Source organism: Kitasatospora sp. NPDC028961, from assembly GCF_055564815.1.
Window position 1 is genome coordinate 281,745 of the sequence record NZ_JBVHVO010000004.1, and the last position, 57,671, is coordinate 339,415.

Sequence of the window (57,671 nt, forward strand, 5' to 3'; positions counted from 1 at the left end):
CACACCCCGGCGTGCCGCGTCCGCGGCGCCGAGCAGCAGGGCCGCGCACTCGGCGCCGCGCCGCCCGGCCGCTCCCCGGCCGGCGACCGCGGCCGCGCCGGCCAGGCCCTCCAGGGAGAGGGCCAGCGCGCGCGGCTCGTCGAGGGAGCGGGCGACCGCCCAACCGCTCAGGTGCCGGTCGGCCGCCAGGTCGGCGTCGCCCCGGAGTTCGGCGACGAAGCCGAGCTCCGCGAGGAGCAGGTGGTCGCCCGCCTCCGAGGACACCTCCGCGTAGCCGTCGCGGATGTGCACCAGATGGGCCTCGGCGGCGGCCAGGTTCCCCGAACGGCGGGCGCCGAGCGCCAGGCCCATCTCGGAGTGGATCTCCCCGTACTTGTAGCCCTGTTCGGCGGCGATCCGGCGGGCCTGTTCGTGCAGCTCCCGGCCCCGTTCCCAGTCGTGGGCCAGCAGGGCGAGCCGGCCCAGCCCGGACAGCCGGGCCGACACCTCGGCCTCCAGCCCCAACTCCCGCGCGATGTGCAGGCCTTCACGCTGGCGGCGGGCCGCCTCCGGGTACTCCCCCTTGATCTCGGCGAGCGCGGCGAGTGGTGAGACCGTCTGCAACTCGCCCCAGCCGTCGCCCAGTTCGCGGAAGAGCGCGGCACTGCGCAGACCGTCGCGGCCGAGACCGGCGAGGTCGCCGCGGACCAGGGCGAGGGTGGCCCGCAGACCGAGTGCGGCGGCCGTGCCCCACTGATCGCCCTCCTCGGCGAAGACCGCGAGGGCGCGCGCGTTCAGCTCCTCGCCCTCGGCGGCCTCGCCCGCGCTGAACAGGCCGTACGCGCAGAGCCACAGGGCCCGGGCGCGGCGCACCGGGTCGGGCACCGCACCGGCCGACGCGACCGTGCAGGCGAGCGCGTGCGCCTCCGCGCGGTCGCCGGTGAGGAGTGCGAACGCGCCGTGCAGGAGCGCGAGTTCGGAGCTGGGCCGGGGAGCGGCGGCGAGCGCGGCGGCCAGGCTGCGGCGGCCCTCGGTGAGCCGGCCGCGCAGCAGCCACCACCAGGCCAGGGCGGTGGCCAGCCGGACCGCCTCGTCGCCGTCCCCTTCCGCGGTCCGGCGCAGCGCCTCGTCGAGGGCCGCGCGCAGATTGCCCGCCTCGGCGTCCAGCCGGGCGAGCCAGGGCCGCTGGTCCGCGCCGCGCAGCCGGGGCTCGGCGCGCTCGGCGAGCGCGAGGTAGTGGCGCAGGTGGCGGCCGCGCACGGCGGCGAGGTCCGCCATCTCGTGCAGGCGTTCGGTGGCGTACGCGGCGACGGACTCCAGGAGGCGGTAGCGCCGCCCGGTGGGCTGGTCGACGACAACCACCAGGGAGCGGTCGACGAGCCGTGTCACCAGGTCGAGGACCTCGTAGCGGGTCACGCCGTCGCCCGCGCAGGTGGCCTCCGCGGCGTCCAGGTCGCAGCCGTCGCTGTGCACCGCCAGGCGGCGCAGCACGATCCGTTCGGGTGCGCTGAGCAGCTCCCAGCTCCAGTCGATCACCGCGCGCAGGGTCTGCTGGCGGGCGGGGGCGCCGCGGCGGCGGGAGCTCAGGAGCCGGAACCGGTCGCCCAGCCGGGTCGCCAGCTCCCGGACCCCCAGGGTGCGCACGCGGGTGGCAGCGAGTTCCAGGGCGAGCGGGATGCCGTCCAGTCGGCGGCAGATCTCGGCGACGGCCTCGCGGTCGGCGAGGTCGCCGCCGTCCGGGTCGCGGGGGAAGCCGGGGTCGTGGGCGGCGGCGCGCTCGCTGAACAGCCGCACGGCGTCGTCGGTCGGCAGCGGCTCGACCAGGAACACCGCCTCGCCCGTCAGGCCCAGCGGCTCCTGGCTGGTGGCCAGCACCCGCAGGTCCGGTGCGGTGCGCAGGAGCAGCTCGGCGAGTTCCGCCGCCGCGTCGACGACGTGCTCGCAGTTGTCCAGGACCAGCAGGGTGCGGCGGTCCCGCAGCGCCGTGGCGAGCCGGTGGACGGGCGAGGCGGGCCCCGCCCCGCCGCCCGTGCCCGGCGGCGCGGGGGCGTCGTCCCGGACGCCGAGCGTGGTGGCGACGACCTGGGCCAGGTCGGCGGCGGTGCCGCCGCGGACCCCCGCGAACTCCACCAGCCAGATCCCGTCGGGGCGGTTCCCGGCCGGCTCCCGCGCGGCCACGGCGGCGGCGGCCGCGACGGCCAGCCGGGTCTTGCCGACGCCGCCGGCGCCGGCCAGGGTCACCAGGCGGGTGTCGTCCAGGAGCCGGGACACCTGGGCGACGGCCGCGTCCCGTCCGATCAGGCGGGTCAGCGGGACCGGCAGGTTGGCGTGTTCGCCGGCGGGCGGGGCGGGGGCGGGGGCCACGGGCGGGGCGGGCGTCGGGATGGCGGGGGCTACGGGCGCGGCGAGCGAGGCGGCGGCCGGCGCCGAACCGGCCCGCGCGGTGCCCGGGCCGGGGTCCAGGCCGGGGTCCTGGCGCAGGACGGCCCGGTGGAGGCTGGTCAGCGCGGGGGCCGGGTCGACGCCCAGCTCCTCGGTGAGTCGGGTGCGGAGGTCCTCGTAGCTCGCGAGCGCCTCGCTCTGACGGCCCGCGAGGTACAGGGCGCGCATCTGGACGGCGCGCAGCCGCTCGCGCAGCGGGTGCCCGGCGACGAGGGCGGCGAGCTCGCCGGCGAGCAGCGCGTGGTCACCGGCGAGGAGCCGCGCCTCCGCCTGGTCCTCCAGGACGGCGAGCCGCTGCTCGGCGAGGCGGCACGCCGCCGACCGGACGAACTCCTCGTCGGCGAAGTCCGCGTACGCCGGCCCCCGCCACAGGTCGAGGGCCTCGGTCAGGAGCTCCGCCCGGGCGCGCGGGTCGCGGACGCCGCCTGCGTCGGCCACCAGGGCGCCGAAGCGGTCGGCGTCCAGCTCGCCGGCGCCACGGTCCAGCCGGAGGCGGTAGCCCGCGCCCTGGCGCAGCACCCGCTCCCGGCCGAGCACCCGGCGCAGCTGGGAGACCTTGCCCTGGAGCGCGCCCTCGGGTTTCCCGGGCGGTTCGTCGCCCCACAGGTCCTGGATGAGGCGGTCGGCGGAGACCGGACCGCCGCCGTGCGCCAGCAGGTCGGCGAGGAGCCCCCGGACCTTGACCTCGGGGACGGTGATCTCCTCGCCGTCGTCGCCCCACACCACGAGTGGTCCCAGTACCCCAAACCGCATGTCGGTCACCGTACCGCGCCCCGGTGGCGCCGGACCGGCCCGGGGGGATCTTCGACGGGCCGTCAGCCAACCGTCAGCGCACCCTCAGCGGATCCACAGCGGCCCGGAAGGGCCCTCGGGCAGGGTCGGAACCACCGAGTCGCCGAGCGGCGGGAAGGAGTGACCGACATGACCAGGTACGCGGGCCGCCGGGCCGTCGTCCTCGGCCAGGACACCGACATCGGCCTGGCCATCGCCAAACGCCTGGTGGAGGGCGGGGCGCTGGTCCTGCTGGCCGCCCGCACCGCCGCGGAACGCGCCCGGGCCAGGGCCGAGCTGGGCTCCACCGCCACCGTCGTCGAGCGCGTCGAGGACGGCGGTACCGGCCTCGACGACACCGACCTCCTGTTCGCCGATGCCGTGGCGGGGGTCCGCCCCCTGCTGCCGTACCTCCGGGACGGCGGCGCGGTGGTGCTCACCGCCCCGGCGCCGCCCTCCGACGCCGTGCGGGCGCTCGCCGCCGAACTGGTGTCGCGCGGCATCCGGGTCAACGCGGTGGCCCCGGGCTGCATCGAGGCGGCGCCCGCGGGCGGCCCGGCGCTGCCACCGCTCGGCCGGCTCGGCTCCGCCGAGGAGGTCGCCCGCGCCGCGCTCTTCCTGGCCACCGACGCGACCTTCACCACCGGCGCCCGGCTCCCCGTCGACGGCGGGCTGGGCCACGCCTGGCCCGCCCCGCGACCTCCTCTTCGCACCACCCGTCCGCCCCGTCCCCTGGAACATCCGGAGCACGCCCCATGAGCACCTCACCCGACATCACCGACGCTCCCGGCGCGGAGACCCGCTCCTCGCCCCCCGCGGCGGCGGGGGGCGAGGAACCACAGAAGCTTCCGCTGCTCGCCCTGATCGCCCTCGCCACCGCCGTCTTCATCACCAGCCTCACCGAGACCCTCCCCGCCGGCCTGCTCCCCTCGATGAGCTCGGACCTCGCGGTGAGCGAGTCCGCGACCGGCCAGACCGTCACGATCTACGCGATCGGCACCGCCCTGACCGCGATCCCGCTCGCCTCGGCCACCGCCGGCTGGCGGCGCAAGCGGCTGCTCCTGACGGCCATGGCGGGCTTCGCCGTGGCCAACACCGTCACGGCGGTGTCGTCGGTCTACGGGCTGACGATGGTCGCGCGGTTCGTCGCGGGTGTCGCCGCCGGTCTGGCCTGGGCGCTGCTCGCCGGCTACGCACGGCGGATGGCCCCCGTGGCACTCCAGGGCAAGGCGATCGCCATCGCGATGGCCGGCATCCCGGTCGCGCTCTCGCTCGGCGTCCCGGCCGGCACCTTCCTCGGCACCCAGACCGACTGGCGCGTGCCGTTCTTCGTGATGACCGGTCTCACCGTCCTGCTGCTGGTGTGGATCTCCGCCACCGTGCCCGACTACCCCGGCCAGCAGGCCGGCGAGCGGCCGAAGATGCTGCGCGCACTGAAGGTGCCAGGGGTGACCCCCGTGCTCTTCGTGACGCTGGTCTTCGTCCTGGCGCACACCGTGCTGTACGCCTACATCGCCACCTTCCTCGACGACCACGGCCTGGGCGACAGCACCGACCTGGTGCTGCTGGTCTTCGGCGGCGCCTCGCTCGCGAGCATCTGGATCGTCGGCTCGCAGATCCACGCCAAGCTGCGCGCGCTCACCGTCGCCAGCACCCTGCTCGTCGCGGTGGCCGCGCTGCTGCTCGCGGTGCTCGCCGACACCACGGCCCTGGTGTACATCGCGGCCGCCCTGTGGGGTCTGGGCTGGGGCGGCATTCCGACCCTGCTGCAGACGGCGGTGGCCGACGCGGGCGGTGACCAGGCCGACGCGGCCCAGACCATGCTCGTAACGCTGTGGAACGTCGCGATGGCCGCCGGCGGCATCATCGGCGGTGTCCTGCTCGACGTGAGCGGCAGTGACTCCTTCCCCTGGACGGTGCTGCTGCTCCTGCTGCCGGTGCTCGTGGTGGTCCTGGTGGCCCGCAGCCACGGCTTCCCCGCCAAGCGGCCCACGCCCCAGGGCTCCTAGGCTCCCAGGCTCGCAGGCCTCCTGGAGCTCCTGGAGCGCGACCGGGCGGGGTCCAGTGATCCCGCCCTCCCCGGAACGGCCACCGAAGGCAACCTGACCCCCGGGCCTTCGGTGGCTTCCGGCGTTCCCCCGGCCTCTTCGCTCGCCTCTCCGCGCACCCGCCGTACCCGCCTGCCTCCCGCTCCCCCGCCGTGCCGCGCCGCGCGGCCCAAGTTCCGGGTGTCGCGGCAGATTTCATGAGCTGTTGACACGAGCGCCGGGGCTGCCGTCCGTGCCCGCCCGGGCCGGAGCCGCCGCCCGCCCGTCCACAGCCCGCTGACCAGCGGCCGAACGGCTTCGGGTACGCCTGCGGCCGCCGGCCGCCGGCCGGGCGGGCAGCCCCGCCGGATCTGTGCCGGGAGCATTTCCACAGCGTGTCTCCGCAGGTCGGAGCGGATATCCGGCCGGTCGGCCGGGTTCCGCCTGGTTGTCGTGCCAAGCGGTACTTTTGTTGTGCGAACGACGCCCCGGGCCGCGACCCGGGGAGCGGACGAGGGTGGGCACGGAGGGGCGTGGCGTCCGGAGGAGGAGCAGGGAAGATGAGGACCGTACTCGTGGTGGAACGGGAGATCAGCTCCGCCGAATCGATGGTGCGCGACCTGCGCCGGCAGGGCTTCGTCGCCCGCAGCGTGGGCACCGGCGCACAGGCCCTCCGCACGTACCGCGAGGCCGATCTGGTGCTGCTCTCGCTGGAACTGCCGGACGTCGACGGCATCGAGGTGTGCCGGAGCCTGCGGACCGAGAGCGACGTCCCACTGATCGCCTTCACCCGTCGCGACGACGAGTTGGAGCGGGTGCTCGCCCTGAAGGCGGGAGCCGACGACTGCGTCGCCCAGACCTGGGGCTTCCGGGAGATGGGGGCCCGCATCGACGCGGTGCTCCGCCGGTCCTCCCGCCGCTCCGGGCCGGCGGCGCCCGAGGCCATCTCGCTGCTCCCGCTGCACATCGATCCGCGGACCCGCGAAGTGCGCCTGCGCGACCGGCTGATCGAGGTGACGTCCAAGGAGTTCGAGCTGCTCTACATCCTCGCCGCCAACTCCGAGACCGTGGTGTCGCGCAAGGAGTTGATGGCGAAGGTGTGGGGCAGTGACTGGGGGCAGGCCAGCCGCACCATCGACACCCATGTGAGCACCCTGCGCGCGAAGCTCGGCTCCAGCCGGTGGATCATCACCGTCCGCGGGATCGGCTACCGGATGGGACACGCCGCACGGTCGAAGGGACCGGTGCCCGGCGACCCGTCCGGCGCCCCGGCCGCCCCGCACGAGGGGGCCGCCGAGGATCAGCGGGTGGCGAACTCGGCCTGGTAGTCGGGCAGGGCGATCGTGCTGCTGACCTTCCGGCCCAGCTCCAGCATCCGGTTCAGGACCCAGCGCCGGCCCAACAGTCCGTCGCGCAGCCGGAGTCCGGCCGCCGTGCCCGGCGCCAGGAAGGGCCCGGTCCGGTCGCCGCCCCGCTGGCAGCCCTCGGCGTAGCCGCGCACGGCGTCCTCGTACCGGGTGAAGGCGGTGCGGTGGTCGCCCCGGGCGCGGGCGAGTTCGCCGGCCAGGACGTACGCGGCGACCATCGCGGTACCGGTGCCCATGCCGCCGATGGTCGCGCCGCAGGCGGCGTCCCCGACCAGGGCGATCCGGCCGGCGGACCAGGCGGGGACGTCCGCCCGGCTGATCGAGTCGAAGTACAGCTCCGGGGCCTCGCGCAGACTCTCCAGCAGTCGTGGCACCTCCCAGCCGAGACCCGCGAAGGCGTCCGCGAGCAGCGCCTTCTGCTGCTCCTGGTCGTGCCGGTCGTAGGGCAGCTCGGGTGAGGCGAACAGGAAGAAGGCGCCGGCCCGGGTCCGGTCCCGGTGGTCCGCGCCGACCGCGGCGAGCCGCCCGGGCACGTTGAGGCCGACCGAACCGGGCGGCAGACCGAGGTAGTTGGGCAGTTGCCAGGTGGCGGCGTAGTAGCCGAGGTGGCGGACGAAGAGCTGCTCGGGGCCGAAGGCCAGCCGGCGGACGGTGGAGTGCAGACCGTCCGCGCCGACCACCAGGCCGAACTCGCGCGGCGACCCGTGGCGGAACTCCACCCGGACGCCGTCGGGCGTCTCCTCCAGCGCGGTCACCGTGTCGCCGAAGACGTACTCGGTGGACGGCAGGCTGTGCCGGTGGAGCAGCCGGGCCAGTTCGCCGCGCGGCACCTCGACCTCGCCGCCGGCGAAGTCCGCCGGCAGGTGGAGCCGGCGCCGACCGTGCCGGTCGACGAAGTCCATCGGGCTGCCACCGGTGTCGATCCGGCGCAACTCGTCGAGCAGGCCCATCCGTTGCAGCACCGTCAGGTGCGCGTCGCCGCGGAAGTCGACGGCCTGGCCGCCGCCACGCAGGGCGGGAGCCAGCTCGACGACGGTGGGCTCGAAGCCGTACTGCCCGAGCCAGTACGCCAGTGCCGGGCCGGCGATGCTCGCACCCGAAATGAGGACTTCGGTACCCATGTGAACCACTCCGTCCGGGAGAACCGAGAAACTGTGTCCACTGGACACTGATTGCTGCTGTGTACGGTAGACACAGTTAGGTCGGTTCGGCAAGGGCCGACCCGGAACGGGACGGGAGCGGGAGCTTGAGCAGCACATCCGGCGACGGGGCCGAGGCGACGGCACGGCTGCTCTGGGGGCCGCCCCCGAAGCCGACCCGCGGGCCCAAACCGGCGCTCAGCCTGGACCGGATCGCCCGGGCCGGGATCGGGGTCGCGGACGCGGAGGGACTGGGCGCCGTCTCCATGCAGCGGGTGGCCGGCCTGCTCGACTACACCAAGATGGCGCTCTACCGCTATGTGCCGGGCAAGGCCGAACTGGTGGCCCTGATGGTCGAGACGGCGATCGACGAACCGGCCGGGGCCGTACCGGGGGCCCCGGCGGCGAACCGGGACCCGATGGGCGCCTCGCCCGCCTGGCGCGCCGAACTCCACTCCTGGGCGGGCCAGTTGGCCACCACCTTCGGCGCGCACCCCTGGCTGATCGACGCGACCGTCGGCCCCCGGCTGCTCGGCCCGAAGGAACTCGGCTGGCTGGAGCGGGTGGTGGCCGCTCTCGACGGCACCGGACTGACCGGGCCGGAGCGGATGGACACCGCCGTCCTGCTGGCCGGCCACGTCCGCAGCATCACCGCACAGGCGCGTGCGGCCGGACCGGGCGGGGAGCCGGAGGCCCGGCTGCTGGCCGTCGTCGGCGGGCTGGTCCAGGAGCACGCCGACCGCTTCCCGGCGCTCGCGGCGGCGATGGCCGTGCGGGACGGGCGTGACCGGGCGCTGGAGTTCGGCCTGGAGCGCATCCTGGACGGCCTGGCGGCCCTGATCGCCCGGCGGAACGGGCTGACGGGCTGACGGGCGTCCGGCCGTCGGCCCACGTCAGCGGTGGCGCGGGTCAGCGCGGTTACGCGGGTCGGCGCGAGTGGCGCAGGTCCTCCAGCTCGGTGGTCATCCGGCCGAGGAAACGGGCCACCGCCGCCAGCTCCGCCGGGGTGAACTCGCCGCGCACCGCCTCGGTGCGCCGGGCCACCGGCGCGAACCACTCGGCGGCCATCCGCCCGGCACCGGGCAGGTAGTGCACCAGGACCTGCCGGCGGTCGGCGGCGTCCCTGGTCCGGCGGATGTGTCCGGCCCGCTCCAGCCGGTCCAGTACGGCGGTGACCGCCCCCGAGGTGAGGGCCAGCTCCTCGCCGAGCCGGCCGGGGGTGATCCCGCCCCGGCCGGGCTCGGCCCGCATCACGGCGAGCAGCGCCTGGACGTCGGTGGCGTGCAGACCGCTGGCGGCGGCGAAGCCGTGCCCGAGCAGGTTCATCTCGGAGGCGAGTGCCTGGAGGAGCCGCCCGAGAGCCGGGGTGTCGGAGGGTACAGTCGCGGACGGGTCCGCAGGCGCCGGGCTGTCGGACGGTGCCGGGGCGGGCGGGGGCGTGCTCGGGTCCTGCTCCGACAAGGTCATCCGCTCCGGTCGCCTACGGTGTTCCACCCGCTGTTACCCGTTCAGCCTAACCGGCCGGCCACCCTCACACGGGCTCGCCGACCGGCTCGGGAGCCGCCGTACCGACCGCCGTGCGACCCGGCCGGGCCGGCCACCAGACCCGCTCGCCCAGGTCCCGGACCAGTGCGGGCACCAGCAGCGAGCGCACCAGCAGGGTGTCCAGCAGCACGCCGAAGGCGACGATGAACGCGATCTGGGCCATGAAGGCCAGCGGGATCACACCGAGCGCGGCGAAGGTCGCGGCCAGCACCACCCCGGCCGAGGTGATCACTCCGCCGGTGGCCGTCAGCCCGCGCAGCACCCCCTCCCGGGTCCCGACCCGCATCGTCTCCTCACGGACCCTGGTCATCAGGAAGATGTTGTAGTCCACCCCCAGCGCGACCAGGAACACGTACCCGTACAGCGGCACGGAGGGGTCGATGGCGGAGAAGCCGAAGACGTGGTCGAAGACCACCGCGCTGACGCCGAGCGTGGCCAGGTAGGAGAGCGCGACGGTACCGGCGAGCAGCAGCGGAGCGAGCAGCGAGCGCAGCAGGACCACGAGCACGGCGAGGATGCAGAGCAGCACGACCGGCATGATCAGCGCCCGGTCGCGCTCCGCCGTGATCCGGGTGTCGTACTGCTGCGCGGTGTAGCCGCCGACCAGCGCGTCCCCGCCCGGCACCGCGTGCACGGCCTGCCGCAGGCTCCGGACGGTGGCGATGGCCGCGTCGCTGTCGGCCGGGTCGGCGAGCGTGACGTCCAGCCGGACCCGCCCGTCCACCTCCGCCGGGGCACCGCCGGGCGCACCGCCGGTGTACGGACGGACGCCGGCCACCCCGGGGACGGCTGCCGCGGCGGCGACCGCCTCGGCCCGCCCGGCGGCGGCGATCACCACGGCCGGATTTCCGGCGCCGCCGGGGAAGTGCTTCGAGAGCAGCGCCTGCCCGGCCGCCGAGGGCTGGGCCTTGATGAAGAGTTCGCTCTGCGGGACGCCGCCCGAGTCCAGGGTCGGCGCGAAGGCGGCCAGCGCGGCGAGCACGGCCAGGCCGGCGGCCCAGGTGACCCGCGGCCGGCTCCCGACCAGGGCGGCCACCCGCTGCCAGACGGCGTTCACCGGGGCGCGCCCGTCGGCGGCCGGCCGGGCCGGCCAGTAGGCGGCACGGCCGAGCAGGACGAGCGCGGCCGGCAGGAAGGTCAGCGCGGAGAGCACCGCGCAGCCGATGCCGATCGCGCCGACCGGGCCGAGCGCCCGGTTGTTGGTGAGGTCGGAGAGCAGCAGGACGAGCAGGCCGAGGGCGACCGTCGTCCCGGAGGCCGCGATCGGCTCGACGGACTGCCGCCAAGCGGTGCGCATCGCCGCGAACCGGTCACCGTGGAGGTGCAGTTCCTCGCGGAAGCGGGCGGAGAGCAGCAGTCCGTAGTCGGTGGCCGCGCCGATCACCAGGATCGACAGCAGACCCTGCACCTGACCGTCCACCCGGACCAGGCCGTGGTCGGCGAGCAGGTAGACCAGCGCGCAGGAGACCCCGAGGGCGAACACCGCGCCGAGGATCACCAGCAGCGGCAGCAGCAGGCTGCGGTAGACGGCGAGCAGGATCAGGAGCACCACGCCGAGGGCCACGCCGAGCAGCAGGCCGTCGATGCCGGCGAAGGCACCGCCGAGGTCGGCCGCGACGGCTGCCGGGCCGGCCAGACCGACGGTGGTGTCCGGGACCTGGTCGGCGAGTTCGCGGACGGCGCGGACGCTGTCCCCGGTCTGCCGGCCGAGGTCGGAGCGGAGCTGGACGACGCCCTGGAGCGCCCGGCCGTCCTCGGACGGCACGGCGGGCGACACCCGGCCGGTGGCACCGGGGACGGCCGAGGCCTCCTGCAGCGCCCGGCCGGCGGCGGCGCGCTGGGCCTCGCCGACCGCTCCGGTGCGACTCTCCCAGACCACGATCACCGGGAGCGTGGCCGCCGCCCGGAAGTCCTCCCCGAGCCGGGCCACCTCGGTGGACTCGGCGCTGCGGGGCAGGAAGGCGGCCCGGTCGTTGGTGGCCACCTCGGAGAGCTTCCCGGCGTAGGAACCGAAGGCGCCGCCCAGGCCGAGCCAGACGGCCAGCAGGACGAGCGGAACCAGCAGTCTGGTTCGACGCCGGGAGGCGGGGCGGGGAGCGGCTGGACCGGTGCGCATCGCGGAGCGCCCTTCGGGCGGGGGCAGGTGACGGACCTCCGCATCATATCTCTCGATGATTGAGAGACTTGGCCATCAAGAGGTATGGCGGCCCGACGGGTGTTTCCGACTCCCCCCGAGCAGCCCGGCCACCGAGAGCGCACCCCAGCCGACGGAGACGGCCACCGCCATCACCCGGTGCCGGCGCTCCGGCAGCGCGGTGGCCAGCAGGACGGCATCGCCCAGGTCGGAGGCGATGCGCACCAGGGTGGCCGCGCGCAGCGCGGAGTCGTCGGGTGCGAAGGCCATCGCCAGGCCGCAGGCGGCGTCCCGGAAGGCGAGCGGGCGCAGACAGACCGCGGTGGAGCGCGGCAGCGAGCCGTCGGCGGCGGTCAGTCCGGAGGGGACGGCCAGCAGGGCGGGCCGGCGGGTCACGGCGAGGCCGTAGACGGCGGTGGCGGCGCCGGTCAGCCGGAGCAGACGAGAGTTCATGGCGCGGATCTCCCTGAGTCGGTGGGCGAGGTCGGTGAGCGAGGTTCGTGGACGGCCCGTGGGTCCAGGAGGAAGGCTGGGCGGTTCGCGGCGCCTCCGGGCCGGAAGTCCCACCGCCCTCAGTGGTGGCCGTGCCGGCCGAGGGCCGACGTGGTCGTCATGGTGTCCTCCGTGGTGTCGTGGTGACCGGGCGGCGGCGTTCGCCCTCCTACGACACCAGAGAGGTCCGACAACACCCGGCCGGACGCGCGCGCCCGGCCGAAATCCGCCGCCCCGACCCGGCGAGCAGACCCGCCGCACCGACCCCGCCGCACCGAATCGGCGACCCGACCCCATGCCCGACGACAAGCCCCCGGCCCGACCGAACGGCCCGCGCACCCCCTCGGGGTACGCGGGCCGCGAGCTGGATCTACCGGGTCAGCCCGTGATCGGCTTGGTGTCGAGGCGGACGTGGTCGACGGCCCAGAACCAGTTGTTGCCGGCGTCGTACATCCGGAACTTCAGGGTCACCGAGCGGGCACCCGCCGGAACGGCGAACTGCTTGGTGACGAAGGTGTTCTGGACGTCCTTGCCGGCGTTGTCGTTACCGGTCGGGTCGATGCTGTAGTAGACCAGCCGGGTCTCGGAGCCGTTGTCGAAGACGGCGGTGACGGCCGCCTTCTGCGGGGCCTCCTGCCGGTAGTGCGAGTCGAAGGCGAGGTGGAGGGTGCTCGCGCCGGCCGGCAGCTGGACGGCGGGCGAGACCAGGGTGGAGTCGAAGACCCCCTTGCGGGACGGCGAACCGGTGTCGTCCCAGTCGTCCGGGTCGGCGACCGCGAGGATGCCCAGGCCGCGGCTGAAGTTGCCGCGGTCCTGCCCGGCCGGGGTGGACCAGGCGCGCTTGGTGTGGAACGTCCAGCCCTGGAGGCGGGTGGTGCCCTGCGGCATGGCCGGAGCGTTCACCACCGACCAGCCCTGCGGCGCCTGCGGCGTCCAGCCGAGCACGCCGGCCAGCGGCTGGAGGGAGCCGGCCAGCGACTCGAAGTCCTCGCCGAGCAGGTGACCGGCCATCACGGGGGCGGTGCGCGCCGCGATCTCGCCGTCGGCGATCGCGAAGCGGCTGCCGGCCGCCGCGCGGGCGGTGACCAGGATCCGGTGGGTGGCGCCGTCAGGCAGCACGGCGGGCGGGGTGACGTCCCACTCGGCGGTCGCGGTGGCACCGGCGGCGAGCGAGGCGGGCGGCGGGGTGACGGCGGTGACCGCCCAGCCGGCCGGCACGACCGGCTGGACCTCGATCGCGGTCAGCGCGGCGGTCGCGGTGAACCGGGCGGCGACCCGGGCCGGACGGCCGGGCAGCAGGATCGCCTCGTCGATCGTGGTGGACGCGGCCTTGAGCGTGACGTCCAGGGCCAGCGGGTCGGCGAGGCCCATCGCCGGGTCGGTCACCAGGTGGTCGCCGTCCCACGGGAAGCGCCCGGCGATCCGGCGGCGGAAGCCGAGCTCGCCGCGGACGCCCACCGCGACGTCGTACCAGCCCTCCGGGCCGACCTTGACGTTGACGGTCCGGTCGTCGCCCGCCGCGACCCGCACCTCGCGCAGCCCGTCGCCGTAGGCGAGGTCGCCGACCAGGAAGGTCTGGGCGGTGCGGGTGCGGTTGATCACGTCGACCTCCAGCACCTTGCCGTTCTGCTCTTCGGAGAGCGAGATCTCGTACGCCGAGGCGGCGTCCCCGCGCAGGTGCCAGAGCGCGCCGTTCGGGCCGTGCACCCGCAGGTCGTAGCCCTCGGGGCCGACCGTCCAGACGTCGGAGAGGCGGCTCTTGGCGCCCACGGTGTAGTGGCGCGGCGCGGCGCCGGGCGCCGGGTAGACGGCGAAGACGGCGGCCTGGCGGCCCTGGTTGATGAAGTCGACGGTCAGCTCGTCGCCCTTGAGCTTCGGCTTGACCAGCAGGTCGTAGGGGCTGATCCGAGCGGTGCGGGTGCCGCGCTGCTGCTGCGGGAAGGTCTGCGGATCGGGCACCGTGGGCGCGGGCAGCTTGCCGGTGTCGACGACCTTCTGCCGGTTGCCGCTGGTGTCGGGCAGCTGCGGCCAGACCGGGTTGCGCCCGGAGAAGTCGAAGACGTTGGTGAGGTCGCCGGTCACGGCTCTGCGCCACGGGCTGATGTTGGGCTCCTCGATGCCGAAGCGCTGCTCCAGCAGGCGCAGCACCGAGGTGTGGTCGTAGACCGTGGAGTCGACCACGCCGCCGCGCGTCCACGGCGAGACGACGATCATCGGGACGCGCACGCCCAGGCCCATCGGGTACGGGCCGGAGACCAGGGTCTCGCCCGCGGGCAGGGTGTCGGACCAGGTGAGCGAGCCGTCGGCGGCCTTCACCCGGTACTTGCCGTCCTGGCCGACCACCCGGTGGTAGGTCGAGCCGCCCTTGGAGACCCGGACCACGACCTCGCCGTCGACGGGGACGGTCGACTTGCCGCGCCCGGCGGCCAGCGGCGGGACGGGCGGCAGCTGGTGGTCGAAGAAGCCGCCGTGCTCGTCGTAGTTGAGGATGAAGACGGTCTTCTCCCACACCTCCGGCTTCGCGGCGAGCGCGGCGAGCAGCCGGGCCGTCAGGTGCTCGCCGTTCGGCGGGGCGTAGTTGGCGTGCTCGGAGAGCGCGGCGGGCGCGACCAGCCAGGAGACCTGCGGCAGCCGGTCGGCCTGGACGTCGGCGGTGAACGCCTCGACGAGGGCGTCGCCCATCGCGAAGGGGTCGTCCTTCTTCGCCGGGTCACCGACCGCGCGCAGGCCGCGCTCGTAGAGCGGCTCGCCCGGCTTGGCCTTGACGAAGGGGGTGAACCAGGCGAGCGCGTTGTCGTCGAAGTTGTCCAGCGCCTGGTAGGTCTTCCAGCTGATCCCGGCCTTCTGCAGCCGCTCGGCGTAGGTGGTCCACTCGTAGCCGCCGGGGATCTCGGTGTTGTCGGTCACCGGGGTGTCCCGCACGGTGCCGCCGCTGGTCCCGGTCATCAGGTGCTCGCGGTTGGTGTTGGTGTTGCACTGCACCGACGCGTAGTAGGCGTCACAGGTCGTGAAGACCGAGGCGAGCGCGTTGTAGAAGGGCATGTCGGCGGGCTCGTAGTAGCCCTGGCCGAGCCAGCCGCCGGAGCGGCGGGTGACCGAACCGTCGGCGCGGCCGTCGTTCCAGGCGTTCATCGAGTCGACGAAGCCGAACGCCGGGGCGCCCTGCTGGTAGGCGTTGGTGTGGGCCGCGTTCATCGGGAACGGCAGCAGGTGGCCCTCCTTGCGCCCCGGGTCGGGCTGGTGGAACACCGAGCGCCCGTTGACCCCGCGCACCGCCGTCCGGTCGCCGAAGCCGCGCACGCCGGGGAGCGTACCGAAGTAGTGGTCGAACGCGCGGTTCTCCTGCATGAACACCACGACGTGCTGGATGTCCGCCAGCTTGCCGGGGCGGGCCGGCGCGGCGAGCGCCTCACGCACGCTGAGCGGGAGGGCGGACAGCACGGCGGCCGCCGCCGCGCCGCCGAGCAGGGTGCGGCGCGACAGTTCGGGCATCGGAATCATCGGGGGACGGCTCCTTGGTCACGGATGCTGGGCCTCCGTTTCGGCCCAGACCCGTTATGTATAGGCGTCCGAGATCAACGGAAGTGGACCGGTTCGATGGCGTTTCGATGACGGGCAGAGAACCCCGAGCTGTACAGACAACTTGACTGCACCTGCCATCCCTCCCGCCGCCACCCGCGCAGCCGCCCCGGGCCGCCGTCGCCCCCGGCCCGGCCCCGGTCCGAACCCGCCGTCGGGACGGCCCTCGAGACCGCCACCGTGACGGCTTGTGGTGGAAGGTAGTTGACGAACCGTCGGACTGCCCCGCCCGGGTCGTGAACAACCCTTGACGAGGCATGTGGTCTGTGGAAATCTCACGACAGGTCCAGGCCAATGATCTTTCCACGGGGGAGAAGATCGGACCGCTTGACGCATCAGGGGGGAACCTGGGAGTCGGGTCGGCCTTGCTCCAGCGGCCTGTCGACCGGTCCGCGGGGCGGCCCGGACCGCATCCGACGGCCGCGCCCTCCACCGGGCCGCACCGTCGCGGCGGAACCCGGTCGGACGGGTCACCGCAGCCCCGCCTCCGACTCCCGAATCGAGCCCGCCATGTCCGTCTCCCCCGTCGGCTCCGCCACCACTCCAGGCTCGCCCGCCGCACCAGCCTCCCCCGTCGCACCGGGCCCGTCCGCCGCACCGGAGGAGGAGCCCGCGAGAGCGGCGAACGCTCCGGCCCGGGCCGGGCGCCCCGCCTCCCCCGCCCAGCACGGGATCTGGCTGACGACCAGGCGGACCGCCGTCCCCGAGGCCTTCCACCTCGCCCTGCGGTTCCGTTTCGACCGGATCGACGCCGACGCCCTGGCACGAGCCGTCGCCGCCACCGTCACCCGCCACCCCGCGCTCGCGGCGGCGCTGGTCGAGGAGGACGGCCTGGTCCGCGAGGTCCCCGCGGGGCGGCCGCCCGCGCTCACCGTCGTCGACGCGACGGCCGACAGCGGCGACGGCCTGGCCAAGCGACTGGCCGAGGAACTGGCCCTCCCGTTCGACCTCGCCGCCGGACCGCTCGCCCGGTTCACCCTGCTCCGGCGGGCCGGTGGGGCGGCCGACCTGCTGGTGGTGGCCCACCACGCGGTGTTCGACGGGCACTCCAAGGACGTCCTGGCCGCCGACCTCGCCACCGCCTACGCCGCCGCGCGAGCCGGCGGACCGGCCGCCACCGACTCCCCCGCCACCGCCTCCCCCGCCGTCGACCCCGCGACCTCCGACCCCGCGTCCCTCGACCCCGCCGCCCCCGACGACCGGCGCGACGCCCTCGGGATCGAACCCGAGCCCGAGGCCGTCCGCCGGGCGGCCGCCTTCCACGGCCCCCGGTGGGCCGCGGCCACCGACCCGGTGCTGCCCCACGGCCCCCGGGCCACCACCGACGCCGGCCGGGGCGAGGCCGTCACCTGGCGGCTCGACGGCGCCGGCCGGACCGCCCTGGTCGACGCCGCGCGCGACTGCGGGGTCACCGTCTTCGAGTTCCTGCTCGCCGGCCTGCACGGCCTGCTGCGGCGCTACGGCGGCGAGGCCGTCCCGGTCGCGGTCCCCTTCGCCACCCGCCGCCCGGAACGGCGCGACGACATCGGCCTCTTCGTCAACGAGCTGCCGGTGCACGCCCCGGCCGGCGCCGGGGAGGAGGTGACGTTCGCGGAGTACGCCCGGGCCGTCCGGGCCGAGGTCCGCCTGGTCTCGGCCCACCGCGCCGTCCCGTTCGGCGCCGCCGTGCCCGGGCTCACGCCGCGGACCGGTCTGGCACCCGTCTCGTTCGGCTACCGCCGCCGCACCACCGCCGACCCGGTGTTCCCGGGCAGCACCACCCGGGTCGACTGGACGGTGTTCCCGCACGCCTCCCGCAACACGCTGCACCTCCAGGCGGTCGAGGACGCCGGGGCCGTCGGCTTCTCCCTCCAGTACGACCCGGCCGTCCTCTCCCCCGCCGCCGCCCGGCGCATCGCCGGACACCTCGCCGCCCTGCTCGCCGCCGCCACGGCCGACCCGGGAGCGGCCCTGGCCGACCTGCCGCTGCTCGACGGGACCGAGCAGCGGCTCGTCACGAGCACCTGGAACGCCACCGAGCGCGCCTACCCCGCCGACCGGACGGTGCTCGACCTGGTCCGCGAGCGCGCCGGCGCCACGCCCGAGGCCCTCGCGGTGGTGGCCGGCGCCGAGCGCCTGACGTACCGGGAGCTGCTGCGGCGCACCGACCGGCTGGCCAACGCGCTGACCACGGCGGGCGTCGGCCGGGACGACCTGGTCGCTCTGCACCTCGGCCGCACCGCCGACCTGCCGGCCGCGCTGCTGGCCGTGCACACCGTCGGCGCCGCCTACCTGCCGCTCGACCCCGGCTACCCGGCCGAACGGCTCGCCCTCGTCCTGGCGGACTCCGGCGCCACGCTGCTGCTGGCCGACCGCGAGCCGGCCCCCGAGGTGGCCGCCGCGGCCCCGACGCTGCTACGGCTCACCCACACGGCGGGCGACACGGCGGACGACGCGCCGGCGGACGACCCGGCCGCCGCCCGGACCGCGCCCGGCCGGCTCGCCTACGTGCTCTACACCTCCGGCTCGACCGGCCGCCCCAAGGGCGTCGAGATCGGCCACCGCGCGCTGGTCAACCTGCTCTCCGCCTTCGCCGACCGGCTCGGCTCGGGCCCCCGGGACGTCTGGCTCGGCCTCACCTCGCTCTCCTTCGACATCTCCGCGCTCGAACTGCTGCTGCCGCTGGTCACCGGCGGGCGGCTGGTGCTCGCGCCGGACGGCCTCGCCGTGGACGGCCCGGGCCTGCGGTCGCTGGTGGAGCGCGAGGGCGTCACCCACGCCCAGGCCACCCCCTCGGGCTGGCGGGTCCTGCTGGGCGCCGGACCGCTGCCGCCCGGCCTGACCGCCCTGGTCGGCGGGGAGGCCCTGCCGCTGCCACTGGCCCGCGAGCTACGGGCGGGCACCGACCGGCTCCTCAACGTCTACGGGCCGACCGAGACCACCGTCTGGTCCACCTGCGCCGAGGTCCCGGCCGCACCGGAGGCCGTCCGGATCGGCCGACCGATCGCCAACACCCGCGCGTACGTGCTGGACGGACGGCGCCGGCCGCTCCCGATCGGTGTGCCGGGCGAGCTGTACCTCGGCGGTGACGGGGTCGCCGAGGGCTACCTGGACCGGCCCGGGCTGACCGCCGAACGCTTCGTCGAGGACCCGTTCGGCGCGCCCGGCGAGCGGCTCTACCGCACCGGCGACCTCGTGGCCTGGACCGCCGACGGCGAACTGGAGTTCCTCGGCAGGCTCGACGACCAGGTCAAGATCCGCGGCCACCGGATCGAGCTCGGCGAGATCGAGTCGGCGCTGCTGGCCCACCCCGCGGTCGCCGAGGCGGCCGCCGCCGTCCGGCGGGACGAGGCGGCCGGCGACGCGGAGCCGTTCGTCGCCGGTTACCTCGTCCCGGCGCCCGGGGCAGCCGTGCCGGACGCCGCCGAGCTGCGGGCCCTCCTCCAGCGGACGCTGCCGGCCGCCGCCGTACCGCAGCGCTTCGCGGTGCTCGACCGGCTGCCCCTGACGCCGAACGGCAAACTGGACCGCCGTGCGCTGCCCCTCCCCCCACGCCCGACCGACGCCGCGAGCCAGGGCTCGACCGGGGCGACCGGAGCAGCCGGGCAGCAGGAGCACGACGAGGTGCTCGACGCCGTGCTCGGGATCTGGGCCGAGGTGCTGGGACTGCCCGACCTGGGCCCCGAGGACGACCTGTTCGAGCTCGGCGGGCACTCCCTGACGATCATCCAGATCACCGCCCGGATCCGCGACCTGCTCGGCGTCGAGCTCGACTTCGACGTCTTCTTCGCCACCCCGACGCCGCTCGGCATCGCCGCGGCCGTCCGCGACCTGCGCTGACCTCCCGGGCGGCGCGCTGCACCGCGCCGCCCGCTCACCCCGCGGCCGCTCCCGCCCCGAGGGCACCGCCACCTCCGACGTGCGCCGAAATGGATCACCGATGACCGACATCCAGGACCCCACGGCCGGGCTGTCCGCGACCAAGCGCGCCCTGCTCGCCCAGCGGCTGCGGACCGCCTCGGCCCCCGCCAGAACCGTGCCGGCCAGACCGCCCGGCACCGCCCCGCCGCTCTCCAGCGGCCAGGAACGGCTCTGGTTCATGGACCAGTTCGCCCCCGGCTCCACGGCCTACACGCTGGCCCCGGCCCGCCGGCTGCGCGGGCCGCTCGACCGCCACGCGCTGGACGCCGCCCTGACCGACCTGGTCGCGCGGCACGAGGCGCTGCGGATGACCTTCCCCGGTACCCCCGAGGGCACCGCCGAGGTCCGCGTCGCCGAACCCGCCCCGTGCGCGGCCCGGTTCGTCGACGCCACCGCCGACCCAGACCCGGCCGGGCGTGCCACCGCCGAACTCGGCGCCCTGGTGGCCGAGCCCTTCGACCTGGCCGCCGGACCGCTGCTGCGCGCCCTGCTGGTCCGCATCGCACCCGACGAGCACGTGCTCGCGCTGGTGATGCACCACATCGTCAGCGACGGCTGGTCGCTGGACATCCTCCACCGCGAGCTGGACGCGCTCTACGCCCGGCACGCCGACGGCACCCCGGACGGCCTGGCGGCCCCCGCCATCCGGTTCGGCGACTACGCGCACTGGCAGCGCGAGCGGCTGACCGGCGGCGCGCTGGCCGCCTCCCGCGCCTACTGGCGGACCGAGCTGCGCGACGTCCCCGTCCTCGACCTGCCCACGGACCGACCGCGGCCCCCGGTGCTGACCTTCGACGGCGCCGCCCTGGAGTTCCACTGGGGTGCGGAACTCGGCAGCGGCGTCAACGCCCTGGCCCGCTCCGCCAACGCGTCCGCGTACATGGTGCTGATGGCCGCGCTGCAGACCCTGCTGGGCCGGCACACCGGCGTGCGGGACTTCGCCGTCGGCTCGGCCGTCGCGGGCCGCCTCCACCGCGAACTGGAGGACGTCGTCGGGCTGTTCGTCAACATCCTGCCGATCCGGGCCCGGCTGGAGGGCGACCCGACCTTCACCGAGCTGCTCGGCCGGGTCCGCGAGACCACCCTCGACGCGTACACCCACCAGGAGGTGCCCTTCGAGCAGATGGTGGCCGACCTGGAGATCGAGCGCGACGTCAGCCGGTCGGCCGTCTTCCAGGTGAGCTTCGCCTTCCAGAACTACGGCGACCGCACCGCGAGCAGCACCCACACGGGCACCGGCACCAACACCCGCCCCGGTGGCGCACCGGCCCGGGAGGGCTTCGGCCACGAGGCCACCACCACCCGCACCGACCTGGCGCTCTACCTGCGGGAGAAGTCCGACGGCGGCCTGTACGGGCTGCTCACCTACCGCACCGACCTCTTCGACGCCGCGACCGTCCGGCGCCTGGTCGAACGGTTCGAACTGCTCCTCGCCGCCGCGGTGGCCGACCCGGCCCGCCCGGTCTCCCGGCTGCCGCTGCTCACCCCCGGCGAACGGCGGGACGTCCTGGAGACCTGGGCCGCCGGCCCGCCGCTGCCCGCCTCCGCCGGTGCGCCGGACACCCTGACGGCGCTGCTCGCCGCCACCGCCCGGGAGCACCCGGAGCGCCCGGCCGTGGTCCTCGGGGACCGCACGCTCGACTACCGCGAGCTGGAGCAGCGGGCCACCGGCCTCGCCCGGCGGCTGCGGGCGCTCGGTGTGCGGCCCGACGACCGGGTCGCGGTCTGCCTGGAGCAGTCCCCCGAACTGGCGGCGGCCCTGGTCGGCGTGCTCAAGTCCGGCGGTGCCTACCTGCCGCTGGACCCGGAGCAGCCGCCCGCCCGGCTCGCCCACCTGGTGGCCGACGCCGAGGTCCGGGTGCTGGTCACCGACACCGCGCTGCGGGGGCGCTTCCCCGGCTACACCGGCGCCGAGCTGCTGCTCGACGCGGACCCGCCCGGCCCGGAGCCCCTCACGCCCGATCCGGAACCGCTGGACGAGGCCGCCGGCCCGGACCACCTGGCCTACGTGATCTACACCTCGGGCTCGACCGGCGCCCCCAAGGGCGTCGCCGTCCAGCACCGGCAGATCCTCAACTACCTGGCCGGGGTGCGCGAGCGGCTGCGGATCGAGCCCGGCGCGAGCTACGGACTGCTGCAGTCGCTGTCCTTCGACTTCAGCATCACGATGCTCTACCTGGCGCTGAGCAGCGGCGGCCGGGTACACCTGCTCCCCCGCCGGATCGCCGGCGCCGAACTCGCCGAGCAGATCGAGGCCCTGGAGCTCGACTACCTCAAGATGACCCCCTCGCACCTGGCCGCGCTCGGCTCCGACGCCCCGCTGGAGCGGCTGCTGCCGCGCCGGGCGCTGGTGCTCGGCGGCGAGGCCTCGGCCTGGCCGTGGGCCGCCGAACTGGCCGCCCTGGACCGCTGCGCGGTGTTCAACCACTACGGCCCCACCGAGGCGACCGTGGGCGTCACCGTCCACGAGGTCACCGCCGACGCGGCCGGTCCGGGGAGCACCCCCATCGGCACCCCGCTCGCCGGGGCCCGCTGCCACGTGCTCGACGAGCTGCTGCAGCCCGTGCCGCCGGGCGTCACCGGCGAGCTGTACCTGGGCGGCGACCGGCTCGCCCGCGGCTACCTGGGCCGCCCCGACCTGACCGCCGAGCGCTTCGTCGAGGACCCGTTCGGCGCGCCCGGTGACCGGCTCTACCGCACCGGCGACCTCGCGCGCTGGCGGCCCGACGGCACCCTCGACTACCTGGGACGCGGCGACGACCAGATCAAGGTGCGCGGCTACCGCGTGGAGCCGGGCGAGATCGAGGCCGCCCTCACCGCCCTGCCCGGCATCACCCAGGCCGTGGTGCTGGCGCGCGGCGAGGGACTGCGGCAGGCGCTGGTCGGCTACCTCGAACACCCGGGCGGCGGCCCGGCCCCGGCGCCCGCCGAGCTGCGCGAGGCCCTCGCCGAGGTGCTGCCCGACTACATGGTGCCGGCCCGCTTCGTCGTCCTCGACCGGCTCCCCCTGCTGGCCCACGGCAAGGTCGACCGCCGCTCGCTGCCCGAGCCCGAGGAGCCCGCCGCCACCGGCGAGTTCGTCGAACCGCAGGACGAGGCCGAGCGGTTCCTCGCCGGGCTCTGGGCCGAACTGCTCGGGGCGCCCCGGGTCGGCGCCCTGGACGACTTCTTCGAACTCGGCGGGCACTCGCTGCTCGCCACCCAGGTGGTCGCCCGGCTGCGCCGGGCCTACCCCGAACTCCCCAGCCCGGTCGGGGTGATGGACCTCTTCAAGTACCCCACCGTCCGGCGCCTCGCCGCCCTGCTCAGCGACCCGGACGCCGACCGCGGCCCCCGCCGCCTGCTGCACCGGCTCACCCCGGCCGGCCGCCGGACCACCGCCAGCATCGTCTGCACCCCGTACGGCGGCGGCAGCGCGCTCATCTACAAGCCGCTCGCCGACGCGCTGCCCGCCGACTGGGCGCTGCACTCGCTGGCCGTCCCCGGCCACGAGCTGGGCGAGGAGGCGATGGACATCGACGAGGTGGCCGCCCGCTGCGCCCAGGAGATCGTCGACACCGTCGAGGGGCGGATCGTCCTCTACGGCCACTGCGGGGTCGGGGTCCGGCTCGCCGTGGAGGTCGCCCGCCTGGTCGAGGCGGCCGGGCGGGAGATCGAGGCCGTGCACCTCGGCGGGATCTTCCCGTTCGCCCGGCCGCGCGGGCGCGGCGCCGCCGTCGGCGAGCGGTGGGCGCGGATCGCCGACCGGCTCCGCAGCGACCAGGGCATGGTCAACGCCCTGGCGGCGGCCGGTCTGGACACCGACGAGGTCGGCGCCGAGCAGCTGCGCCTGATGGTGCGCAACCGCCGGACCGGTACGAAGGAGGCCGAGCAGTACTTCACCCGGCTCTTCGAGAGCGAGGACGGCCGGATCTCCGCACCGGTGATCGCGGTCTGCGGCGACCGGGACCCGGCCACCGAGTTCTACGAGGAGCGGTACCGGGAGTGGCACCGGCTCAGCGACACCACCGGTGTGGTGGTGCTCGACGAGGCCGGCCACTTCTACCTCAAGTACCGGGCCGCCGAACTCGCCGAGATCCTGACCACCGTGCACCGCTCGGTCGCGGCGGGGCGGGAGCGGCGCCACGAACGGGCCGACGGCGCCACCTGGTGGCTGGCCGGCCTCTCCCGGGACGGCGCCGGGCAGAGCGCCGACGCCCGCCCCGCCGCGCCCGGCCCGCGCACCCCGGCCGGCGCGAAGAGCCCGGCGGCGGCACGGCCGACCATGCGGCGGTTCCTCGGCGTCGCCGCCGGGCAGCAGATCTCCATGATCGGCTCGGCGCTCACCGAGTTCGCCCTGCCGGTCTGGATCTACCTGACCACCGGTTCCCTCGCCCAGTTCGGCCTGCTGGCGGCCTGCGGGCTGGTGCCCGGCATCCTGGCGGCGCCGATCGCCGGCGCCGTCGTGGACCGCGGCGACCGGCGCCGGATCATGCTGTACGGCGACGTCGCGGCCGGCCTGACCCAGGCGGTGATGCTGCTGCTGTTCCTCGCCGACGGCCTGCGGGTCTGGCACGCGTACGTCCTGATCGCGGTACTCTCGACGGCGCTCACCTTCCAGCGGCTGGCCTGGAACTCGGCCGTCCCGCAGCTCGTGCCGAAGCGGTTCCTCGGCCGGGCCAACGGCATCGTCCAGATGGCCTTCGGGCTGGCCCAGTTCCTGGTGCCGCTGTTCGCCGTCGGACTGCTCGCCGCGCTCGGCCTCGGCGGCATCCTCGCCCTCGACGTGGCGAGTTACGTGGTGGCCACCGCCGTCACGCTGGCCGTGCGCTTCCCGGACGTGATGGCGGCCCGGCGGCGGGAGAGCGTCGCCGCCGAGATCCGGGCCGGGTTCCGGCGCGCGCTGGGCAGCCGGCACTTCCGCGCGATGCTGCTGTTCTTCGCCGTCCTCAACATCTTCCTCTCCCCGCTGTTCCTGCTCACCACCCCGCTGGTGCTCTCCTTCGCCCCGCTCGCGGCGGCCGGGTGGGTCGCCGTCGCCGCCGGCCTGGGCGCCGTGCTGGGCGGTCTGACCCTGCTGGTCTGGGGCGGGCCCCGGCGGTTGCGGCTGCGCGGCGTCCTGTTCGCCACCCTCGGGCTGGCCGGCGCCTGCCTGGTGACCGGTCTGCGGCCCTCGGTGCTGCCGGTGGCGCTCGGCGCCTTCGGCATGGCCTACGCGCTGGCCCTGGTCAACGGCGTCTACGCGACGATCGTGCAGACCAAGGTCCCGCTGCGGTTCCACGGCCGGGTGATCGCGGTGAACACCATGGTCGCCTGGTCCACCCTGCCGGTCGGCTTCGCCGTGGTGGCGCCGCTCGGGCCGCGCCTGGTCCAGCCGTGGGTCGACCAGGACGGCGCGCTCGCCGGCACCGTCGGACGGCTGATCGGCACCGGCGAGGGGCGCGGCATCGGCCTGCTCTACCTGCTGTTCGGCCTGGCCATGGTGCTGCTGGTGCTGGCCTGCCTGGCCGTTCCCGCGCTGCGCCACTTCGACCGCGACGTCCCGGACGCCGAGCCCGACGACCTGGTGGGCCTCGCCGCCCTGACGGGCCGCGCCACCACGACCGCCCAGCCCACCCCCACCCCCACCGCCATCCTCACCACCGCGCCCGCCGACACCCCGCCCGCGCGCCGTACCGGAACCGAGGCCGCCGTCCGATGACCAGCACCGACCAGACGACCGGCGCCGCCCGCCCGACCGAGGCCGCCCACCCGCTCACCGAGGAGCAGCGGCGCCTCTGGTTCCTCCAGCAACTGAACCCCGCCGACACGGGCTTCACCATGTACCTCTGCCGACGCTGGAGCGGTCCGCTCGACCAGGGCGCGCTGCGCGCCGCGCTGGACCGCCTGACGGCCCGCCACGAGACCCTGCGCACCCGGTTCGCCCTGGACGGCGAGGCGCCCGTCCAGCTGGTCGAGCCGCCCGCGCCGGTCCCGCTCGCCCTGGTCGAGCTGGCCCCCGGCGCGAGCGAGCGCGACTTCACCGAGGCCTGCCGGCCGGCCGTCAACGCGCCCTTCGACCTGGCCGAGCGGCCGCCGCTGCGCGCCGTCCTGGTCTCCGCCGGGCCGGCCGAGCACGCGCTGGCCGTGGTGGTGCACCACATCGTCTCGGACGGCTGGTCGTTCCGGATCCTCTGGCGCGAACTGCTCGCCCTCTACCGGGAGGAGACCGGCGAGGCGCCGGCCGGCCTGGCACCGCTCGCCCTCCGGTACGGCGACGTCGCCCGCGCCGAGCGGGAGCGCGCGGCGGCCGGCGGCGCCGAGACCGCGTTCCGCTACTGGGCCGAGAAGCTGGCCGGCACCGGCCGGCTGCGGCTGCCGCTGGACCACCCGCGGCCGGACCACCCGCGCCATCCGGCCGGCTTCGCCCCGGTCGAACTCGGCCCCGGACTCACCGCGGCCCTGGACGCACTGGCCCGGCGCGAGCGCTGCACCCCGTTCATGGTGCTGCTGGCCGCCTACCAGTGCGTGCTGGCCCGCTGGACCGGCACCCGGGACTTCCTGGTGGGCACCCCCCTGGCAGGTCGGACCGAAGCCGCCCAGGAGGCACTGGTCGGCTACTTCGCCCGGACCGGGATCATCCGCGCCGACCTCACCGGCGAGCCGGACTTCCGGACGGTGCTGCACCGGGTGCGGACGGCCACCCTGGGCGCGCTGAGCCACCAGGAGGTACCGGTGGAGCGGCTCGCCACCCACCTGGGCCTGCCCGCCGAGGCCGGCGCCGCGCCGCTCTACCAGGCGGTGTTCGTCCACCAGAGTCAGTACGACCTGGCCGGCGGCGACGGCGGCGCCGACCTGCCGACCGGGGTGCGCACCGCCTCGATGGACTCCGGCTTCGAACGCGCCAAGACCGATCTGCTGCTCGACAGCTGGCGGACGCCGGACGGCGGTCTGACGCTCTCCTTCGCCTTCGACCGGGAGGTCCTCGACGACACGACGGTCGCCGCGCTCGGCGCCCGCTGCCGGGCCCTGCTCGCCGCCGTCGTCGAGGACGCGGCGCTGCCGCTGCACGGCGACTGGCTGATCGGGCCGGAGGAGGAGGCCGAACTCCTCGCGCTCGGCACCGGACCGGCGCCCGGCCACGCCGGGCCGGTGCGCCCGTGGCTCCCCCGCTTCGCGGAACGCGTCGCCGCCGCGCCGGACGCCCCGGCCCTGGAGTGCGACGGCCGCACCCTCTCCTACGCCGAACTCGACCGGCGGGCCGACGACCTGGCCGCCCGGCTCGGACCCGTCGCCGGTCAGCTGGTGGCGGTCCGGCTGGCGCCCTCCTTCGACCTGGTGGTCGCGCTGCTCGCGGTCTGGAAGGCCGGGGCCGGCTACCTGCCGATCGACCCGGCGCACCCCGAGGAGCGGCGGCGGCTGATGCTCCGCGAGTCGGGCGCCGTCCTGCTGCTCACCGACGAGGACAGCGAGGGCGCCGAGAGCGGCGCGGGCCCGCGGATCCTCCCGGCCGCCGCGCCCTCCCCGGGTGCGGACCGGGCCGGGCTGGCGTACGTCCTCTACACCTCCGGCTCCACCGGTACCCCCAAGGCGGTGGCCGTCGACCACCCGGCCCTCGCCGCCCGGGTCGACTGGATGGCCGGACCGGACGGCTACCGGCTGGCGCCCGGTGACCGGATCGTCCAGTTCGCCTCGATCGGCTTCGACACCCACGCCGAGGAGCTCTGGCCCGCCCTCGCCGCCGGCGCCTGCGTGGTCCTGCTCCCGGGCGGCGGGCGCACCCTGCCCGAGCTGCTGAGCGGCCCGCACGGCCGGTCCGTCACAGTGCTCGACCTGCCCACGGCGTACTGGGAGGAACTGGTCTCCCTCGACGGGCGGACGCCCTGGCCGGCCGCCCTGCGGCTGGTGGTGCTCGGCGGCTCCGAGGCCCGCGGGGACTCCGTCGCCCGCTGGCGGGAGCGGCACGGCGACGCCGTCCGGCTGGTCAACACCTACGGCCCGACCGAGGCCACCGTGATCGTCACCGCCGCCGACCTCACCGCCCCGGACACCACCCGGCGCCCGCCCCTCGGCCGCCCGCTCCCCGGCGTCCGGCTCTACGTCCTCGACGAGAACGGCGCCCTGCTCCCGCGCGGCGCCGCGGGCGAGCTGCACATCGGCGGCGCCGGCCTGGCCTGCGGCTACCTGGGCCGCCCCGACCTCACCGACGCCGCCTTCCGCCCCGACCCCTTCACCGGCACGAGCCCCGGTGCGCGGATGTACCGCACCGGTGACCGGGCCCGCTGGCGCGCCGACGGGCAGCTGGAGTACCTGGGCCGCACCGACGAGCAGATCAAGCTGCGCGGGTACCGGATCGAACCGGCCGAGATCGAGGCCGCCCTCACCGGCCACCCGGAGGTGGCCGGAGCGGCCGCCGTCGTCCTCGCCGGCCGCCGCCTGGTCGGCTACGCCGTCCCGGCCCCCGGCGCCGAACCCGCACCGGCCGCCCTGCGCGAGCACCTGGCCCGGTCGCTGCCCGCCTACCTCGTCCCGGACACCGTCGTCCTCCTCGACCGGCTGCCGCTGACCCTCAACGGCAAGCTCGACACCGCTGCCCTGCCCGCCCCCGACCCGACCGCCACCGCCGAGTACCTGGCCCCGCGCACCGACGCCGAACAACTCGTCACCGACCTCTGGGGGGAGGTCCTGGGCCTCCCCCGGGTCGGCGTCCTCGACGACTTCTTCGCCCTCGGCGGCGACTCCCTCCTGGTCACCCGCGTGGTCGCCCGGATCCGCGCCGCCGTCGGCCTGGACGTCCCGATCCGCGACGCCTTCGAACTCTCCACCGCCGCCGCCCTCGCCGCCCGGATCGAGGACCTGCTGATCGCCGAGATCGAGGCCCTCAGCGAGGAGGAGGCCGCCGCCCGGCTCACCGACTGAACGCCCGGAACGCGTGACGCCGTTCGCCCCGCCGGAGGTTCGGCGGGGCGAACGGCGTCACGGGTGGCTACGGGGCCGGGGTGGCGGGCGGGAGGAGGGGACCGGTGAGCAGGGTGCCGGTCTCGGAGTAGGGCCAGCCGTTCGGGACGCACCCGTGCAGGCCCTTGATCTGCTGCATCATCACCGGCGCCGGCTGACCGGGGCCGGGGCAGTCGACGTGGCCGAGGCCGAGGATGTGGCCGACCTCGTGGTTGACCGCGAGCGCGTGGTACTGCTCCGGCTGGCCGGTGTAGAACTCGGTCAGCTCGTTCCAGCGCTTGGCGTTGATGACCACCTGGTGGCCCACCCCGCAGTTCACCGACCCGCCGGTGTCCAGCCCGTACTGGCCGCATATCCGGTCGGTGGTCTTCGGGCTCGCCAGGTAGACGGTGAAGTCCACCGGGTCGGCGGGCATCCGCTGGAAGGAGCGCGTGCCGTCGGCGGCCCAGCCGCGCCGGACGTCACCGAGGACGGCGTCGACCGCGGCGGCGAACTGCTCGGGGCTCTCCTTGAGCCCCTTCTCGGCCCGGACCTTGTAGCGGTAGACGTGCTCGCCGCTGCCGAAGAGCGGGGAGCCCCCGGCGGCCGTGGTGAACGCCATCGGGTCCAGCGCCTTGGCGGCGGGCGGGGCCCAGGGCTTCCACCACAGCAGGCCGGCGGTCAGGGCGCCGATCAGCACCACGGCGAGCCCGGCCGCCCAGAGCTTCGCTCCGGCGGACACGCGCCGGAGCCCCCCGAGGCCCCTCATCGGCCGCTCCCCGCCGCGGGGCGGCCGCACCGGAGCGCTGGCCGTGGCACCCGGGGCGTCGGAAGGACGGTGGCGACGGGTCGGAGGCGGTCCGAGGTCTGCGGCGACATGGTGGGGCGAGACTCCTGTACGAAGGGGCGAACGTATGCACGATTGTGCAGGAAAGAACGGACGCCGACGGACGACCGGTTCAAAACGGCCGCTTCCGACCGCTCCCGACCCCGCGCACGCACCCCTTCCACCTCCTTCTCACGCGGCCTCCGGCAAGCGGGCCTCCAGGGCCTGCGCCAGCTCCGCGACGGTCTCCGGAGCGAAGGCGTGCTCGTTGTAGCGCAGCCAGCAGACCAGCCCGCCGTCCGGCTGCTCGACCGCCGCCAGCTCCGGCACGTGCCGGTCCCCGCCCGGCATCGGGTACGGCACGGTCGCGCTGCGCGGCACCTCCCAGGCGGTGCAGGCCAGCCCGGGCAGCTGGGCCGGCGCGCTCCAGCTCTCGTAGCGGAGCCAGGCGGCGAACGGCACCCGGGGGCTGAACTCCGCGAACGGGTAGAGCTGGTGGTCCAGGGCGGCCGTCGAGGCGGTCCGGACCCGGGCCAGCAGTTCGGCGAACCCGGGTGCGCCCGTCGCGTCGATCCGCAGCAGCAGCGACTGGACGAAGCAGCCGACGGCCCGCTCGGCCGCCGGTTCGGTCCGGCCCGGCACCGGGGTCATCAGCACCAGGTCGCCCTGGCCGCTGCGCTCCGCCAGCAGGCCCAGCCAGACCGCCGCGAGCGCCTGGAAGGGCGTCGCGCCCGCCTCGGCCGCGCGGGCCCGCAGGGCCGCGGCCCGCTCCGGCGCGACGGCCAGCCGGTGGGCCGCGCTCAGCACGACCTCGGTGGACCGCCGCCCCGGGAACGGCTCCACCGCCGGCGGCGCGCCCGCCAGGGTGCGGGCGAAGTGGGCGCGGGAGGCCGGCCAGTGGGCGTTGGACCGGGCGACGAGCTCCCGGTACTCGGGTCCCGGCCGGGGGGCTGGCGCCGACCGGCCGCGCCGCAGCGCCGAGTAGAGCACGCCCAGCTCGCGCAGCAGCACCCCGATCGACCAGCCGTCGGCGACCATGTGGTGCACCGCGAGCAGCACGGCGTGGTCGTCCGGGCCCCGGGTGACCACCGCGAGGCGGGTCATCGGCCCCTCGGCGATGTCGGTCAGCCGGTCCCGGACGGCGACCAGCCGGGCGGAGACCGCGTCGTCGCTCTCGCCCGGGGCCTCGACCGGGACGACCTCCACGCCCGGGTCCGCGTCGACCACCGCGCGCCGGATCCCCGGCTGCCCGGCGCCCGGTACCGGGACGAACCGGGTCCGCAGCGCCGGGTGACGGCGCGCCACCTCGTGCAGCGCCTCGGCCAGCAGGTCGGTGCGCAGCGGCTCGGTGACCCGGAACATCACGGCCACCGATCCGACGTTGCGGCCCTCGGCCTCGGCCGTCCAGCGCAGGAAGTTCTCCTGCTGGGAGGTGAGCGGGACGTCGTGCGGCTGGGCGCGCAGCTCCCGGAGGAAGTCCGAGACCTCCTCCTCGGCCGGTGGGCCCGGCTCCCGGACCGTCGTCGGCGCCTCCTTGAGCCAGGCCGCCTGGGCGCGCAGCGAGGGCCGTTCGAAGACCAGGGCGGTGCTCGCCGTGACGCCGAACTCGGCGGAGATCGCGGCGGCCAGCTGGACGGCCCGGAAGGAGTCCCCGCCGAGGGCGAAGAACTCGTCCTCGACGGCCCGCACCGGGCGGCCCAGCACCCGCCGCCAGAGCCCGGCCAGGGCGACCTCGCGGTCGGTGGCGGGCGGGGTACCGGGGGCGGGGTCGGCCGATTCGGTGAACCGGGCCCGCAGTTCGTGCTTCACCACCTTGCCGCTGGGGTTGCGCGGCAGGCGGTCGGTGACCAGGATCCGGACGGGCAGTTCGGCGCGACCGAGCCGGGCGCTCAGGAACAGCCGCAGCTCGTCGAGGTCGAGGCCGTCCGCGGCGGGCACCACGGCGGCGACCGGTACGGCGCCCATCACAGGGTGCGGGACGCCCAGGGCGGCCGCGTCCGCGACCCCCGGGTGGGCGTGCAGCACGTCCTCGATGCGCAGCGTGGAGACCTTCAGCGCACCGGACTTGATGAGGTCGCTCTCCCGGTCCACCAGGTAGAGGTAGCCGTCCGCGTCGAGCCGGCCGAGGTCGCCCATCCGCACCCAGCCGTCCCGGAAGACGGCGGCCGACTCGCCCGGTCCGGCCACGTAGCCGCGCGGCGGGCCGGGCTGGCGCAGCCAGACCTCGCCGACGGCGCCGGGCGCCACCGGGTGCCCGTCCGCGCCGAGCAGCCGCAGGTCGGCCGGGTTGGCCGGGCGGCCGACCGAGCCCGGCCGGCGGGCGTCCACGACGGCCGATATCTGGGCCGGCGAGGACTCGGCGGAGGTGTAGGTGTTGACGACGGTGGCGGTGGGGAGCGCGGCGGTGAGCGCCGTCGCGACCGGCGCGGGCAGCGCGGCCGCCGAGGAGCTGACCAGCAGCACGCTGCCGAGGTCCCGGCGGTGGGCCACGCCGGAGTTCAGCAGTTCCACGGCCATCGAGGGCACCAGGAAGACGGTGCCGACCCGGTGTTCCTCGACGGTCCGGCCGAACTCCTCGGCGTCGAAGCGCGGCAGGCAGATCGTCGCGGGCGCCGCGACCAGGGCGTTGACCAGGACGACCTGGGCCGCGTTGGTGCCGATCGGGAAGGCGTGCACGGCGTGCGCCGAGTGGGCGTACGGCCGGGGTCTGGGATCCAGCCGCTGCCCCGCGGTGAGGCTGGCGTGCGCGGCGTGCACGCCCTTGGGCGCCCCGGTGGTGCCGGAGGTGCCGATCACCTGGGCCAGGTCCTCGGGGCGGGCCCGGTGCGGCGGTTCCTCGGGGGCGCCGGTCACCGCCTCCAGCGCGGCGAGCGGCAGGCAGGGCACGCCGGCCGCGGCCGCCCGGGGGTCCTCCGCCGGGCCGGCCACCGCCAGGCGCACCGCGCTCGCCGTCGCGAGCCGCGCGGTGTCCTCCGGGCCGAGGTCCTCGCGGACCACCACCCCGGCCGCGCCCGCGTAGTGGACGGCGAGGAAGGCCACCGCGTACGCGTCCCAACCGTGGTTGGGGAACAGCAGCAGCACCCGGTCCCCGGGCCGGACCCCGGCGCGGGCGAGTCCGTGGGCGGCGCGGACGGCGCGCTCGCGCCACCGCCGGTAGTCCAGCGGCGCGCCTCCGGGGACGAGCAGGGCGGTCCGTCCGGGGTGCCGGGCCGCCCGGTCGTCCAGCAGATCGGGCAGGGTGAGCGGGGTGCTGACGGCGGATCGGGTGTTGATGACGACTCCCGGAAGGGCCTGGACGGGGACTGCGGCCGATCGGCCGAACGGGTGAATGGTCCAGACCGTAGCGGCTGTGCGGGCCGGCCCGCCAGAGCCACCGGCCACCCGGCACCGATCGAAGCGGAACGGCGCCTGCCCGGTCCGACCGTTCCCGCCGCACGCTGCGGCGGCGGTCGGACCAGCTCTAGCCCACCCGGCGGGTATCGGGTGTGTCGCGCCGTCAGCTCCCGGCCCGACCCCCGCCGCACGCCCTAGCGTGGCCACCCGCAGGCCGCCACCGGAGGGAGAGCCGTGCCGAGACCACGTCACCGGGCCGCACTCGTCCTGGTCCACTTGCTGACCCTGGCCCTCGCCGCCTGCGGCAGCGGCGCCGACGGGGGCGGCGGACCGGTCACCCTCGACTGGTACAACTTCCCCGACGACTCCGGCGCCCTCCAGCAGGCCGCCGACTCCTGCGGCCGCAACTCCGGCGGGCGCTACTCGATCCGCTACAACAAGCTGCCGCGCACCGCCGACGGCCAGCGCCAGCAGCTGGTGCGCCGGCTCGCCGCGCACGACGCCGGGGTGGACATCATGGGCCTCGACGTCACCTGGGCGCCCGAGTTCGCCGAGGCTGGCTGGATCCGCGAGTGGACCGGCGCGCTCAAGGAGCAGGCCGGCGCGGACACCCTGGCCGCCGCGCTGAAGACCGCGACCTGGAAGGACCGGCTGTACGCCGTCCCGTACAACTCCAACACCCAACTGCTCTGGTACCGCGACGACCTGGTCCCCACCCCGCCGCGCACCTGGGCCGAGATGCTCGGCATGGCCGACGCGCTGGCCAAGGCCGGCAAACCGCACTTCGTCGAGGTCCAGGGCGCCCAGTACGAGGGCCTGACGGTCTGGTTCAACACCCTGGTGACCAGCGCCGGCGGTTCGGTGCTCACCCCCGACGCGACCGCCCCCTCGCTCGGGCCGCCGGCCGTCACCGCCGCCGGCGTCATCCGGGACCTCGCCCACTCCCCCGCCGCCGACCCCTCGCTCTCCAACCAGATGGAGGACCAGAACCGGCTGGCGATGGAGTCCGGTTCCGCCGCCTTCGAGCTCAACTACCCGTTCGTCTACCCGGCGATGAAGGCCGACCAGCCCGAGCTGTTCCCGCACTTCCGCTGGGCGCCCTACCCGGCCGTCCTCCCGGACCGCCCGGCGAGCGTGACCATCGGCGGGATCGACCTCGCGGTCGGTGCCTACAGCCGGCACCCCGAGCTGGCCCAGGAGGCCACCCTCTGCCTGCGCAACCGCGACAACCAGTTGACCAACGCGCTCAAGGGCGGCCTGCCGCCGTCGCTGCGCAGCCTCTACACCGCCGCCGAGCTGACCGACAGCTACCCGTTCGCCGCCGACGTGCTGGCGGCGCTGGACTCCGCCTCCGTCCGGCCGCAGACGCCCGCCTACCAGAACGTCTCGATCGCGATCTCGCACGCGCTCTCCCCACCGTCCGCCGTACAGCCGGAGAGCACCGTCTCCGCGCTGAACGGCCAGCTCAGGGACGCGCTCGGCTCGAAGGGGCTGATCCCGTGACCAGGCCGCCCACCCTCCCCGCGACAGCCCCGAAGGGCCTGTCCGAGGGCTCGCGCCAGGAGCGCCGGCTCGGCTGGCTGCTCTGCGCCCCGGCCGTGCTGGTGATGACCGCCGTGACGGCCTACCCGGTCGGCTACGCTGTCTACCTCTCCCTCCAGCGCTACGACCTGCGCTTCCCCCAGCAGGCGGAGTTCGTCTGGTTCGGCAACTACGCCGCCGTGCTCTCCTCCCCGTTCTGGTGGCAGGCGCTCTGGGTGACGGTGCTGATCACCGCCGTCTCGGTGGCCATCGAGCTGGTGCTGGGGCTCGCGCTGGCGCTGGTGATGCACCGGGCGGTGTTCGGCCGGGGCACGGTGCGCACCGCCGTCCTCGTGCCGTACGGGATCGTCACCGTGGTCGCCGCCTACTCCTGGCAGTACGCCTGGACGCCGGACACCGGCTACCTGGCCGCGCTGCTGCCCGAGGGCAGCGCCCCGCTCACCGACCACTGGCAGGCGATCGGGCTGATCATCCTGGCCGAGGTGTGGAAGACCACGCCCTTCATGGCGCTCCTGCTGCTGGCCGGTCTGGCCCTCGTCCCCGGGGAGACCGTCCGGGCCGCGATGGTGGACGGCGCGACCTTCGGCCAGCGGCTGCGGCTGGTGATCCTGCCGCTGATGAAGCCGGCCATCCTGGTCGCCCTGCTCTTCCGCACCCTCGACGCGTTCCGGGTCTTCGACAACATCTACGTCCTGACCGGCGGCTCCAACGACACCGGCTCGGTGTCGATCCTCGGCTACGACAACCTCTTCACCGCGCTCAACCTGGGCATCGGCTCGGCGATCTCGGTGCTGATCTTCCTCTGCGTGGCGGCGATCGCGCTGGTCTTCATCAAGGTGTTCGGCGCCTCGGCGCCCGGTGGCGGGACGGAGGGCCGATGACCTCCCGACGCACGCGCGCGGCGGCCGGCTGGGGCGTCGTCAACCTGCTGGTGGTGCTCTACGCACTGTTCCCCGTCTGGTGGATCGCCGCGCTCTCCTTCAAGGACCCGAGCACGCTGAACGACGGCGACTTCGTCCCGCGCAAGTGGACGCTGGAGAACTACCGGGGCATCTTCCAGACCTCGGACTTCACCCGCGCGCTGGTCAACTCGATCGGCATCGCCGTCATCGCCACCACCATCGCGGTCGTCCTCGGCACCATGGCCGCCTACGCGGTGGCCCGCCTGCGCTTCCCGGGCAAGCGGCTGCTGATCGGGATGTCGCTGCTGATCGCGATGTTCCCGCCGATCTCGCTGGTCTCGCCGCTGTTCAACATCGAGCGGGTCCTGGGCCTCTTCGACACCTGGCCGGGCCTGATCATCCCGTACATGACGTTCTCGCTGCCGCTGGCGATCTACACCCTGTCGGCGTTCTTCCGGGAGATCCCGTGGGACCTGGAGAAGGCGGCGAAGGTGGACGGCGCGACGCCCGCGCAGGCGTTCCGGCTGGTGATCGCGCCGCTGGCGGCGCCGGGCGTGTTCACCACCGGGATCCTGGTCTTCATCTTCTGCTGGAACGACTTCCTCTTCGCCATCTCGCTGACCTCCACCAACGCCGCGCGGACCGTCCCGGCGGCGATCGCGTTCTTCACCGGCAGCTCGCAGTTCCAGCAGCCGACCGGCTCGATCGCCGCGGCGGCCGTGGTGATCACGATCCCGATCGTGGTCTTCGTGCTGCTGTTCCAGCGCCGCATCGTGGCCGGCCTCACCGCCGGCGCCGTCAAGGGCTGACCCCCGAAAAAGCACCCCGCAGGAAGACGTCCCAGGAAGGCAGGCAGGGCATGGCCGAGATCGTCCTCGACGGCATCACCAAGCGCTACCCGGACGGCGCGGTCGCCGTCCACGGCATCGACCTGACCGTCGCGGACGGCGAGTTCGTGATCCTGGTCGGCCCCTCGGGCTGCGGGAAGTCCACCACCCTCAACATGATCGCGGGCCTGGAGGACATCACCGAGGGCACCCTGCGGATCGACGGCCAGGTGGTCAACGACCGCGCACCCAAGGACCGGGACATCGCCATGGTGTTCCAGAGCTACGCGCTCTACCCGCACATGAGCGTCCGCGAGAACATGGGCTTCGCCCTGCGGCTGGCGAAGACCGACAAGGCGGTGATCGCCGCCAAGGTCGAGGAGGCCGCCCGGATCCTCGACCTGACCGAGCACCTGGACCGCCGGCCCGCCAACCTCTCCGGCGGCCAGCGCCAGCGGGTCGCGATGGGCCGGGCGATCGTCCGCGACCCCAAGGCCTTCCTGATGGACGAGCCGCTCTCCAACCTGGACGCCAAGCTCCGGGTGCAGATGCGCACCCAGATCTCCCGCCTCCAGCGCCGGCTGGGCACCACCACCGTCTACGTGACGCACGACCAGGTCGAGGCGATGACGCTCGGCGACCGCGTGGTGGTGCTGCGCGGCGGCGTCGTCCAGCAGGTCGGCGCGCCGCAGCAGCTCTACGACGAGCCGGTCAACCTGTTCGTCGCCGGGTTCATCGGCTCACCGGGGATGAACTTCCTGGACGCCACCCTGGAGCAGGGCGTGCTGCGCACCGCGCTGGCCGACCTGCCGGTGAGCGACCGGCTCCGGCAGCGGCTGACCGCGGCGGACGCGCCGCGCGAGGTGGTCGTCGGGCTGCGGCCCGAGCACTTCGAGGACGCGGCCCTCCTGGAGCACCCGCACGGCGGTCGGACGGCCACCGTCGCCGTCGAGGTGCTGGAGTCGGTCGGCTCCGACGTCTTCGCGCACTTCACGGTCGAGGGCGAGGCGGCCGTCCCGGGTGCGCTGGAGGAGCTGGCCGCGCAACGGCGGGACACCGGCGCCACCGCGCGCGGGCGCGAGGTGGTGGCCCGGATCGGCACCGACACCCGGGCCGCCGAGGGCAGCCCGCTGGAGCTGTGGATCGACACCGACCGGCTGCACGTCTTCGACCCGGTCTCCGGGGCCGCCCTCAGCCACGCCGACCGCTGAGCGCCCGGCCGGGCCCGCCACCGGGCGGCCCGCGCCGACGTGCCGAAGCGGGTGATCCGGGCGATCATGGGGAAACGCGCATCGAAAGGTGGAATGCGATGTTCCAGCTCCTGTGGATTCTGCTCATCGGTTTCGTGCTGGGTGTTCTGGCCAAGCTGATCCTGCGTGGCCCGCAGGCGATCCCCTGGTGGCTGACGATGCTGCTCGGCGCCGCGGGCGCCTGGCTGGGCAACGCGGTGGCCGGCTGGGTCGGCGTGCGGCACACCTCGGGCATCGACTGGATCCGCCACATCCTCCAGCTCGCCTTCGCCGTCGGCCTGATCGCCCTGGTCGCCCCCGCCTGGAGCAGATCGCACCCCAGCCGGTAGGCGTCCCAGCAAGCCGGCAGGCACCCGGCACCGCGCCCGGACGGCACACCCGGCGCCCCGGCCGAGGACGACAGGTCCCGGACCGGGGTGCCGGCCGACGGCCGGACGGCCGCGGCCCGGAGCACCAGTGGGCGGTGCGACCGGGCACGTACGACCGCGGCTAGACTCGCCCGACCGAAGTGGACACCTGTCCGGTCGGCTGCGGGCGCCGGCGGCGCGGCACCGGCCGGGGATCGCGCGAGGGACAGAACATGGTCGAGGCCTCCCCCAAGGTCGTTGTCGTCGTACCCACGTACAACGAGCGGGAGAACCTGCCGGTCCTCGCGGGTCTGCTCGCTGACCTGAAGCTGCCCGGTCTGCACCTGCTGGTGGTCGACGACAACTCCCCGGACGGCACCGGCGGGGTCGCGGACGGGCTCGCGGCCCGGGCGCCCGGCACGGTCTCCGTACTGCACCGCACCGAGAAGGACGGCCTCGGCCGGGCCTACGTCGCGGGTATGGCCCGGGCCCTGGAGGAGGGCGCCGACGTGGTGGTGCAGATGGACGCCGACCTGTCGCACCCCGCCTCGGTCCTCCCGGTCATGGTGGAGACACTGCTGGCCGACGAGAGCACCGCCGTGGTGCTCGGCTCGCGCTACGTGCCCGGCGGCTCGACCGCCGAGGAGTGGCCGTGGCACCGCAAGGCGCTGTCGGCCTGGGCGAACCTCTACGTCAACACCATCCTCGGCCTCGGCGTCAAGGACGCCACCGCCGGGTTCAAGGCCTGGCGCGCGCAGGCCCTGCGGGCGATCGACCTGCCGTCGGTGCACAGCAACGGGTACTCGTTCCAGGTGGAGCTGAACTACCGCGCCGTCCAGCGGGGTATGCGGATCCGCGAGGTGCCGATCCGGTTCGAGGAACGCGTTCAGGGCACCTCCAAGATGAGCCTCGGCGTACAGGTCGAATCGGCGCTCGCACCCTGGAAGCTGCTGCGCGAACAGCGCCGCCGGCCCTAGTACCCGGGCCGGCGCCGTCGGCCGGACGAGCGGCTCTTTCGAGTGCCGGTGCGGTGGATCAGCAGTGTGAGCTGCCAGGACGGGGAAAGAAGGGCGGCATGGCCCTACTCCCGGAGACCTTCGCCACCACGCTGCGCCGCAGTGCCCGACAACCCTTCGTCGTCCAGACGGTCCGGGCCACGGTGGCCGCCACGCTCTCGTACGTGGTGGCCACTCGGCTGAGCAGCGAGCCGGCGCCGCTGACCGCCCCCCTGACGGCGCTGCTGGTCGTCCAGGTCACCGTCTACTCGACGCTGACCACCAGCATCCGCCGGGTCAACTCGGTGGTCGTCGGGGTGCTGATCGCGATCGGTTTCAGCTCGGTGGTCGGGCTCTCCTGGTGGAGCCTGGGCATGATCATCCTGGCCTCGCTGATCATCGGGCGGTTCGTCCGGGTGGACGAGTTCGTCCAGGAGGTGGCGATCAGCGCGATGCTCATCCTGGGCGTGAGCCAGGTGACCTCACAGGCCTGGGACCGGGTGCTGGAGACGCTGATCGGCGCCACCGTCGGACTGCTGTTCAATCTGCTGTTCGCCCCGCCGGTCTGGATCGACACGGCGGGCGAGTCGATCGAGGACCTCGCCCGGCGGGCCCGGCACCTGCTGCTCGGCATCGCCGAGGAGCTCGGCGAGCCCACCCCCGTGGAGCGCGCGGCCGAACGGCTGTACGAGGCCCGCCGGCTCGACCAGGCCATCGCGGACGTCGACGGCGCCCTGCGACAGGCCGAGGACAGCCTGCGGCTCAACCCCCGGATCAGCGAGGGGCTGCTCTCCCGGCTGGTGCTGCGGACCGGTCTGGACACGCTGGAGATCTGTGTGGTGGTGATCCGGGTGCTGGCCCGGTCGCTCACCGACCTCGCCAAGCGGCGGGCCCCGGGCGAGCGGCTGTTCCCGGCCGACGTCGCGGTCGCGCTGGAGGAGCTGCTGAGCCACCTCGGCGGGGCGCTGGTGAGCTTCGCGGTACTGGTCACCACCCAGGTGAGCCGCAACGCCGAGGAGGCCGAGCGGCGGCTGACCTCCGAGCTGGCCGCCGCCTGGGCCAGCCGGGAGAACGTCGCCCATCTGCTGCTGCTCCGGGTGCAGGAGCACCCGGAGGCCTGGCAGCTGCACGGTTCGCTGCTGGCCGAGGTGGACCGGATCCTCGACGAGCTCGATCTGGAGCACCGCAGCCGGCGACTGATGGAGGAACTGGACCGGGCCTCGGTGGCGAACCGGGAGCGGTTCTCCCGGTTCGCCCGGCTGCGGAGGCTGGCCCGGGGCGAGCGGCTGAACCCGGGCCGGCTGCGGAGGCGGCGGACGGTCAAACAGCGGGCCTGAGAGCGTCGGGCCTGAGAGCGTCGGGCCTGAGCGCAGCGGGCCTGAGGGCCCCGGCGACGGCCGGGGCCCCGACCGACGCGGCGGAGGCGGTCTCAGCCCCGGGCGGCGTCGAGGAGCGGCTGGATCTCGATCTTCTGCATCCGCAGCATCGCCGCCACCACCCGGGCGGCCTTGGCCGGGTCCGGGTCCGCGATCAGTTCGGTCAGCACGCGCGGGACGATCTGCCAGGAGAGCCCGTAGCGGTCCTTGAGCCAGCCGCACTCGCTGGCCGCGCCGCCGTCGGCGGTGAGCTTGGCCCAGAGGTCGTCGACCTCCTGCTGGTCGGCGCAGTCGACCTGGAGCGAGATGGCCTCGGTGAAGTGGAACACCGGACCGCCGTTGAGGGCGACGAACTGCTGACCGTCGAGTTCGAAGGTGACGGTCATGACCCGGCCCGGCTCGCCGGGGCCGGTCTCGCCGTAGTGGGTCACGCCGGTGATCCGGGAGTTGGCGAAGACCGAAGTGTAGAAGCGGGCGGCCTCTTCGGCCTGGTCGTCGAACCAGAGGAAGGTGGTGATCTTCTGCATGGCCCGACGCTAGCCGCCGGGCCTCGGCGGGCGGCCGAGCCACGGCCGGAGGTCACCGGTTCGGCGCCTCCGGCCGTTCCCGCCCGGGCCCGGGCGGCGGCGCCGGGGTCAGTGCACCCAGCCCGCGTACCGCTGGGTGAAGCGCAGACCGGTGCCCGCCGTCACGACGACGTCGTAGCGGCCCTGCTTGTCCAGCGGCCAGGCCAGGTTGGCCTGCTTGCCGGGCTTGACCCAAACCGTCTGCGCGGTGCCCGCGAAGTCGTTGGGCACCGCGGTGAAGCCGACGTCGGTCAGGCCGTCGTTGACCAGTTGGAGGGTGAGCCGGGAGGAGTTGCGCAGATCGGCGGTCACGATCGGCACGCCGATGTCGTTCTGGCCGTCCTCACCGTCCCGGACGACGGTGCCGGCGAAGCGGCGGACGAAGCCGTCGGGGCCGTGGACGGTGAAGTCGTACCGGCCGTGCGTGGCGGCGGCGTCCCAGACGTAGGTGGCGGTGGCAGCGGGCGCCACCGTGTACGGCGTCCCGGCGAACGGGAGGACGATGTTGGGGTAGACGGTGTAGGGGAAGGCGACCGTGCCGTCGTTGCTCATCGTGCAGGTGACCTTGCCGGTCTTCCGGTCCACCTCGACGTCCGCCCAGGGCTGATAGGGCAGGTGGCGGTGCGGGCGCTCGCCGGGCTCCTGGACGGGCATCGACTGGGTGCCGGTGGCGGGCAGCGCGACGCCGGGGAGCGCCGCCCCCGCGTCGGCCTTGGCCATCAGGGCCACGGTGTCAGGGAGTTGCGGTATCGAGAAGTCCGGGGCCGCGAAGTCGAAGCAGCTGGTGAGGTCGCCGCAGACGGCCCGGCGCCAGGCGGAGATGTTGGGTTCGGCGACCCCGGTGACCTGTTCCATGAAGCGCAGGACCGAGGTGTGGTCGAAGACCTGGGAGTTGACGTAGCCGCCGCGTGACCAGGGGGAGGCGACCCAGAGCGGTACCCGGTTGCCGAGGCCGATCGCGCGGCCCTGGGTGAACTCCTCGGGTGTGCCGGCCTCGGGGGTGGGCGGCACCATGTGGTCGAAGTAGCCGTCGTTCTCGTCGTACATGACGAGGAAGACGGTGTGCTGCCAGACGGCGGGGTTGGACATCAGCGACTGGAGGGCCTGGTTGACCCAGTGCGCGCCGTACGCCGGGCCGGCGTTGGGGTGTTCGCTGAACAGGTAGGGCGCGACCAGCCAGGAGACGGTCGGCAGGGTGGCGTCCTTGCAGTGGGCGTCGAAGGCCGCCGGGTCGAACCTGGTCATCGCGTTGACGTAACGCGGGTCGTCCTTCGGGAAGTTGTGGAACTGCTTGAAGTAGGACAGGGCGTTGTCGTCGTAGTCGCCGGTGCGGTCGTCCTTGCTGGGGTTGTGGTAGACCCGCCAGGAGACGCCGGCCGCCTGCAGCCGCTCGGCGTAGGTCGTCCAGTCGGCGACGGGGTTGTCGGTCACCGGGGTGTTGTCGATCCAGGGGCCGGTGGTGCCGTCGCGGCCGGGGCCGGAGGTGCCCGTCCAGAGGTAGAGCCGGTTGGGGTCGGTCGGCCCGGCCAGCGAGGTGAAGTAGGCGTCGCAGAGGGTGAACGCGTCGGCCAACGCGTACTGGTAGGGGATGTCGGCGCGGGTGAAGTACCCCATGGTGCGCTCACCCTTGGCGGCGATCCACTTGTTCATCGCGCCGTTGTTGATCGCCTGGTGACCGGTCGCCCAGTCGTGGGCGAGGCCGCCGGCGTTCTGCGCGTTGTACTTGGCCGTGTCCATCCGGTACGGCAGCATCGCGCCGCCGTCGGCGCGCCCGGCGTCGGGCTGGCGGAACACGTCCGTGCCGTCCGGGAACCGGAGGGCCTGCTTGTCACCGAAGCCGCGGACGCCGTTCAGGGTGCCGAAGTAGTGGTCGAAGCTGCGGTTCTCCTGCATCAGCACCACGACGTGCCTGACGTCGGCGATGCTGCCGGTGGGCCGGTCGGCGGCGGGAGCGGCGCTCGCGGACGCGGCGGGCAGGCCGGTCAGTGCGGCGGCGCCGGCGGCCGCGGTGGCGCCGACGAAGGAACGACGGGAGAGATCGGACATGGCGAACTGGCCTCTCGGGGCGGGGGAGGGAGCAGGACGGGGCGGGAGGCCGTCAGAGCTGGAAGGTGGCGACCGCGGCGGCGCTGTCGGAGGGCCACTGGTTGGCGGCGATCGCGGCCGGGTCGGTCCCGGTGGCGGGCCAGTCGGCCACCAGGGTGTGCGCCTCGACCAGCTTCAGCGGGCCGGCGTACAGCACGTAGTCGATCCGGTCCTGCGGCTCCGGCTTGCTGCCCCGCTGCTTGCGGACCGGCGACCAGGTGGCCCCGGGCGCCTTGGCCGGGTTCCGGTTCTCCTCCCGGAAGCTGTCGGTCAGTCCGGCCTCCTGGAGGGCCACCGTGACCGGCCAGTTCAGCGGGCCGACCCCGCCGTGGCTCGCCGCGGCGGCCGCCGTCCAGTCCAGGTGCGAGGGCGAGGAGAGCGCGCCGGCGAGGACCACCGGGGTGTGCGCGGCGGCCTCGGCGCGGACGGCGGCGGCGAGCGCCCTGGCCTGCTGGAGGCGGACGGAGGCGCTCTCCCCGGCGGTCACCTGGGCGGCGCTCTGGCCGTCCTGCACCGCGTAGGGGCCGTAGTTCGCCTCGTCCAGGTGGGCGGCCCAGAAGCGGACGCCCCGGCCGCCGGGCAGCTGCACCGTCACACCGGCCGCGGGCAGCCCGGCGGTGACCGGGGTGACGGCGGACAGCGGGTAGCGGCTGAGGACGCCGACGCTGCCCGCGCTCTGGTAGGCGTACCAGCCGAGCGCGGTGGCCAGGCTCCGGGCGGCGCTGCCGGCCGTCTCCTGGAGGGCGAGCACGTCCAGGCCCTGGGCGAGCACCACCCGCAGCTGCTTCTCCACCGCGTCGGTGAAGGCCGCGCCGGCCTCGGCGAGGTTCCAGCTCGCCACCTTCAGCCGCAGCGGCCCTACCGGGTCCGCCACCGGGATCTGCACGGTGACGGTGTCGGTGGCGCCCGCGCTGTCCTTCACGCCGACGACCACCACCTCCGGGTTCTTCGGCGCGGTGGCGGGCGCGGTCCCGGTGAGCGTGCCGTCGGAGCCGACGGAGGCCCAGGCCGGGCCGCTGATCTTGCGGAACGCCGCGGTGCCCGCCGGGTTGCCGGCCGGCCGGGACCAGAGACCGCCGAGCTCGACCGAGACGGCGCCCCCGGGCGCCACGGCCGCGGTGGTCAGCGCGTCGACCGCGCTGTGCGGGCGGACCACGGCGGGCTTGGGCCGGAAGGTGAAGGGCGCGGTCTGCGCCAGGACGCCGTAGCCGTCCTTGGCCAGCAGGTACGCGGTGTAGGGGCCGCCGGTCAGCGCCGAGGTGTCGAGCTGGACGTCGCCGGACGTGCCCGGGGTGTACTTCCAGAGCAGCGAGCTGCCGGTGCCGGGCTTCCTGCTGCCGTCGTAGATGCCGACCCAGTTCTTGCCGTCCGGGGCGTCGGTGCTCCAGTGGAAGGTGAGCCTGTCGCCTTCGACCGGGTTGGCGGATGAGCTGAGCGTCAGGGCGCTGCCTGCGGCCACGGTGGTCCTGTCCGCCGCGCCCGGGCGACCGGTCCGCGGGAGGGCACGGCCGGGCCCGTCCGCGGCTGGTCACGGAGATCGGGATGAGGGTTGCCGGCAGTTGGCTGTACAACTGCGGGCGACCCCATTCATCCCAAGGTCGGCGACGGTCACATGAACGACGCATGACGCGGTGTCGGGCGCTGCGGGAACTCCGGCCCTGACCAGGCCGCCGGCGCGGCGGGCGTCGATCGGGCGCGCTGGCGGGCGGGTGGACGGGCGGTGCCGACCGGTGGGCGGTCAGGCCGCCCGGGGCGTGCCGGGGTCGGCGCCCGGGGGTGCGCTCGGCGGGCCGCCGTGGGCGGCTTCGACGAACTCCTTGAAGTCGTGCAGGTCGTCGATGACCTGACGGTCGACGAAACCGAGCGCCTCCCCGATCCGCTCCAGCAGACCCTGCGGTTCGACCTCCAGCTGGAGCATGATCCGCGTGCAGTCCTCCCCGAGACGGTGGAACGTCACCACGCCCGACTGCCGGACCTCCCCCGCCACCGCGGCCCAGGCCACCCGCTCGTCCGGCACCACCTCGGTCGTCGCGGCGTCGAACTCGCGGTGCGCGCCGGCCACGCCGACCACCCAGTGGGTGAGCTCCCCGCCACGCCGCTCGATGCTGACCACGCCGCGCATGAAGCGCGGGAAGTCCTCGACCTTCCGCCACTGTTCGTACGCCACCGCGAGCGGCACGTCGACCAGGACCGACTCCTCGATCTGTGTCATCACGTTTCCCTTCTCCGCCGAGGTCCGACCGCCGGGCCGGCGGTCGGTCGTAGGGGCGCCTGCCCCGGCCCCGCCCCGGTATGCACCCGGGCCGACGATCCGTCAGACGTCACCCGGCCGGCCCAGCGCGGATCCGGCGGCGGCGGGGGGACGATCGGCCGCCGGGCAGGCCGGGGGCGGGCGGCGGGGCCGGGGCGGGTGTGGGCGGCGGAGCCGGGGGCAGGCGGGACCCATTCCCGCGGACCGCCCCCGCGGGACCGACCCGAGGAAGGGAACCGCACACCATGGGGTGGAGCCTCGTCCGCCTGATCGTCGTCGCCGCTTCGGCCGCCGTCGCCGCCTACGGCCTCAACCTGCTCACGGAGGCCGTGGCACGACTGGTCGCCGCACGCGGGCACACCGGTCCCACACCGACCCTGCTCCGCGCCTGTCGGCCACCCCTGCTGGCGGCAACCGCCTGCGGACTGATGCTCGCCGGGGAGCCGTGGGCCCGTACCGCCCCGGTCGTGCACGCCGCCGTCCGGCATCTGCTGGTGCTCGCGACCATCGCCGCCTGCGCCTGGCTGGCCGCGCGGCTGATCGCCCTGGCGACGAGCGGCGCGATGCAACTCGCCGGGCGGCGGCGCAACCCCGCCTGGGCGGGCCGGGCCCGGACCCAGGCAGGTCTGCTCGGCCGGATCTTCCAGGCCACCGTCGCCGTGGTCGCCCTCGGGGCGATGCTGATGACCTTCCCCGCCGTCCGGGGGCTCGGGACCAGCCTCCTCGCCTCCGCCGGGCTGGTCGGCGTGGTGGCCGGGATCGCGGCCCAGAGCACCCTCGCCAACCTGTTCGCGGGCATCCAGATGGCCTTCGGCGACCTGATCCGGATCGGCGACGTCGTCGTGGTCGCCGGCGAGTGGGGGACGGTGGAGGAGATCACGCTCACCTCGGTGGTGATCGCCACCTGGGACCAGCGGCGACTGGTGATGCCGATGTCGTACTTCGCCGGCCGCCCCTTCGAGAACTGGTCGCGGCGCACCAGCAAGATCACCGGCACCGCGCTGTTCCACCTGGACCACCGCACCCCGGTGCCCGAGCTGCGGGCGGAGTTCGAGGCGTTCCTCGCCAAGAGCTCGCTCTGGGACGGCGAGGGCAGCGCCCTCCAGGTGGTCGACACCACACCGACCACCATCGTGGTGCGGGCCCTGATGACCGCGCCCGACGCCGACGCCGCGTTCGAGCTGCGCTGCCAGGTCCGCGAACACCTCGTCGGCTACCTGTGCGAGACCCATCCGCACGCCCTGCCCCGGGTGCCGGTCGCCCGCGCCGCAGGACGAGACGAGGCTCACATGTCGGGGTAATCACACCCTCTTTGCAGAATCATCACACATCAAAGGGGAATCGGTCCGAAGATCCCGGGTACACAGGGACAGACCGTCGCGGAACCGATGAAAGGACCGACATGGCTCCGTCCAGTGATGCTCTCCTCGCCCCCGTGTTCCCCGTTCAGGGCCAGGCCCGGCCGAGCGCCGGGCCTTTGGGAGCCACCTCCGGAACGCCCGGTCTCTCCGGCCTCTCGACAACCACGGAGATCACCGAGCTTCCCGAGCTCCCCGAGATCGCCGAACCGAGCGAGGTCTCCCCCGCCGACGCGCGTGAACTGACCCGGACCCTGCTGGCCCGGCTCGACGCACTGGAGGAGGGCACCCGGGAGTACTCCTATGTCCGGGCCACGCTGATCGAGCTGAACATCTCCCTGGTCCGCTACGCCGCCCGGCGCTTCAATTCCAGCCGCGAGCCGCAGGAGGACCTCGTCCAGGCGGGCATCGTCGGCCTGATCAAGGCGATCGACCGCTTCGACTCCCGGCACGGTGTGGAGTTCACCACGTTCGCGGTGCCGACGGTGCTCGGGGAGATCCGCCGCCACTTCCGTGACACCACCTGGGCCGTCCACGTGCCGCGCCGCCTCCAGGAGCTGCGGCTGACCCTGGCCAGGGCCCAGGAGCAGCTCACCCAGCGGCTCGACCGCGCCCCGACCGTCGCCGAGCTGGCCGAGCACCTGTCGCTCACCCCGGAGGAGGTGACCGAGGGGCTGACCGCCGCCAACGGCCACACCGTGGGGTCGCTCGACCTGGGCTCCGAGTCCACCGACGACGACTCCCGGGGCTCCCTGGCCGACCGGCTCGGCATGGAGGACGGCCGGCTGGAGAAGATCGAGAGCCTGGTCGCCCTGAAGCCCCTGATCGCCGCGCTGCCCGAGCGTGACCGGCAGATCCTCTCGATGCGCTTCACCGAGGAGCTCACGCAGTCCGAGATCGGCGCCCGGCTGGGCGTCTCCCAGATGCACGTCTCCCGGCTGCTCAGCCGGATCCTCGGCCGGCTCCGCGCCGGTCTGGACCAGGACTGACCGAGCGACCCCGGCGGCCGGGGCGTCACTCCTCCTGTGAGGCGTGCGCCTTGGCCGCGGGCTTTCCCCCGCGTATGGTCGAAGGGAACTCTCTGGAGGGGAAAGACAACCACGATGCCAGTCGAGGACGAGCAGTACCGGATCACGGCGGCGGCGAGCACTCTGCCGCCCGCGCTGACCGTGGACATAAGGCGGACCGACGCCGAGGCGGCGGTCTGCGCGGTGGCGGGTGATCTCGACATCGACAGCCTCCTGCCCGCCGAGCGGGCGCTGACCTCCCTGGTCGACGAGGGCACCCCCCTGGTCGTGGTCGATCTGGAGGGCGTCGGCTTCTGCGACTCCTCCGGCCTGAACCTGTTGTTGAAGACCCGCCTGGCCGCCTCCGCCGCCGGGGTGGAGCTCCGCCTCGCAGCCGTGGCCACGCCGGTCGCCCGCGTCCTGGAACTGACCGGCGCCGGCGCCGTGTTCTCCATCCATGACTCGGTCGGCGCGGCGCTCGTCCGTTGAACACGACCGTGCGATCCGGCCCGCTCCGCCCGCCCATGACCACGGGCGACCAGTCGAACGGCCGTCACAGGAATATCCTGGCGCTGCCCGGGAATCCGATCGGACGACGAGCCACAGCAACCGCACGAAGGGGTGAACCGCATATGACGAGGGGCCGGGGCACCCTGGACGACAACCGGTCCGGAGCCACGCTACCGGAGGCCGGCCAACGCCGGCGGCTGCGGCTGGCCGGCCTGCCCAAGCCGGTGGCCCGTTCGCGTGCCTTCACCCAGCAGGCGCTCGCCGACTGGGCGTGGCTGGCTCCGGAGAGCGGCGCGGACCCGGACGTGGCGGACGATGTCGTGCTGCTGGTGGCCGAGCTGGTGGCCAACGCGATGATGCACGGCGGCGGGCCGCTCGAACTCGTACTGGACGCGTCCGCGGCCCGGCTCCGGGTGGAGGTGAGCGACGGCGAGTCCGCGCTCCCCGAGCCCCGTCTGCCGCACCGGCCGGGGCTGCCCGGCGGCCACGGCCTGTTCATCATCCAGCGGGCCGCCGACCGCTGGGGCGCCGAGCGCCACGAGCAGGGCAAGGCGGTCTGGGTCGAGATCGACGCCGCCCGGCTCGCTCCCGGGCGCTGAGCGGCTCGGGGTTCAGGGGTCTCAGGGGTCAGGGCACTCAGGGCCAGGGCACTCGGGGTTCAGCAGGACACAGGGGCCAGCAGGACACAGGCCACGGCCCGGGCGGTTTCCCCGCCCGGGCCGTGGTGTTCGTCGTGCTCCGGTCGATCCTCGTGCGTCGGCTGTTCGTCGTACCGGGCTCTCCGCGGCTCGCCGGCCGACGCGGGTGGTTGCGCCCGAAGCCCGCTCCGGGCGGAACCCCGCCCATGGCCGGGGGCGGCGACGCAGCCTCGTGCTGAGGTCGTCACCGCCCCCGGTCGTCGCGCTCCGCTCAGCCGGTCTCCCCCACCAGGCCCGCCACCGTGTCCGGCCAGTCGAGCAGCCGGTGCTCCGTACCCGGGGCGACCACCTCGTACGTCCGGCGGAGGAAGTGCACCATGTCGCGGGAGGACAACACCAGGACGGCACAGCCCTCGTCGCCGTGGAACTCGACGGCGATCACGCCGGGAGCCCACGGCCGGACCCTTAGGTCCCCCAGACCGGACGGCTTGCGCAACCCCTCCCCGAACAGCTCGCGGGCCGCCGTCCAGGACAGGGCACCCTCCAGTCCGAGCGAGGCACCGGCCCCGAAACCGAGCGACAGCGCGAACGGGTCGGCCGGGTCGTAGCGCAGCCCCATGAGCACCGGCCGGGGCTCCGGGCCGACGAGACAGGCCTCGATGACGTCCTCGACGATCTCGGGCACCGTGCGCCCCCCTTCTGTTGCGGCAGTGGTGCACGCCCGGCTACCCCCGTCGGCGGGGACCATGCGTGTCAGAACCGCTCGGACACCTCCGGCCGGTACACTTGACCGCTCGTCATGTCGCCCTACGGGCCCGCGAGGGGCGCCGAACCGACGGTTCGGTCGGGGCCTCAGTCGAGGCCGCGGGCGTGGCGGAGCCGGGCGGAGATCGTCTCGGGCTCGACGATCGGTGCCGGGTAGTCGGCCGGTGGGTGGTCCAGCCGCCACGGGCGGTGCACGGAGCGACCGGGCAGGTCGGCCAACTCAGGGACCCAGCGCCGGACGTAGGCCCCGTCCGGGTCGAGCCGGTCCGCCTGGGCGAGCGGGTTGAGCACCCGGTTCGGCCGGGTGTCCGTACCGGTCCCGGCCACCCACTGCCAGTTGAGCTGGTTGTTGGCCAAGTCACCGTCCACCAGCAGCCGCAGGAAGTGGGCGGCGCCCGTCCGCCAGTCCTTGTAGAGCGTCTTCGTCAGGAACGAGGCCGTCACCAGCCGGGCCCGGTTGTGCATCCAGCCCTCCTGGGCGAGTTGACGCATGCCCGCGTCCACCAGGGGGAAGCCGGTGCGGCCCCGGCGCCAGGCCTCGGACTCCGCGTCGTCGGGCAGCCACTGGTCCCCCTTGGACCGGTAGTCGGCGTGCGCCGCCTCCGGGCGGGCGGCGAGCACCTGGTGGTGGAAGTCCCGCCAGGCCAGCTGCCGGACGAACGCCTCCGCACCGCTGCCGCCGCGTCGTTCGGCGGACGCCACCAGCTCGGCCGCGGAGACGCAGCCGAAGTGCAGGTAGGGCGAGAGGCGCGAGGTGCCGTCGGCGGCGAGGTCGTCGTGCAGTTCCTCGTACCGCTCCAGGGCGTAGCCCTGCCAGAGCTTGCGGCCTGGACGCTCACCGCCCTGCGGCAGCCCCGGCGAATCCGGCGTGACGGCCGGGACGGGCTCGCTCGCGAGGCCCTCGGGCGTGCGCAGCGCCCGGGGCGCGCGGTGCACCGCCCGGCGCGGGGCCTGCTGCCAGGTGCGGAAGTACGGGGTGAACACGGCGTAGTGGTCCTTGCCGGCGGGGCTGACCGCGCCCGGTACGGCCACGGTCAGCACACCGTCGTGGACGTGCAGACGGGAGCCGAGGGCGTCGCGCAGGGCCTGCTCGCGGCGGTGGGCGAAGGCGCTCACGCCGGCGGCGACGTGGACCGAGACGGCGGCCACCTCGGTGGCCAGCCGGGCGGTCTCGGTGGCGGCCGTGCCCCGGCGCAGCACCAGCCTGCCGCCGAGCGGGCGCAGCGCGGCGTCGAGGTCGGTGAGGCAGTCGGCGAGGAAGGCCATCCGGTTGGGCGGGGCGAAGCCGGCGGCGTCGACCTCGGGGTCGAGGACGAACAGCGGCACGACCTCGTCGGCGGCCTCGGCGGCGGCCCGGAGCACGGGGTTGTCGTGCAGGCGCAGATCCTGGGTGAGCAGGGCGATGGAGACGGTCATCAGTGGTGGCCCGGGGGTCGTGGTGGGGTGGATGTGGGGCAGGTCCGGCCGGTCAGGCGGAGGCGGTGTTCAGCGTTCGGCGGTGCGGTGTTCGGCGGTGCGGCGGTGCGGCGGTGCGGCGGTGCGGCGGTGCGGCGCTCGGTGCGCGGGGCGGTTGCCGGTCGGCGGCTGCCCTGCGGGGACAGACGAGCCTCCCACCCCGGTGCGCCGAACGGGGCACGGCGCGCCGGGAATTCACGGCCGGTCCGGATCCGGGACGGAACCGCGGGCAGCTCACCGCGTCGCCGGCCGGGGCGGGGTCCCTGCGCCAGAGGGCGGGGGGCCTGCGCCAGAGGGCGGGGTGCCTGCGCCAGAGGGCGGGGTGCCTGCGTCAGTGGGCGGGGTGCCATTCCACCAGGACGATCGTGGCGTCGTCGGTGAGCCGGTGGTCCTGGCGCTCCAGCAGCGCGTGGATCAGCCGCCGCAGTGCCTCCGGAGCGGCCTCACCGGCCTCCGCGGCCCGGACGATCATGTCCGTCAGCCGTTCCTCGCCGAACAGCTCGCCGGCGGCGGAGCGTGCTTCGGTGACGCCGTCGGTGTGGATGAGCACGCGGTCGCCCGGCTCCAGCAGGACCTCGTGGACGGTTCCGGGCATCCGCTCGTATCCGGCGAGCCCGAGGGGGAGTTCGGCGGCCCGTTCGAGCGCGGCCGGTACCACCCGCTGGCGGCGGATCAGCAGTGGCGCGGGGTGCCCGCGGTTCACCCAGCTCAGCCGGCCGTCCGAGGTGTCCAGCTCGGCGAAGACCCCGGTGAGCAGCCGCTCCGGGAACCACCGGTCCAGCTCCCGGTCGATCACGGCGGCGATGTCCGCGAGCCCGCCCCCGGCCCGGCGGACGGCCCGGCAGGCCGCGATCGCCAGTGCCGACGACCCGCCCGAGGCGAGGTCGTGCCCCATCGCGTCGACGACGGTGAGCCGCAGCCGGCTTCCGCTGAAGCTGTGGTCGAACGCGTCGCCGCCGATCTCGTAGGCGGGCTCCAGCACCGCGGTCGACGTCACGTGCCTGGTGCCGACCGTGCGCGGTGGCATGAAGGCCCAGGCTAGTTCGGCCTGGAGGGTCATCGGAACGACCCTGGTGGTGTCGATCAGATCATCCACGAAGGACAGTTTCGCCACCACGATCAGGCCCACCAGCGAGGCGAGGGCCAGGCAGCGGTCGATGTCGACGGCCGCGTCCGGGGGCGCGTCGACGCGGAGCACCCCGATCCGCTCGACACCGTCGACGATCGGCAACCACAGCACCCGGCCGGTCCCGTCCTCGGCCGGCACGGACTGGGGCACCCCCGTGCAGTAGGCCCGGCTCGCCGGGCTCCCCTCCAGCGGGAGCACCCAGCTCGGCGACCGTTCAGGGGCCGGAGCGCCGGCGCGCGGGGGCGAGCCGGGGAGATCGGGCACCTCGGACACGACGACCGGCCCGGTGGGAGCGTCGGTACCCTCCGCCGCCGGTGGCAGCAGCGGTGCGAGCTGCACCTGTCGCACGTCGGCGAGCAGGACCAGCGCGTCGGTGAGCCCCATCGCCCGGGCCGCGTCCCGGACGGCCGTCGCGAGCTCACCGGGGCCGATCCGCTGGGAGGCTGCCAGCAGGCCCTCCATCGCCCGGCCGAAGCCGATGTCGTCCATGGCCTCCACCTTCCGCCGGGACCATTCTCCGCCGATCGGCGCGGCCGGTCACGGCGTGCGACGGGGCCCGGGCCGTCGGGCCTCAGGCCGTCGGGCCTCAGGCGAGGGTCAGGAAGAGCTTCTCCAGCTCCGCCTCGCTCATCGGCGGGGCATCCCCGTCGGCGGCGGCCATGCACTGGCGCATCCCGCTGGCCACGATCTTGAATCCGGCACGGTCCAGGGCGCGGGAGACCGCCGCCAACTGGGTGACGACGTCCTTGCAGTCCCGGCCTGCCTCGATCATCGCGATCACACCGGCCAGCTGCCCCTGGGCCCGGCGGAGCCGGTTCAGGACGGCGCCCACCGCTTCCTCGTCCACCTGCATCCCGGGAGCCGCCTTCCGCCGTCGTGACCGAGCCTCCAGCGTACCCCGCGGGGTATCGCGGCCGCCGGGGTCGACCCGTACGCACCCCTCCCCCGGGCAGCTCAGCGCCTGGCCAGCCGCCGCTCGCCGCCGGCGCCGGGGGTGTAGGCGAGTTCGTAGTGCGCGAAGACCGCCGGTTCGTCCTCGGCGGGCAGCACGTCGTCGGTGCCGATCGAGGGCGCCTGCTTGACCACGCCCTTGGCGAACGCGACCCGGACGTAGCCGGGCCCGACCACGGCGCCGTCGAGCGGGACGAACACCAGCCGCCGCCGGGACGGCAGGCCGACCGTGACGGTCACGAAGAACGGCTGGTCACTGGCCGTCTCCACGTACACCGACTCCAGCGTGCCGATCCGGTGGTCCTTCTCGTCGACCACGGCGTGGCCGCGCCACTCCCTGATGTCAGCCATTCCGATCACCGCAGCCTCCCGTTCACCGCAGCCTCCCGTGTCGCCGGTGCCGTCTTCGGACACCCGGGATCTCCATCCTGCGCCGCGACGAGCCGGGGCGCCCGGCGAGCACCGCGGCACCCGACCGGCCGGAGAAGGGGTACGCGGGCCGGCGGTCCCCGGCACTCGTCGACGGGCCCGCGCAGCCGGCGCTCCGGGGAGGCCGGGCCGAGCAGGTGCACGCCGAAGACGCCGCCCACCAGGTGAGCCTGCCCGGCGCCGTCCTGCACTCGCTGCGGCACACTTCGGTGGCGGGGACCGGCGAGGCCGTGGGAGCGGCCCCCACATTGGAAGGGGTGGCTGTGACGGAGACGGCTCGTGAAGCGGCCGTTGCGTGGGTGCAGAAGATCATGGACGCGGACTGTGCCGACGATGCCGAGCTGTGCGGGGTCATGGAGGCGTTGGGCAAGGCCCTCGGCTGTCCGAGCGGCTACGTCAGCGACCTGATCTTCTGGCCCGAGGGAAGGCAGCCGACGGCTCCCGAGGTCGTCGATCAGGCGTTGGGGTACCGGCCCTTCGCCCTGTGAGAGGGCCCCGAGCCCGCGGCCGGACGGCCGGGCACCGTGTGCCGGCCGGCGCGCCGCCGTGGGTACGACGGCAAGGACCGTCGCCTTTCGGCGGCCCGAGCCGGGGCCCGGGTCTTCTCCGGTGCCGGAGCGGACTCCGGCTACCGCTCCGGCACCAGGGAGGCGGTCACTGTCGGGGGAAGTCCTGGTCCACCCGGAGGGCGAGGGTGCGCCACCCGTGGGTGATCTCCTCGCGCAGCGCGCCCGCGTCGGGCTCCGTGCTGCCCGGGCCGTGGCGCGTCGTCAGCAGGTCCAGCAGTGCGCCACCGTCGCCGGGGCGGGTCTGCGGGTCCGCGGTCAGCGCCCGGCCGACCACCGCCGCGAGCGCCGGGTCGAGCGCGGCGAGAGCTGCCAGAGCCGTCGGCTCCGGGCCGGTGTCGACGATCCGGCGGATCACCGCCCCCGTGCTGGCGGCCGCGAACGGACTCCCCCCGTGGGCCGCGCACACCACACAGCAGGCCCAGGCCCAGACGTCCGCCGCCGGGCCGACCGGCCCGTCGCCGAACTGTTCGGGCGCCATGTAGGTCAGCGTCCCCGGGCCGCCGCCGGTGCGGGTCAGCCGGGTGCCGTCGACGATCGCCGCGATGCCGAAGTCGAGCAGCCGCGGCCCCGCCGTCGTCAGCATGATGTTGGCGGGCTTGAGGTCCCGGTGCACCAACCCCAGCCGGTGCACCCCGCGCAGCGCGACGGCCAGCGCGAGCGCGAGGGCCCGCAGCGCCTCCGGGGAGCGGATCGGCCCCTGCTCGCGCAGATGGACGTCGAGCGGGCGGCCGTCCAGCAGCTCCATGGCCAGGTAGGGGCGCCCGGAGTCCACACCGGCGTCCAGCACCCGGGCGGTGTAGGCGCCGGAGACCATCGCCAGCACCTCCGCCTCGCGCTCGAAGCGACGCAACAGGTCTGCTTCCCCGAGGAGTTCGGGGTTGATCGTCTTCAACGCGACCTGGGTGGCCGAGCCCTCCCGACGGGCCAGGTAGACCGTCCCCATGCCGCCGGCCCCGATCCGGCCGAGCAGTTGGTACCCGCCGATCGTCCGCGGCTCGTGCGGGTACAGCGCCTGGTGCGGGACGTGCCCGACGGGTGAGGCGGGTCCGGCCTGCCCGGCCTGCCCCGCGGGTTCGACGCGCCCCAGGTGCAGCGGAGCCGGCGCGACCTGGGGCGCCGGTGGGGCGGGGACGGACCACGGCGCGTCGACCGGGGCGGCGGGCATCGGCAGGTAGGACGCGGGCCGGGCGACGGGCGGAGCATCCGGCGGGACGTGGGCCGTGCGGCCGGCACCGCCGGCCAGCGGTCGCCGGCTGGTCACGAGCGCGATGATCTGGAACATCAGCGCACCCTCGACCACCCCGATCGGCAGCACCAGTGCACCGACCACCGCGCGGAGGACGAAGCCGCCGATCAGCCGGACGATACTGCCGGTGGTCGTCCCGGCCCCCGGGGGCATGCCGACGACCAGAAGGTTGCGCTGCGTCAGGAGCCAGAGGAACACCCAGCCGAGCAGGGCGACCACCGCCGGGATGAGGTAGATCGGCTGCGTGATGGAGAAGTGGACGTCCAGGGCCGGGGCGATGGCCAAGGGGCTCTCCGAGACGATCGACGGCATCATGTAGACGAAGTCGGTGTCGGCGATCGTCGAGTTCAGCAGGGCCAGCAGGCCGGCCGCGCTCAGCAGCACGAGCACCTGTTCACCGACCGCCGCCGCCGTCAGCCCCGACGGCACCGCCACCCTCCCGCCCGGGCCCGCGAGGCGACCGATCGCGCGATGGCGGGTGGCCTGCTGAGCCCGCATCAGAAGCGGCAAGGACACCATCCGCACGACCAGTGCGACGCCGCCCAGGACCAGGATGATCAGGCCCAGCGGAGTCTCCGTGTAGCTCTCCATGAACGCCCCCCGTTGTGCCGTTCGCCGGTCAAGCAGACCGAGTATAGGCCGCGTCGCGATCACTCCGGCCGAACGGCGAACGGGGTCCGGGGGGACGGCGAGTACGGCCCGGGCGGACGGCGGCGGCCCGGGCGTCCTTCACGCGCCACGGCGCCGGGCCGGGCGGGCCGGTACGCCCGACGCGCACAGGAGTTGCCAGGCCACCGCCGCGGTCAGCCCCCAGATCAGCCACCCCACGCCGAAGTGGCCGGACCACCCGGCCAGCAGCAGCGTCAGCCCGAGGCAGGGCAGGGCCCAGCGCAGGGTCCGCCGCCAGGACGCCCCGGCCACCGCGGCCGCCGGCACGCCGACCCCGAAGTACCCGACGAGGCTCCCGCACAGCAGCCGGCGCGCACCCTCCGGGGTGTGGCCGTACGGGTGCGCGAGGCCCCAGGCCCAGCCCGGCCGCCAGGACGGCGAGCGCGCACGTCGTGGCGGCGTGCAGCGCCATCATGACGCGCACCGGGAGGACGCCCGGGCCGTCCTTCGGCACACCGCCGTACCCGTGCAGCAGCGACATGCTCCACAAGCCGATGAGCAGCGCGAAGCCGCCCGCCGCGGCGCGGACCAGGGCAGTGTGCCAGACGGCCTCCCCCGCCACCGAGGTGATCTGGATGACCCCCTCGCCCAGCACGATGATGACGAACAGGCCCAGCCGCTCCACCAGGTGCGGGACGTCGGCGTAGGCCGCCTCGACCACCGGCACGCGCTCCGCGGCCCCCCCGCCTCCTGATCAGGCGGTCCATCCGCTCCTGCGCCAGTCGCAGCACCCGGCTGCCGGAGGTGACGACCACCAGGTCGAAGAAGAGCTCGGTCCAGGAGGCATGCCGCTCAACGGGCGGCTGACCTGTGCTCATGGGGAGAACATCAGCCGGGCGGCCCGCCCACTGGAGCGAGCCCGGTGTCCGTTGCCTCCTGTGCCCTGCGTCCTGCCTCCTGGCTCCCGCGCCGTACCGCCGGTCGGCGGGTGCGGCTAGATCTCCATGGACATGTACACCGCGCGCTTGCCGTAGCAGGCCGGAACGGCGACCTCGCGGTGGGTGCGGTAGCCCAGCAGGGCGAGCAGGATGTCGCTGCGCCGGACCGCCACCATGGAGATCCGCTCGAAGCCCTGCTCCTGCGCCTCCTCGCGGATGTGGCGGATGAACCGGAGCGCCACGTCCTTGCCGCGCAGCGGCTCCGCGATGACGAAGTCGTGCACGTGCAGGTTGCGCGACTGGAAGTCGGCCTCCTCCACCTGCCCCAGGTCCGGGCACTGGTAGAGCGGGTAGGGCAGGCTCAACAGGTAGCCGCCGACCTTGCCCCCGTGCTCCAGCACGAAGCAGGTGTCGGGTGAGGAACGCGCCCTGGACTGCAGCGCCTCCCGGCCCTCGGAGAGGTCGTCCGCCGCGTAGGCGTCGGACTCCAGCGCCACGACGGCGTCCCAGTCCTCGTCGGCCAGCAGGCGGAAGCTGATGTCGTCCGTCATCTACTCGGCCCCTCCGACGGTGGCAGCGGCTCCGCCGGCGGGGCTGCCGCCCGGGCCGGTCAGGCCGTCGGTGCGGGCGGCCGCCACCATCGGGCCCCAGGCGGCGATCAGTCGCGCGAAGTCCTCGACGTCCGCCTTGGCCTCGTCGAGCAGGCGCTCCCGCAGCGGGGTCAGGTGCTCGGCGAACTCCGCGTACTTCCCGCCCAGTTGCCGGTACGAGCGGTCGAGGACGTCCAGCCGGTGGACGTTCTCCGCCCGGTCCGTCCCGGCGCTGTCCCTGACCAGCTCCAGGATCGTGTCGACCCGTACGTGGTGCTGCTCGTCGAGCAGCTCGCCGCCGGCCGCCATCATCCGGCCGTAGACGGGGTAGAGGTAGAGCATCGACAGCAGGAACTTGGTGAACCGCAGCTGGTAGGCGGTGAATCCGGCGCCGCTCCGGCGCCCCGGGGTGTAGTAGTTCACGATGTGCCGGTTGTGCACCACGCCGGGCAGGGTGGCGTCCAGGACCACGTGCAGCAGGAAGTAGTCACTGCCGATGGTCTCGGTCGCGGGCGGCAGCGGGACGCGCTCGTAGACCTCGTGATCGAAGCCGATGTTGCACATGTCCACCTGCCAGATGTCGGGAGCGCCGAGCACCGACTCGTCGGCGGTGAACGGGTCCGTCCCGCCCCCGGTGAACGACGCCTCGACCAGCTGCCGCTTCTCCTCCTCGGACCAGACGGGCGGCGCCCAGAGGCTGACCACGTCGTAGTAGAGGGCCGGGTCCAGCTCGCGGATCTCGCTGACGTCGACGGAGAGTTCACCGATGAAGGAGCTGCCGACCAGTGACACCGGCTTCTCGGCGTCCGCCGGCTCCAGCTCGCTCTTGGTGACGGCCGCCTCCGCGTCGGCCGCCCGCTTCCCGAGCGACAGCAGCTCCTGGTGGATCGGGAAGACCGGCTTCCCG

Annotated in this window: 40 protein-coding genes and 1 pseudogene (2 of these 41 cut by a window edge); 19 read left to right on the forward strand and 22 right to left on the reverse strand. The window is 74.7% G+C overall.

Translation table 11 applies throughout. From position 1 onward, the window contains the following. Window positions 1-3,174, reverse strand: partial view of an AfsR/SARP family transcriptional regulator gene (locus tag ACZ4UX_RS11565; protein WP_465706479.1) — the 5' portion only. The gene continues 195 nt to the left of window position 1, outside the view; 3,174 of the gene's 3,369 nt are visible here — the first part of the coding sequence; its start codon is at window positions 3,172-3,174; its stop codon lies off the left edge, out of view. A 168-nt stretch (window positions 3,175-3,342) separates the two neighbouring features. Between ACZ4UX_RS11565 and ACZ4UX_RS11570 the strand changes: the two genes are divergently transcribed. The 3 genes from ACZ4UX_RS11570 to ACZ4UX_RS11580 all read left to right on the forward strand — a co-directional run bounded on the left by ACZ4UX_RS11570 (window position 3,343) and on the right by ACZ4UX_RS11580 (window position 6,547). Further along, a complete protein-coding gene (locus tag ACZ4UX_RS11570) occupies window positions 3,343-3,951 on the forward strand; it encodes an SDR family oxidoreductase (protein ID WP_465706480.1) in 609 nt (202 codons plus the stop codon). Next, window positions 3,948-5,201: an MFS transporter gene (locus ACZ4UX_RS11575; RefSeq protein WP_465706481.1), complete on the forward strand. Its 1,254-nt coding sequence runs from the start codon at window positions 3,948-3,950 to the stop codon at window positions 5,199-5,201. The genes ACZ4UX_RS11570 and ACZ4UX_RS11575 overlap by 4 nt, the downstream gene beginning before the upstream one ends. Before the next feature lie 578 nt (window positions 5,202-5,779). Beyond that, a complete protein-coding gene (locus ACZ4UX_RS11580) occupies window positions 5,780-6,547 on the forward strand; it encodes a response regulator transcription factor (protein WP_465706482.1) in 768 nt (255 codons plus the stop codon). Here ACZ4UX_RS11580 and ACZ4UX_RS11585 read toward each other — a convergent pair. Continuing rightward, entirely contained in the window at window positions 6,520-7,707 is a 1,188-nt protein-coding gene (locus ACZ4UX_RS11585; RefSeq protein ID WP_465706483.1) for an FAD-dependent monooxygenase, read from the reverse strand. The genes ACZ4UX_RS11580 and ACZ4UX_RS11585 overlap by 28 nt on opposite strands. Before the next feature lie 125 nt (window positions 7,708-7,832). Between ACZ4UX_RS11585 and ACZ4UX_RS11590 the strand changes: the two genes are divergently transcribed. Further along, the gene (locus ACZ4UX_RS11590; protein ID WP_465706484.1) at window positions 7,833-8,594 is read left to right on the forward strand and encodes a TetR/AcrR family transcriptional regulator; all 762 of its coding nucleotides are present in this window, start codon (window positions 7,833-7,835) and stop codon (window positions 8,592-8,594) included. Between the two features lie 49 nt (window positions 8,595-8,643). Here ACZ4UX_RS11590 and ACZ4UX_RS11595 read toward each other — a convergent pair whose 3' ends face one another. From ACZ4UX_RS11595 to ACZ4UX_RS11610, 4 genes are all read right to left on the reverse strand, one after another. Beyond that, window positions 8,644-9,192 (reverse strand): MarR family winged helix-turn-helix transcriptional regulator, encoded by a 549-nt coding sequence (locus ACZ4UX_RS11595; protein WP_380383882.1) that lies wholly within the window; start codon window positions 9,190-9,192, stop codon window positions 8,644-8,646. 64 nt (window positions 9,193-9,256) lie between these two features. Further along, complete coding sequence (locus tag ACZ4UX_RS11600) at window positions 9,257-11,386, reverse strand: MMPL family transporter (RefSeq protein ID WP_465706485.1); 2,130 nt, start codon at window positions 11,384-11,386, stop codon at window positions 9,257-9,259. A gap of 75 nt (window positions 11,387-11,461) precedes the next feature. Then, a complete protein-coding gene (locus tag ACZ4UX_RS11605; protein WP_465706486.1) occupies window positions 11,462-11,857 on the reverse strand; it encodes a hypothetical protein in 396 nt (131 codons plus the stop codon). Between the two features lie 417 nt (window positions 11,858-12,274). Beyond that, the gene (locus tag ACZ4UX_RS11610) at window positions 12,275-15,397 is read right to left on the reverse strand and encodes a phosphocholine-specific phospholipase C (RefSeq protein ID WP_465706487.1); all 3,123 of its coding nucleotides are present in this window, start codon (window positions 15,395-15,397) and stop codon (window positions 12,275-12,277) included. Between the two features lie 588 nt (window positions 15,398-15,985). On the opposite strand from ACZ4UX_RS11610, the gene ACZ4UX_RS11615 reads away from it, so the two are divergent. The 3 genes from ACZ4UX_RS11615 (at window position 15,986) to ACZ4UX_RS11625 (ending at window position 28,252) form a co-directional block, all read left to right on the forward strand. Further along, a complete protein-coding gene (locus ACZ4UX_RS11615) occupies window positions 15,986-19,294 on the forward strand; it encodes a non-ribosomal peptide synthetase (RefSeq protein ID WP_465706488.1) in 3,309 nt (1,102 codons plus the stop codon). A gap of 100 nt (window positions 19,295-19,394) precedes the next feature. Next, window positions 19,395-25,055: an amino acid adenylation domain-containing protein gene (locus ACZ4UX_RS11620; protein ID WP_465706489.1), complete on the forward strand. Its 5,661-nt coding sequence runs from the start codon at window positions 19,395-19,397 to the stop codon at window positions 25,053-25,055. Beyond that, window positions 25,052-28,252: an amino acid adenylation domain-containing protein gene (locus ACZ4UX_RS11625; RefSeq protein ID WP_465706490.1), complete on the forward strand. Its 3,201-nt coding sequence runs from the start codon at window positions 25,052-25,054 to the stop codon at window positions 28,250-28,252. Before ACZ4UX_RS11620 ends, ACZ4UX_RS11625 begins: the two co-directional genes overlap by 4 nt. A 67-nt stretch (window positions 28,253-28,319) precedes the next feature. On the opposite strand, the gene ACZ4UX_RS11630 is transcribed toward ACZ4UX_RS11625, so the two are convergent. Both ACZ4UX_RS11630 and ACZ4UX_RS11635 read right to left on the reverse strand, forming a co-directional pair. Further along, the gene (locus ACZ4UX_RS11630) at window positions 28,320-29,012 is read right to left on the reverse strand and encodes a DUF3152 domain-containing protein (RefSeq protein ID WP_352295256.1); all 693 of its coding nucleotides are present in this window, start codon (window positions 29,010-29,012) and stop codon (window positions 28,320-28,322) included. 276 nt (window positions 29,013-29,288) lie between these two features. Continuing rightward, a complete protein-coding gene (locus tag ACZ4UX_RS11635; protein ID WP_465706491.1) occupies window positions 29,289-32,477 on the reverse strand; it encodes a class I adenylate-forming enzyme family protein in 3,189 nt (1,062 codons plus the stop codon). 186 nt (window positions 32,478-32,663) lie between these two features. Between ACZ4UX_RS11635 and ACZ4UX_RS11640 the strand changes: the two genes are divergently transcribed. The 7 genes from ACZ4UX_RS11640 to ACZ4UX_RS11670 all read left to right on the forward strand — a co-directional run bounded on the left by ACZ4UX_RS11640 (window position 32,664) and on the right by ACZ4UX_RS11670 (window position 39,629). After that, the gene (locus ACZ4UX_RS11640; RefSeq protein ID WP_396487489.1) at window positions 32,664-33,932 is read left to right on the forward strand and encodes an ABC transporter substrate-binding protein; all 1,269 of its coding nucleotides are present in this window, start codon (window positions 32,664-32,666) and stop codon (window positions 33,930-33,932) included. Further along, entirely contained in the window at window positions 33,929-34,852 is a 924-nt protein-coding gene (locus ACZ4UX_RS11645; protein WP_329491347.1) for a carbohydrate ABC transporter permease, read from the forward strand. Before ACZ4UX_RS11640 ends, ACZ4UX_RS11645 begins: the two co-directional genes overlap by 4 nt. Further along, complete coding sequence (locus ACZ4UX_RS11650) at window positions 34,849-35,682, forward strand: carbohydrate ABC transporter permease (protein ID WP_329491346.1); 834 nt, start codon at window positions 34,849-34,851, stop codon at window positions 35,680-35,682. The genes ACZ4UX_RS11645 and ACZ4UX_RS11650 overlap by 4 nt, the downstream gene beginning before the upstream one ends. A 50-nt stretch (window positions 35,683-35,732) precedes the next feature. Continuing rightward, entirely contained in the window at window positions 35,733-36,911 is a 1,179-nt protein-coding gene (locus ACZ4UX_RS11655) for an ABC transporter ATP-binding protein (protein ID WP_329491345.1), read from the forward strand. A gap of 98 nt (window positions 36,912-37,009) precedes the next feature. Next, window positions 37,010-37,279, forward strand: coding sequence for a GlsB/YeaQ/YmgE family stress response membrane protein (locus tag ACZ4UX_RS11660; RefSeq protein WP_329491344.1), 270 nt, complete (start codon window positions 37,010-37,012; stop codon window positions 37,277-37,279). Between the two features lie 251 nt (window positions 37,280-37,530). After that, window positions 37,531-38,274 (forward strand): polyprenol monophosphomannose synthase, encoded by a 744-nt coding sequence (locus ACZ4UX_RS11665; RefSeq protein ID WP_465706492.1) that lies wholly within the window; start codon window positions 37,531-37,533, stop codon window positions 38,272-38,274. Between the two features lie 98 nt (window positions 38,275-38,372). Further along, window positions 38,373-39,629, forward strand: coding sequence for an FUSC family protein (locus ACZ4UX_RS11670; RefSeq protein WP_465706493.1), 1,257 nt, complete (start codon window positions 38,373-38,375; stop codon window positions 39,627-39,629). A 92-nt stretch (window positions 39,630-39,721) separates the two neighbouring features. Here the strand turns inward: ACZ4UX_RS11670 and ACZ4UX_RS11675 are convergent, their stop codons facing one another. From ACZ4UX_RS11675 to ACZ4UX_RS11690, 4 genes are all read right to left on the reverse strand, one after another. Continuing rightward, window positions 39,722-40,195: a VOC family protein gene (locus ACZ4UX_RS11675; RefSeq protein ID WP_352295268.1), complete on the reverse strand. Its 474-nt coding sequence runs from the start codon at window positions 40,193-40,195 to the stop codon at window positions 39,722-39,724. Between the two features lie 108 nt (window positions 40,196-40,303). Continuing rightward, window positions 40,304-42,280 (reverse strand): phosphocholine-specific phospholipase C, encoded by a 1,977-nt coding sequence (locus ACZ4UX_RS11680; RefSeq protein WP_465706494.1) that lies wholly within the window; start codon window positions 42,278-42,280, stop codon window positions 40,304-40,306. A 52-nt stretch (window positions 42,281-42,332) separates the two neighbouring features. Continuing rightward, on the reverse strand, window positions 42,333-43,778 hold the full coding sequence (locus ACZ4UX_RS11685) for an endonuclease/exonuclease/phosphatase family protein (RefSeq protein WP_465706495.1): 1,446 nt from the start codon (window positions 43,776-43,778) through the stop codon (window positions 42,333-42,335). Window positions 43,779-44,057: 279 nt separating this feature from the next. Further along, entirely contained in the window at window positions 44,058-44,531 is a 474-nt protein-coding gene (locus ACZ4UX_RS11690; RefSeq protein WP_329491338.1) for an SRPBCC family protein, read from the reverse strand. 284 nt (window positions 44,532-44,815) lie between these two features. On the opposite strand from ACZ4UX_RS11690, the gene ACZ4UX_RS11695 reads away from it, so the two are divergent. The 4 genes from ACZ4UX_RS11695 to ACZ4UX_RS11710 all read left to right on the forward strand — a co-directional run bounded on the left by ACZ4UX_RS11695 (window position 44,816) and on the right by ACZ4UX_RS11710 (window position 48,044). Continuing rightward, complete coding sequence (locus ACZ4UX_RS11695; protein ID WP_329491337.1) at window positions 44,816-45,871, forward strand: mechanosensitive ion channel family protein; 1,056 nt, start codon at window positions 44,816-44,818, stop codon at window positions 45,869-45,871. Between the two features lie 101 nt (window positions 45,872-45,972). Continuing rightward, window positions 45,973-46,917, forward strand: coding sequence for a SigB/SigF/SigG family RNA polymerase sigma factor (locus ACZ4UX_RS11700; RefSeq protein ID WP_380390811.1), 945 nt, complete (start codon window positions 45,973-45,975; stop codon window positions 46,915-46,917). A 114-nt stretch (window positions 46,918-47,031) separates the two neighbouring features. Then, window positions 47,032-47,424, forward strand: coding sequence for an STAS domain-containing protein (locus ACZ4UX_RS11705; RefSeq protein WP_465706496.1), 393 nt, complete (start codon window positions 47,032-47,034; stop codon window positions 47,422-47,424). A 143-nt stretch (window positions 47,425-47,567) separates the two neighbouring features. Continuing rightward, window positions 47,568-48,044 (forward strand): ATP-binding protein, encoded by a 477-nt coding sequence (locus ACZ4UX_RS11710; protein ID WP_329491334.1) that lies wholly within the window; start codon window positions 47,568-47,570, stop codon window positions 48,042-48,044. Window positions 48,045-48,354: 310 nt separating this feature from the next. Here ACZ4UX_RS11710 and ACZ4UX_RS11715 read toward each other — a convergent pair whose 3' ends face one another. The 5 genes from ACZ4UX_RS11715 to ACZ4UX_RS11735 all read right to left on the reverse strand — a co-directional run bounded on the left by ACZ4UX_RS11715 (window position 48,355) and on the right by ACZ4UX_RS11735 (window position 52,734). Beyond that, entirely contained in the window at window positions 48,355-48,768 is a 414-nt protein-coding gene (locus ACZ4UX_RS11715) for an SsgA family sporulation/cell division regulator (protein ID WP_359807150.1), read from the reverse strand. 167 nt (window positions 48,769-48,935) lie between these two features. After that, window positions 48,936-50,264: a cryptochrome/photolyase family protein gene (locus ACZ4UX_RS11720; protein WP_465706497.1), complete on the reverse strand. Its 1,329-nt coding sequence runs from the start codon at window positions 50,262-50,264 to the stop codon at window positions 48,936-48,938. A gap of 370 nt (window positions 50,265-50,634) precedes the next feature. Further along, complete coding sequence (locus ACZ4UX_RS11725) at window positions 50,635-51,921, reverse strand: PP2C family protein-serine/threonine phosphatase (RefSeq protein WP_465706498.1); 1,287 nt, start codon at window positions 51,919-51,921, stop codon at window positions 50,635-50,637. A 97-nt stretch (window positions 51,922-52,018) separates the two neighbouring features. Beyond that, window positions 52,019-52,285: a metal-sensitive transcriptional regulator gene (locus ACZ4UX_RS11730; protein ID WP_329491330.1), complete on the reverse strand. Its 267-nt coding sequence runs from the start codon at window positions 52,283-52,285 to the stop codon at window positions 52,019-52,021. A gap of 101 nt (window positions 52,286-52,386) precedes the next feature. Beyond that, window positions 52,387-52,734, reverse strand: a complete 348-nt coding sequence (locus ACZ4UX_RS11735; RefSeq protein WP_465706499.1) for a PRC-barrel domain-containing protein — start codon at window positions 52,732-52,734, stop codon at window positions 52,387-52,389. Between the two features lie 215 nt (window positions 52,735-52,949). On the opposite strand from ACZ4UX_RS11735, the gene ACZ4UX_RS11740 reads away from it, so the two are divergent. Then, the gene (locus ACZ4UX_RS11740) at window positions 52,950-53,300 is read left to right on the forward strand and encodes a hypothetical protein (RefSeq protein ID WP_465706500.1); all 351 of its coding nucleotides are present in this window, start codon (window positions 52,950-52,952) and stop codon (window positions 53,298-53,300) included. Between the two features lie 166 nt (window positions 53,301-53,466). Here ACZ4UX_RS11740 and ACZ4UX_RS11745 read toward each other — a convergent pair whose 3' ends face one another. From ACZ4UX_RS11745 to ACZ4UX_RS11765, 5 genes and pseudogenes are all read right to left on the reverse strand, one after another. Beyond that, the gene (locus ACZ4UX_RS11745; protein WP_465706501.1) at window positions 53,467-55,218 is read right to left on the reverse strand and encodes a serine/threonine-protein kinase; all 1,752 of its coding nucleotides are present in this window, start codon (window positions 55,216-55,218) and stop codon (window positions 53,467-53,469) included. 138 nt (window positions 55,219-55,356) lie between these two features. Continuing rightward, window positions 55,357-55,563, reverse strand: a complete 207-nt coding sequence (locus ACZ4UX_RS11750; protein ID WP_465706601.1) for a hypothetical protein — start codon at window positions 55,561-55,563, stop codon at window positions 55,357-55,359. A 94-nt stretch (window positions 55,564-55,657) separates the two neighbouring features. Then, window positions 55,658-55,963, reverse strand: a pseudogene (locus ACZ4UX_RS11755) (low temperature requirement protein A); the annotation flags it as partial. A 267-nt stretch (window positions 55,964-56,230) separates the two neighbouring features. After that, the gene (locus tag ACZ4UX_RS11760; RefSeq protein ID WP_329491326.1) at window positions 56,231-56,725 is read right to left on the reverse strand and encodes a GNAT family N-acetyltransferase; all 495 of its coding nucleotides are present in this window, start codon (window positions 56,723-56,725) and stop codon (window positions 56,231-56,233) included. Next, a protein-coding gene (locus ACZ4UX_RS11765) for a DUF6271 family protein (protein ID WP_465706502.1) crosses the window boundary here: on the reverse strand, window positions 56,726-57,671 show its 3' portion. 410 nt of this gene lie beyond the right edge of the window; only the last 946 of its 1,356 coding nucleotides appear in the window; its start codon lies off the right edge, out of view; it ends in the stop codon at window positions 56,726-56,728.

What these genes read in the sequence shown, in the direction of transcription:
- ACZ4UX_RS11625 (WP_465706490.1), top strand. Translation starts at nt 25,052, where the DNA reads ATGACCAGCACCGACCAGACGACCGGCGCCGCCCGCCCGACCGAGGCC.
- ACZ4UX_RS11615 (WP_465706488.1), top strand. Translation starts at nt 15,986, where the DNA reads ATGTCCGTCTCCCCCGTCGGCTCCGCCACCACTCCAGGCTCGCCCGCC.
- ACZ4UX_RS11720 (WP_465706497.1), bottom strand. Translation starts at nt 50,264, where the DNA reads ATGACCGTCTCCATCGCCCTGCTCACCCAGGATCTGCGCCTGCACGAC.
- ACZ4UX_RS11650 (WP_329491346.1), top strand. Translation starts at nt 34,849, where the DNA reads ATGACCTCCCGACGCACGCGCGCGGCGGCCGGCTGGGGCGTCGTCAAC.
- ACZ4UX_RS11745 (WP_465706501.1), bottom strand. Translation starts at nt 55,218, where the DNA reads ATGGAGAGCTACACGGAGACTCCGCTGGGCCTGATCATCCTGGTCCTG.
- ACZ4UX_RS11580 (WP_465706482.1), top strand. Translation starts at nt 5,780, where the DNA reads ATGAGGACCGTACTCGTGGTGGAACGGGAGATCAGCTCCGCCGAATCG.
- ACZ4UX_RS11600 (WP_465706485.1), bottom strand. Translation starts at nt 11,386, where the DNA reads ATGCGCACCGGTCCAGCCGCTCCCCGCCCCGCCTCCCGGCGTCGAACC.
- ACZ4UX_RS11575 (WP_465706481.1), top strand. Translation starts at nt 3,948, where the DNA reads ATGAGCACCTCACCCGACATCACCGACGCTCCCGGCGCGGAGACCCGC.
- ACZ4UX_RS11725 (WP_465706498.1), bottom strand. Translation starts at nt 51,921, where the DNA reads ATGGACGACATCGGCTTCGGCCGGGCGATGGAGGGCCTGCTGGCAGCC.
- ACZ4UX_RS11695 (WP_329491337.1), top strand. Translation starts at nt 44,816, where the DNA reads ATGGGGTGGAGCCTCGTCCGCCTGATCGTCGTCGCCGCTTCGGCCGCC.
- ACZ4UX_RS11585 (WP_465706483.1), bottom strand. Translation starts at nt 7,707, where the DNA reads ATGGGTACCGAAGTCCTCATTTCGGGTGCGAGCATCGCCGGCCCGGCA.
- ACZ4UX_RS11710 (WP_329491334.1), top strand. Translation starts at nt 47,568, where the DNA reads ATGACGAGGGGCCGGGGCACCCTGGACGACAACCGGTCCGGAGCCACG.
- ACZ4UX_RS11730 (WP_329491330.1), bottom strand. Translation starts at nt 52,285, where the DNA reads ATGCAGGTGGACGAGGAAGCGGTGGGCGCCGTCCTGAACCGGCTCCGC.
- ACZ4UX_RS11595 (WP_380383882.1), bottom strand. Translation starts at nt 9,192, where the DNA reads ATGACCTTGTCGGAGCAGGACCCGAGCACGCCCCCGCCCGCCCCGGCA.
- ACZ4UX_RS11675 (WP_352295268.1), bottom strand. Translation starts at nt 40,195, where the DNA reads ATGCAGAAGATCACCACCTTCCTCTGGTTCGACGACCAGGCCGAAGAG.
- ACZ4UX_RS11620 (WP_465706489.1), top strand. Translation starts at nt 19,395, where the DNA reads ATGACCGACATCCAGGACCCCACGGCCGGGCTGTCCGCGACCAAGCGC.
- ACZ4UX_RS11570 (WP_465706480.1), top strand. Translation starts at nt 3,343, where the DNA reads ATGACCAGGTACGCGGGCCGCCGGGCCGTCGTCCTCGGCCAGGACACC.
- ACZ4UX_RS11655 (WP_329491345.1), top strand. Translation starts at nt 35,733, where the DNA reads ATGGCCGAGATCGTCCTCGACGGCATCACCAAGCGCTACCCGGACGGC.
- ACZ4UX_RS11705 (WP_465706496.1), top strand. Translation starts at nt 47,032, where the DNA reads ATGCCAGTCGAGGACGAGCAGTACCGGATCACGGCGGCGGCGAGCACT.
- ACZ4UX_RS11605 (WP_465706486.1), bottom strand. Translation starts at nt 11,857, where the DNA reads ATGAACTCTCGTCTGCTCCGGCTGACCGGCGCCGCCACCGCCGTCTAC.
- ACZ4UX_RS11665 (WP_465706492.1), top strand. Translation starts at nt 37,531, where the DNA reads ATGGTCGAGGCCTCCCCCAAGGTCGTTGTCGTCGTACCCACGTACAAC.
- ACZ4UX_RS11680 (WP_465706494.1), bottom strand. Translation starts at nt 42,280, where the DNA reads ATGTCCGATCTCTCCCGTCGTTCCTTCGTCGGCGCCACCGCGGCCGCC.
- ACZ4UX_RS11735 (WP_465706499.1), bottom strand. Translation starts at nt 52,734, where the DNA reads ATGGCTGACATCAGGGAGTGGCGCGGCCACGCCGTGGTCGACGAGAAG.
- ACZ4UX_RS11670 (WP_465706493.1), top strand. Translation starts at nt 38,373, where the DNA reads ATGGCCCTACTCCCGGAGACCTTCGCCACCACGCTGCGCCGCAGTGCC.
- ACZ4UX_RS11690 (WP_329491338.1), bottom strand. Translation starts at nt 44,531, where the DNA reads ATGACACAGATCGAGGAGTCGGTCCTGGTCGACGTGCCGCTCGCGGTG.
- ACZ4UX_RS11660 (WP_329491344.1), top strand. Translation starts at nt 37,010, where the DNA reads ATGTTCCAGCTCCTGTGGATTCTGCTCATCGGTTTCGTGCTGGGTGTT.
- ACZ4UX_RS11610 (WP_465706487.1), bottom strand. Translation starts at nt 15,397, where the DNA reads ATGATTCCGATGCCCGAACTGTCGCGCCGCACCCTGCTCGGCGGCGCG.
- ACZ4UX_RS11760 (WP_329491326.1), bottom strand. Translation starts at nt 56,725, where the DNA reads ATGACGGACGACATCAGCTTCCGCCTGCTGGCCGACGAGGACTGGGAC.
- ACZ4UX_RS11700 (WP_380390811.1), top strand. Translation starts at nt 45,973, where the DNA reads ATGGCTCCGTCCAGTGATGCTCTCCTCGCCCCCGTGTTCCCCGTTCAG.